Origin of the sequence: Salipiger sp. 1_MG-2023 (assembly GCF_030547555.1) — a bacterium.
Lineage (GTDB): Bacteria > Pseudomonadota > Alphaproteobacteria > Rhodobacterales > Rhodobacteraceae > Salipiger.
The window spans coordinates 1-41,264 of the sequence record NZ_JAUOQN010000043.1; the positions used below are offsets into that span (position 1 = coordinate 1).

Below are 41,264 nucleotides of genomic sequence, written 5' to 3' on the forward strand. Positions count from 1 at the left end.
CGTTTCGTTTACACCGAAACCGCTTGTTGCGCTGATACCTGATAAAAGCGTTTCCCGCCCGACACTTCGACGGGGAACGCGAAATGCACTAAGGTTCAACGAACCTAAAGGACGGTTAGCTCAGTTGGTAGAGCAGGGAGCTTACACCTCTCAGGTCGGCGGTTCGAGCCCGTCACCGTCCACCATTCCGGCATAGACGCCTTACTTGGATTCAATTTCTTCGGCCCGCTCACACGCCAGCGTTACTGAAGGATGATGCTCCGGGCCAAACCATCTCGGACCGCCAGACGACAATACGCACGGCCCATCATCTGACTTGGAGTAAATAGACCAAGGCCCGCTGTGCCAGCCGATCTGGTCAGGATTTCGGAACACCGTGCGCGTCCATATCATATCATTCGCTCCTATCTGGACCCGCCGAAACCGGCAGGCAAAACAATGACCCCGCTGCGCCACAGGTCGCCATAAAGGCCCAGCGGGTTCGGCCTGGTGTTTGCGGATGCGGTCTCGGTCACGATCGCTCCTATTAGGATTTGCCCGCGCGCGACTTGCGCACGTTCGCCGCGTTCTGTTCCGCCGCCACCATAGACAGCAGATCCGTAATGTCGTCCCCGTCAGCATACAGCGCCGAGCCATTGCCGCGAACCGTGTGGACGTGGACTAGCATACCGCATGACCAGAGGCGCTCGATAGTCTCGCGCGCATGAGAGCGCGAGAACCCGACGCAAAGAGGGGTGGCGAAAAACACCTGATCCCCAACGGTATGGAGCTCGCCCATCATGTCGAGGAAGGTGGCGCGCTCTTTCAACACCCCCGGCCAGTTTGTCGTGCGTTTGCCGGTCACGTCATCCACGATCAGCGCCGATATATCCTTCGGCCCGAGCATCGACTCCGTGACGCCAAACGACCGCGCGCGGGCGATTTGCTCGCCCTTGGACGGCAGGCGCTCATTCACGGTGATGACGCCCCATTTGCCGTTGAAGTGACCCGTTTCCTTACCGCTCAAAACTCGCCGCCTTTCTGTCTGCTTTCTTTCTCGATACAGAAAGCGATTGCGACGGTCAACGAAATATGCTTACTGTATTTGATATGAAAACAGGCCGCGTAGGCGGTCCAAACACCCCGGAGGGGAATCTATGTACACCCAAGACGAAGTGAAAGCAGTTTGTGCCGAAATGTTTGACGATTTGCGGATGACAGAGGAGGGCGCAGAGCTATCCGAAGACGGCCTCAGCGCATTGATCCCCTACTACGCGCATGGTCGGATGAACGCTCACAGCATCGACCTTGAGTTAATGGCTAAGAGCGCATTGATCTACGCCCGCCGAGAACAGCCCCAAACGCAATCCAACTAGCCCGCCACAATGAAAGGGCGGGTCACACCCGCCCCGCCACATCACGCCTCGTAATTCGTCAGCGCCTTGACCTATGCGCCGGTGAAGCGCGGGGCCGTCAGTCCAGATCGTAGCCATAGATGCGCTGCATCCAAGACCGGACGCTGCGCATCTCGTCGTCGGTCAGCACGCGGTCCCATTCAAGCAAGGCGGCAATCTCGCCGTCGTAATAGTTCGACGTGTAGACCGCCCCGTTGTTGTTGAAGTTGCCGAGATAGCTTTCGACGTTCGGCGTGGTCACGCCAGACTGCGCCGCCGTGCTGATGGCCGTGCCTGCATTGGCAATGGTGTTGGCAACCATTGCCTGAACTGTCGTGCCGTCGTGGCTGGCGACGAACGACTGCCACCTGCTGTTTGTGACCCCGAGCCTGATAGCAGGGGTGTTCGCGCCGACGTTGATCCGCGTCCCGCTTCCATCGACGGAGATATTCGAGCGGGTATTCGACGCGGCGACACTGCCGTAGATGAACCCCAGCACTCCGATCTTTCGGATCGCCACAGCGATAGTGCGCTCGGCCCCGGCGACCGGCCCGCCAGTGTAATAGTCGTTCGACCCGTCGAAGATCCATTTCGGAATGCCGTCGCTGTCATCGTAGACGGCCTGTCGGCTTGCCGTCGCCTGCACCATGTCGTCGCCTCCTGGCACAAGGTTGGTCAGGGTGGAAACGTCTGCGGTGAATGCGCCATGGAACACAAGGCCATCGAGGTCTGTCGGGCTGAACGGGGTCGAGCCGATCCAATTTCGCGAGCGCATTTCGCCAAGGATCAGGTCGGACATATTGTCCGCGCCCTCTTGCGACAGGTGGTAAATGTCGGTTGGCGCGTCGTTGAACTGGCTGATGTCGATGCTGTAGTCGGTATTTACGAGTCCATCCGCCCAGTGCAGAATGTGCCCGTCGAATGCCTCGCGCGATGCCATTTCAAGCCAGATCGCCTGAGCCTGCCCGCCGCTATAGGTCGAGCCGTAGGTGTTGATCGGCGGGATGACCAGCCACTTATTGTGCGGGATTGTCGCCACGGCGTCTGCGATCAGATCGACATAGGCCACGACCTTATCACCGGTCAAATCGTCAATGCCATTTTGCGAGCCGTCCCAGATCACGACCGGGTAATCCAGAAGATCGGTGTTCGCCAGCGTCGTGAACTGCTCGCTGACTTGCGTGATGTTGTTGCCGCCCTCTGCGATGTTCTGGACGCTCAGGCCGCTTGCCGTGTCCATGGTCTGCCAGAGGCTGATTCCGCTGGCGCCGTCCATCAGGCTATCGCCGCCGACGAGAATGCCCGTTGCATAGTCAGGCACGACAGCCCAATCGAACGCCTGCGTCACGCCGCCCCGGCTGTTGCTCACCGTTACGCTGGCCGGGTACGTTCCGATATCGTCACCAAGGGTGCCGCTGATGACGCCCGTAGCTGCGTCGATGCTCAGCCCGCCGGGCAGGTTCGATGCGCTCCACACAAGGTTTGTCCCGGTCGCGAGGCTGGACAGATCCAGCGACACCGCCGACCCGGCGTCGGCGCTCTGGTCGCTCACGGCGGACAGCGCCGGCGCAACGTCCGTGCGCACGCGGCTGTAGTTGGTCGCGCCGGGCACCGTGGCAAGCACGTCTTGGCCCAAGGTGAAATCGACGCCCGCCGTCAGCGTCTCGGTGATCGGCAGCCCGCCGGATGCATCGGCATTGACGTTCGACCAGCCGTCAGAGGCTGGCTCTGCGCCGCGCGTAACCGCCTGCCACGAGTAAGGTTGGATTGTGCTGCGCTCAGCCATTGAGACGGACCTCGACATTATCGCCCGACGTGCGGGCCGTTTCCTTGGGGGTAATGGTGATCAGCACGTCATCGCCCGAGACTCGGGCCGTCAGGACGACGCCGAAGCCTGTGACGGGCGCGCCGAGGCCGAGAGAAAGACTAAATCCGAGCATTGCGCACCTCGCATAGTGAGTGACGCCCCCGACAGCGCGCCGGGGGCGTTGGTTAGATCGGAGGCGGGGATCACCCGCGCCGCAGCGCCTCTTTGGTGGGGAGGGTGCTGGGCTGGATCGGCAGAGCGCGGCCAATGGCTTGCTCGGCCTTGGCTTTCACCATGTCGCGAAGCATGTCGTCGCTGGGCGCGAAGTGCTGGATCGCGTCAGGCACAGATCGCTTGGCATAGGCGACGCCACGTTCCAGAAGCTCGGACGGTTCCAGCCCCTCGGACAGCGCTACGTTGACGCCTGATAGGATCGCCGCGTGCAGCGCGTCACGATGCCGGGCCTCGATCTCGATGCCGGTCTTGGCCTTGAGCGTGGCCGCCGCGCTGTTGATGATTGCGGTCAGCAGAGCGCCGAACAGCGCCACGATGGCCGGGGTGGCCACGTCGAGGATTTCAGTCCACATGGATCAGCCTTTCAGGTTGGTGATGATGTAGCCGGAGCGGTATCCGCCGGCCTGTTTGATGCGCAGCCCGTAGGGCCGCAGCCGCTTGTTGGCGCTGCACACGAACGCCCGGACGCACCCGGTGGCATCGAGCGCGCCGCCGTCCGCCGTGTCGTAGATCCGCGAGGCCACGCCGTCCGCGTCGAGCACGCCGGGGTGGCGGCGGACGGCATCGAAGACCCGGCGCTGCATGGGCGTGAGGACTGCGCGGGCAGCGTCCGGCGCCCGCCCGTCCGGCAGTGCCCCGCCGCAGACCGGGCAGCAGGTCACAGCAGAGCCTGCGCGTCGGTGATGAATTGCGACACCAGCGCCCGAAGCGCGCCCGTGTCGTCGTCGGTCGGATCGGGGGTGAGCACGTCGGCTTCCGGGGCGTCGCCATAGCCCTCAGCCTTCAGCGCAGCGTCATAGACCCGCGCGATATCCGCGATTTCCGCCGCCTTATCGGTGCCATTGATGACCCGGCGCGCGCTGGCGAAGTTGCTCTTTTCCAGAGTGATATAGTCGGGGATCGACTTGCCCGTGAACCAGCCTTCCATGCTGCCAACCACGAGGATCGGCGCCGCGATTTCGGGCTGCTTCACCACGTCGGGATCTGTGGTCAGATCCAGCCCGAGCTTTTCACCAGCCTTGCGGTAATTGTCTTCCCACGTAAGCTGCACATACCCGCGCCCATGCCATGGGTAATAGCGCAGATTCGCCTTGCGCCATGCCTCGCTGAGCCAATAGGCTTCGACAACGGGCTTCATGGTCCGCGCTGTCTCCCAGTAGCCAGTAGCCAGAATGTAGGCGAGCTGATTGCGCAGCACGTTCCGCGCCCTCGCGGTTTCGATGATCAGGCGCGTGTCGCCAAGATTGAGGTCGGCTTGCATTGTCGTCTCCCATGCGGAAAACCCCGCAGACGGGGCGTTGTGGGTGATGTGTCGGAGGGTCAGCGGTGGCTGCTGCGAATGATCTCGTCAGCGAGCCGCCGGGTTTCGCGGCTATTGTCTTCCAGCGCCTCAACGTGCTTGCGATTGGCTTCTGTGTTCCGGTCCAGCGCTGCGCTGTTCCGGTCCAACGCATCGACAACATTGCGGGCCTGCGTCCCGTCGATCAGCGCCCCGGCAACCTCAAGATTCCCGCTTTTGGGCGGCTTCTTGCGGAAAAACCCGTAGAGCGTCAGGGCGGCGAGGCCGAGGCCAGCGGCGATGTTGGCGATGTATTCAGGCGTCAGCGTCTCCATGTCCGACCTCGCCCCAGATCCTCCGAAGCGCGCACGACGTTCACGCCTTCGAGGAGGACAAAGGTCGAATAAGCAGCAACGGCAGAAAGCCCGCCCCCGGCGAACGCCGACAGCGTAAAGCCAAGACTGAACTGGAACCAGAACATCGCCGACACGGCGCTTGCCAAGATCCGCAGGTGCGGGCTGTAGGGAAACGCCTGGAAGGTTCCGTTCACGATCAGCGCAACCAAGCGCACGATCGCGCAGCACAGTACGATCAAGGCCCACTGCCGTTCGTCCAGCCAACTCGCGAGGCTGCTATAGCTCGCGCTGGTGTCGAACATGGTCGGCTGCCAGTTGAGCGCAGCCCCCATCCACAGGCAGGGCCAGACCATAATCCACTCGGTGACGCGCATCGGGAAATGGTTCCGGACGCCGTCCTTCAGCCGCACGACAATCACAGGGTCAAACCACGTTGGGCGGAATTGGTGGGTTTCATGGATCATGCCTCATGCGCCCTGACACAATTCCGGTCATTGCAGAATCGCGGATGTGCCCCGATTTCGTTAATACCCATTTCGACCTCTCATCAGGTTGGGGTGGTAGCCCTCGGGCCGCGTAGCCGCGCGGCTCGGGGGTGCAGGTTAGGTGGAGACGATTTCCCACATCTGCCGCGTATCGCCGTGCAGCGCGGGCCGCTGAGAGCAATTCGACGCCAGAGCCAGCGAGCTTTCGCGGTTGATCAGCGTGCAGACGGTCGGGCTGTCATCGCCGTGCAGCAGCACCTGCCAATGATGCTCGATGTTGTTCGTCGCGGTCGAGGCGTCCTGCGTGCGCACCTCGATCGGCAGCCCGATCGCGCGCCGGTTCGCATATGATCCGTTGCCCCCGGTGGATAGCGAAATCGTAGGTGCCGCCGCCTGTTTGAACATCCAGAACTCGGCCTGCCGCTCAACAATCCAGTTGATGCCGGGGTCGTCAAGGTCGGTCGTCAAATAGGTGTTCGTGCCCCAAGTCAGGCCCGACGAGAGGAACCGGCCCATGTGCTTGAGCCGGATCGTGTCGCCGTCCTCGAAGGGCCAGTAGTCCCAATCTTTCAGCGCCAAGAGGTTTGTCGTCCGCAGGGCTCCGGTGTGTTTGAAGCTGAAATCATCCTGCCGATAGTAGGGGGTTCCCCGCAGCGTGTTCATGTCGTCGGTATTCACATCATCGAAATCGAACGCGGCGAACACGTTTGTCGTGGCCCACATGAACCCCTCTTGCGCGGGGAAATAGTCGCAATTCCACAGGCCACCCTCTTGGCAGCCCCGCATCGCGACCAGCCCACCCGGCCAGACGTCCCAAAGCCCTTCTTCGTCCAGATCGGCCACAGCGCGCCGGATCAAGATATTGCCCTCAGGCCAGTCTGCAGAAATGCGCGAAGCAGGAACCGACATATAGATGAAATCATCATCCTCGGTCTCATCAAGATACCGTCCGACAGGCATGCCATAATGGCGGCACGACGCCTCGTCATCGGACAATTCCAGTATGGTGCCGATTTCCGCCCACGTCCGGCCCCGATCGTCGGAATAGCGCAGAGCCTTTTGATAGCCACGCCCGACGCCCGCATCTTCGCCGCAGACCATATAGAGCCGATCACCGCGCTGCCGCACATCCGCGACCGTGGACCCAAAATTGCCACCGTCGAACTGGATCTCCCCGACCTCGGTGAAATTCACTCCATCCGTGCTTTCCAGCAGCGCCAGCCGGTTCCCGCCGGCGTTGTTGTAGTCGTAGACGTTGACATACAGCTGCACGTAGTCCGTGCCGTCCTCAGTCACGCTACAGGCCGCGATATCCCCGTGCCGCGCGCCGAGTAAGCAATCACACACGCCATTGTCACTGTCGAGAGGCGTGCCCGTTGCCGTCGCTTGAAAGCGCTCTCCAATCGAGTTCGCGGACGCGCCGAGGGCGGTGAAGTCGGTGCTGCCGATGTAGCGGATCTCGTACCAGTTCCCGACCACAAGCTCCCCGCCATAGGCGATCAGTCCTGCAGTGCCGGTGCCGGAGGTCGCACTCGTAGCGATGAAATGATCATTCGGGCCGTGGCCTATTTCTGCCCCGCAAGCCACCCAGTCCGTGTCGCCCGCCGTGACGATACGGTAGCGGCGCCCGATGGTCAGCCCCCCAGAACCAACGGTTCCGACCCATCGCACGGCGCTATTTACGAAGCTGTCGAGCGGCGCCGACCACGTTCCGGTCGAAAAGTCGATGACCGGATTCCCGCCGTTGTTGATCGAGTTCCGCCCGTTGAACAGGTTTCGCAGCGTGCCATTGTCCTGCAACCCGTCCGCGTCGATATACCGAAGATAGACCCTCGGCGGATAATGCGTCTCAGGCAGGTACGCCAACGTCTTGGAGTAGACAAAGTATCGGTCGTTGAATTTGACCTTGTTGCTGTTTTGCGCGTGTCCGACGGACGCGTCTTGCAGCCGCCCGCCCAGCAGGACCGGCGGGATTTCTGCGATACGAAGTGATTGCATGGCGGGGCCTTTCGTTACCAGGTGGCAAGCGCCGCGCGCTTCCATGTGTTCGTCGCGGTGCAGACGTAGAAATAAGAGGTGTCGAACCGGGTTTCCCCATGGACTCCGGATGCAGTCGCAGACGTAGGCGTCTGGAAACGCGGCGGCTTCGCGAGGCGGCTGTTGGAGCCGACCACTGTTTCGAGGACATACGACCCGCGCAGAATATTCGGGCCATAGAGCCCATTGTCCGAGCCGGTCAGCTCCTGAACCCCGGTGTATGCATTGCGGCAGTTGTTGCCGAACACCTGATTGTAGAGCGCGTAATAGGTGGTGCCGTCATAGACGAGCTGTTTCATCCGCACCGCCGCCGCGGAGGTGTGCGAAATCGCGTCCCGCACGATGACGTTGCCGTAGACGATGCAGTTGCTCGACCCGTTCAGCAGGATCGCTGCCGTATCCACCAACGTGCCACCGCTGGTCTCGCCCCACTCCTCGATCCAGTTCCCATAAATCGAGGTGTAGTCGCTGATCCGCGCCTCGATCGGATACGTGACGCGGGTATAGCGGTTTCCGTAGATCAGCCCGTTTTTCCCCGGCAGCAGCGTGGTGTCGGCCTCGCCGCCGATGATCGAGCCATAGACGCAGTCGAGAAAATCGTTGTCGTGGATTTTGTGGTGCTTGAACTCTCTCTTCGAGATCACCCCGACATATGCATATTGGAACCAGCAGCCCCGGATTGTGATGCTCTCGCCCGAGCCGTCAGCCGGATCAGCAGAGACATAGATGCCAGCATCAATCGCTCCATAAAACGAACAGTCCGCGACCGAGATCCGGCTCGCACCGTAGAGCATGAGCCCGCTGTCGCCTTGGCTGTCGCCCTCGTCGTTGTTGCGGAAGATCGTGCTGTCAATATCGACGCTATCCCACGGGCCATGAACCCGCAGGAGATCCGGCGCGTACCCGCTTGTCGCGGTTGGCATCTCACGCCCGTCAAATTCCCCGCCGGTCCAGTTGAGCGTCGCCCCGGCTTCCGACGCGTTCAATCGCACGATCATTTCGCCAGACGGGAAGCTGGTGGTTGCGCGCAGAACGCAATTCGCCGGGAGTTTGACCGTCAGGCAGTCGCCATCAGTGGCGTATGTTTTGATCGGCGTTGCGATCGGCCAATCAACCCGCACCGAACTCAGCTCGACATTGTTCGACTGCGCCCACTCGATTGCTGTCTGGATGGTCGCGCCGTTGTCCGTTGCGCTGTGCGCCGCGAACTGCTCGAAATAGGCCATGCTGCCGGACGGCACCCATCCTGGCATGTCTGTAATCACCGACTCGCCGGTATAGACCAGCTCCATGTTCCCGACCCATGCGATGCTGTCGCCCGACGAAAACGTGCTGCTGTTTGTCGCAGTGATCTCCGCGACGAATGAAGCGGCCTGTGCCCGTGTTTCGAACTCCGCAGGCCCGCGCAGCGCCCACGTCTCGCCGTTGTCCTGCACGATGCCGCCTGCATCATCCCGGACCAGCAGGGCGCCCATAATCCGCACCGCGTTGACGCGCTCGCCACAGTCGTCGGACATGAAGCCGGAAACCGTGATATACTCGCGGCTGACCTGAAGCACGTTGCGCGCCTCAGCGCCGCCCATCGCGCGCGGGGTCTGCGTATAGCTGCGCGGGTTGCCGTAGAGCGTATATGCCGCCCGCGTGCCGAGGTGCCAATCTTCGACACCGCCTTCCACGTTGGGAATGGTGTTAGCCATGTATTGCAGCGTCTCAGAAGACCCCCGCGCCTCGATCTCGTCCAGACGATCTGCAACTGGCCCGCCCGCGACAAGCTCAGACCCCAACGTGTCGACAGACACGGGGCCGGTGGTTCCGTCAAGGATGCCGATCAGGCTATCAGCGCCGGACAGGTTTGGCTTGTCGGTGATGCGAACTGTGTTTGTCATGGTCGCTCTTTCAGATGATTGTAGCGGTGAGCGGACCGGAAGGCCCGACGCTAAGGCCGTCGACAGACGTGACGGCAAGGTAATAATCCCACACCCCCTGAGGCGCGGTTGCAGCGCCCTGGCCGTAGATGACGAGGCCGGAAACGGTGCCGTCGAAGTCAGCCGATGCGAGCAGGCCGAAGCTGGTGTTGCCGGTGGCCGTGATCGTGTCGAGCGCCTGCCCGTTTTCGCTGATTGCCGTGCCGGTGACGGTGGTGCCGCCGGTCAGGCGCGGGGTGACGGTGCCCGCCGTGCGGCCGGAGACGACCACGCCCACGCGATAGACCCTGCCGGATGGGGCCGAGAGCGCGAAAGTCAGCGATCCGGCAGCGCCTGCCGTGTGCGTTGCGCTGTCGCCGGAGATCGCCCAGCCCGCGCCCGCCGTCATGTCGCTGACGCTAACCAGCGTCACCCGCTCTGCCGCGCCGTCGATGTGCGTGATTTCCGTGCCCGCCGAAATATCGGTGTAAGAGGCGATTGCGTCGTCCGATGTGTCCAGCGTGTTGCCGGTCGCCGTGCGGTAGATGGTCAGTGCGTAGGCCGTGGCGTCCGATGTGGCGGCGCTGATCGTCGCCCGGCCATTGCCGCCCGCCACGGTCACGTCGTCGTCGTTCAGCGCCGCAGGAGCCGCCACAAGGCCACTGCCGAGCGTATAAGTCACGGTGTCGGTGTATGCGCTCGCATCGCCGTAATAGGGCACGGCCCGCGCGCGCAGCTCCACCACGTCGCCGGTGTCGTAGCCATCGATGAACACGGCGCCCCCCGATCCGGTCAGGCTGGTCGTGCTCCATTCTGTCGCGCCGCTCAGGCGGTGGTCGATCTCGAACTCGTAGATCGTCGCGGTGCTGACATTTGCCATCCCGACCGTGACCGAGAACAGATAATCGTAGGCGAATTGGCCGCCGCTGCCATAGATCAGCTCGCCGGTGCTCTCGTCCGGGTAATAGTCGATCTCCCGGATGATCGGCGTGTCCGGCGCTTCCGGCTCGTCGGATTCATCGCCCGGCACGCCATCCCAATCCGGGGGCGTGTAGGCCGCGACCAGCGCGTCAAGCTCTGCCGCCGCATCGTTCGTCAGCGTCAGGCGCATGGACCCCTCGTCACCGGGCGCGACTTCCAGCACCAGAGCAGGCTCAGTCACCAGATCCGCCGGGCCGAACGTGCAGAACGTGCCCACCGGCGGCACGTCGCCAGAGACGGTGACGACCTGCGCATTCCCGCCGGCGCCTGTCACCGGGGATAGCATGGCCGCGCCGACGGTATCGGCCTCGCTGAACTGCTGCCACGCCAGCACGTATGTCGTGCCGTCCGTCATTTCGACGGGCTCGGCCAGCGTCACCCGGTTGCCCGAGGCGCGCACCACCCGCGTCGAAACCTGCTCGCCGGACAGCACGAAATGCGAGAGCGTCACACGGTCGCCGCGCGATGCCGTGCGGGCCTGAAACTGCTGCATGACTTCCCACGTATCGCGGCGCAGGATCGCCTCTTGCATCCGCCGATAGCACTCCGTCGCCACCTCGTCGGGATAGACTTTCCCCGGCATTTCCCATTCTTCGAGCGTGTCAATGTCGCCGGTGTGGCCCGGCCATTCGATGATATGCTCCGCCGCCTCGTAATCGTCTGTCGCGTCGTTGAACGCGATGCGGATCGCGTCTGGCGGGTCGATGGGCGTGCGCGATCCAGAGAACGACCAGCTATTCACCGCGTTGATGTGGTCGCAGACCGGGTTGATTTCGTCATCGGCGCTGTCGAGGATGACGCCCAGCTTGCCGCCGTCCCGGCGCGGCGATGCCCGGCCCGCGCCGCAAATCTCGATATACCGCTCCCGCACGGTCTGCCCGCCGGTCCAGATCGAATTATAGGTCAGGCTGTGCTCGTCGCAGTATTCCCAGAACGCCTGCAATTCATCCCAGAGGATCAAGTCATCCTCGACAGGATCGCGCCGCCACGGACCTTGTGCCATCGCCAACAGCGCGCCCGCCGGGTTTTCCGTCAGCCCCTCAGCCCAGGTTGACCCGTTCCAGCACAGGCACCGGCGCTGGACCACCGCCGACAGCTTGGCAATCGTGCCGTTTAGCGCCGACGACGCTTTCGCGCGCACCGAAATCAGCGCCATAGGCGTCGGGGCGCTGATCGGGTAGCGGTAGCGGACGGACTGCACGGCGTAGATCGCCATCTTGGTCCGGCCCTTGTCGCTGGCGTCCTCAACCTTCGTCGCCGTCATGCGGATCTGCCATTTTCCGGTGGATGACGGGCGAATGCGGCGCTCGAAATACAGGGCAGACGTATCCAGCCCCTCGAAGGTCTCAGTCCTCAAGAACTGCCACGCGTTGTCATCGTCTTTGTCAGCGTAGGCGCGGATTTCGATATCAACAGTCGCCGCGCCTTCCGAGTGGTCAGACTGGCTGTTAAAGTTGATCAGGCCGCCCGGCGCGCAGAAAATCAGCGTGATCATGTCGGTGGCCCGCTTGGTCGTTCGGATCACCGGATGATAGGTCAGCGTCTCGACCTCTTGGCCCAGATCGTCGTAATAGTCAGGCGCTGGCAGCTCATCAGACGATCCGGCGGCATCGTCGGGCATCACCACATACGGCGTGATCGTGACCCGCTCGTCGGCGTCCAGCCCCTCGCGCGTCTCGTATTCGACGCCCTCGTAATCATCAATCGGGGTGTCACCGATCCAGATGTCGGAGATGTCCAGCGGCCCGTTGCCCCATGTGAAGCAGGCGCGCATGAACATTTCGCCGTCGATCACTTCATAGTAGGGCGGCACGACGAAATTCGGCGCCATCCGCATCCGGCCCATGACCAGCGGAAAGGCGTTGTTCAGGCTGGCGCTGTTGTTCCAGCTGCTCAGGCTGTAGACGTCGCTCGCCGGTGCCGCGTCGATCTCCTGCGGCTGCGGCACGAGGCTGTTGATTGCCCAGCCGACAAGCGCAGTCGTGGCAAGGCTGACGCCAAGAGAAATCGCCGCATAGCCCAGCGTGCCCGCCGTCGCGCCGACCGCGCCCGCGATGGTGCTCGTCAAGAATGCCGAAACCGGGTCGCCCGGCGTCAGCACCAGCCGCACCGTCGTCCCGTCATGCGGGATCACCCGGCCCCACACGCAACTCGGGATCGGCGCGGCGGTGCTGCCGTTGATCAGCGTCACCGATACCCGCTCGCGGGTCGCTTCGAGCGGATAGACCCCGGCCACGATCTGCGCCACGGTCAGCCCGTGCAGCACGTCGCGACGCTTGGCCTGCTCGGGTGCGAGGCTGTGATGGTAGATGACGTGGATCAAATCAGCGCCTCATGGCGATAGATGCCCGACAGCCTGCGCGTCCAACGCGGGTCGCTGTGCGGGATGATGACGGTCTGCGGGCGATTGGCGTGCAGCACGCGGCTGCGGCTGGTCGCGATGCCAAGGTGAAAGTCGTTGCCGAGCATCCGATAAAGCACCGCGTCGAACGGCTGCGGCTCGTCCACCTCGCGCCAGATGCCAGCCTCTATGTCGTCGCGGATCGCCTCGCCCCGCACCACGCCATAGTCGGCGATGTGGTCGCGCGACGGCAGCGTGATGCCCAGCATTTCGGCATAGACCAGTTGCAGCAGGCCGTAGCAGTAGACCCCGCTGCGGTCCGTGCCGTGCGGCCTGTAGGGGATGCCCACGTAATCAGCGAAGGTCACAGCGCTTCAAGCCCCGGTACGCGGTCAAGCGTCATGATGTGCATCTGCGCCGGCTCATCATCGACAAAGGCGTATGACGCCTCGACCGTCACGCCGTCCGCCGAATAGCTCGTGTCGATGATCTGCATTCCCAGCCATTCTGCCTCGACTGTGGACGGGTCAGCGCTGGACACGATGGCGACATTCAGCACAGGCCGGGGCGAGACATAGGACCGCACCAGATCCACCAGCGCCGCGCCGCCGTGCATCAGGGTCAGTTGCACGCTCTGGCTGTCCTGCTCGCTGTCGCCCGGCGGTTCCAGCGTCATCGGCAGGAATTGCCAGTAATCGCTTTCAGGGTCGGCGCCCTGCCAGTCAGACCGGCAGCCCAGCACGTAGGGCGTGCGCGTGATGACCTCGCAAGGAGCCGTGCAGGCGCGGATAGGTGTAGCAAGCTCCGGGTGCGTGATTTCCACCAGCCCGATTTCGAACACGCTTCCGTCCAGCCCGTCCTGTGTCCGGCGCAGGTCATACGAAATGCGCCGGGTCATAGCGGCTGCTCGATCACGACGAACGAGAACACCGGGCGCCGCGCGCTGAAGCTGCCCACGTCGAACGCTTCGGACCACTGCGCGAGGATCATCTGCTCGTGCAGGATCACGGCCCCGTCCTCATCCAGCAGGATCTCGCCGTCTTCATCCGTCATCGCCGCGCCGTCGTTGACCGGGTGCCGCATCCAGAAATAGCTGCTCCCCTCGTCCAGATCCTCGATGAAGAAACGCTGAAGATCATTATGCTGCTGCGCGGTCAGTCGCAGGCTCACGTTGTGCGTGGTCCATGCCATGCGGCTCTGAAGGATGCCGCGCGGCGGGCCTTTGTCGCCCTGGACGGACTTCTTGACGCTCGCGCGCGTGGCCGTGTAGCCGGATTGCAGCGGCTTCGGTAGGTCGGTCGGGAATGTGGGATAGGTCATCGGCGCGCCACCGGCTTACGATTCAGGCGGGGGCTGTTGCTGGCCTTGCCGCTGTTCATCATTTTCACCAACTGCTCGCTGGCCTCGACACGCTGCACAACGCCCGATGGCGTCACTTCGGTTGCAACGCTCACGAGGCCCGACGCGTTGTTCACGGTCTGGACGTTGACCTGCGGGCTTGCCGCCGCCGACGCTGCCACCTTTGGCGCAGAAGCGACACCTTGCCCTTTCGTGTGGTCAACAACGGTTTCGTTTGGGTGGACCATAGCGAGATACCCGCCCTTCCCGTCCATCCCACCGCTGCGCGCTCCCGATCCGGTATAGCCGCCGCCGTCGAAGGATTTGACGCTTGTTCCGGTCAGCCATCCCATGACGCTGCCAAAGATGCCCGTGCCGCCGCCAAGCTGCATGATGGTCGAAACCAGATCCTGCGCCAATGCTTTCAGCGCGGCGTCAGCCAGCCAGCTTCTTAGCGCATCGCCGACGCTCTGCCCCGCCTGCGCCGCGCTGAGAAGCGTCTGCGTCAGGCTGGCATATCCGCTTTCCAGCGTCTTGAGCCGGGAACTTTCAACCTTGGTGTCAGGCGACTCGATCTTTGCCAGCGCCTCCTGGTAATCCTGCATCGCCTCTGCGCGCGCGGCCATGGCCTCGGACTCGGTGATCTGATTTAGCCGCAGGGCCTCATCCACCACCCCAATTGCCTCGGCATATTCTTGCTCCGCCGCGACAGCCGCGTCCTGAGATGCCCGCAGGCTGTCGATGGCCTTCTGGCTGGCCTCTGCCGCCTGTGTGCGCTCGCGCTCTGCCTGCTCTGCCTCGCGCGTTGCCGACGCCTGCGCATTGCTCGCCGCCGTTTGGTTCGCGAACGTGGTGGACGGGTCGCCGAATGCCTGTGCTTCCTCGCGCCGCCGCGACATGTTCACGCCGCCGTTGTGCGCGCCAAGCTCCGCGATGCGCTGCGAAACAAGCTGGTCATTGCCGTTTTGCAGCGCGTCCAGAACGCCGCCAAGGTCGCCGCCCTGCTGGAACTCGCCCGCGCCGTAGTTGTGCAGGAGAGACGCCATTGCGCCCTGCTGAGCCCCGGTCATCTCGTTGAACCGATCGAAGCCAAGCTGGTCGATCATTGTGTTGAAATAGTCGGTGATGCGCCGTTGCAGGTCGCGCTCTGCATCCTCGAAGGAAACCGACACGCCCTGCGTCACGGCGCTGACGTTGCCTTGCGCGTCGGTCGTCGTGTCGCTGCCGTAGCCCGCGCGGTAGTGGTTCACGTCCCAATAGGGTTCGCTGCGGAAGCCCTCGCGCGCTCGGATCAGGGATTTCGCCGAATCCATGCCCTCGGCCCGGTTGATCCAGTCGCTAAACACGCCGCCCGCGCCGTCGAACATCCCGCCAAGCGCGCCGCTTATATCCAGCCCGGTCACACTCGACAGCCAGTCGAACATGCCCTTTGCGCTCGCCGCCGCGTCGTCCAGCGCGTCCTTCAGGTCGTAGGTCTTCAGGATTTCCGCGTCGAGGACTTCCAGCGCCTTCTCTGCCCGGCTGATACGCGCCCGGTCTGCGTCCTCGGTCGCGGCCTGCAATTCCGCCTCAAGCGCAATCCTTTCACGCCCCAGCCGCATCACCTCGCTCTCAGCGTCGGCATACTGGCGCAGAAGCCTCTCGGTCTCTGTGATACCCGCTGAGGCTTGGTCCGCTGCCTGTTCAATCAGGTTGCCGACCGCCGCGAAGGTATCCCCGAAGCGGTCGCCCGCTTCCTCGACAGACCCGGCAAGCGAAATCATCAGCGCCTGCAATGCTTCCGCCGCTGCAATGATCTCCTCCGGGCCCTCTGCGCGCGACAGGGCGGAAAGCCGCCCCATCAGCGTAGATGCGTCCTTTGTGGTCAGGTCGAAGTCTTTGCGCAGGCTGCGGAGCGTCTTAGCATAGGCATAAGCCGCCTGTCCGTCGTCATCGATGCCTGGGGCCGAACCTGTGACGGTCCCGAAGCCGCCCGCGATGCCGTCTGCCGCCGATTGCAGAGCACGGGCCGCCGTGACCCCGGCAAGCTCCTGCGTCACCCCGAGCGCCCGCTGCACCTCGTCTGCAAGGTCGCCGTATACCGCCCGCAGGTCGGAAATCGGTTGCCGCGCCGCTTCCGCCGCCGCTGCATAGGCGTCGGTCGCCTCGTTCAGCGACTTTTGCTTGTCCGCTGCCGTTTCAGCCTCGCCGCCCATAGCAAAATAGGCGCCGGCCAAGGGGGCCGCGATAGCCACCGCCGCGCCCGCGATGGCGCCGAACGGGCCGAGAATGCCGAGAACCTGCGACCCCTGCTGCGCGAAGGCTGTGAATGCGCTGGTCCCGCCGCCGACCTGCACCGCAAAGTCACCGACTTGATAGCCAAGCTGCTGGAACGCGTTCTTGTTGCGGTTCACCACCGCCATCATGCCGCCCTGCGTGTTGGTGTTCGCAGCCATCGCAGCATTCACGCGGTTGATCTTGTCGACTGTCTGGTCGTATTCGCGCTGAATGCCGTCCTGCAAACGGGCCATCTGAGCCGCGTCGATCTTGCCCGCGTCGAACTGCGCCGAAAGCTTGCGCATCGCGACTTCCTGCCGGGCCACAGCGCGCGACAGCGGGTCATAGGACTTTTCCAGGTTCAGGACTTCCCGCGCGGCCTGTTTCGCCGCCCGATCGTGGGCCTCCTTTTCCAGGTCCAGCAGGATGCGGATGCGCTCTGTGACGTCAGAATCAGCCATATTTCCTCACAAGCTCCGCGTATTCGTCAGCCGTGGGCGCCTGCACTTCCGTGTCGTGCGCCTCGTTCCAGCCCTCAACGAAATTGATGAAGTCGCGCGGCGTCATCGCCCGCACCTCTGCCGGTTTCAGGCCGGTGACGACGACTTGCCGGATGCGTGACCCGACGTCCCAGAAATCGCTGTCTCGGGGCTGTTCGCTGACGAGCCAGCTGTATCGCTTTTTTTTTCAGGCCGCTCGGGAACGAAGGCCACGGCCACCAGATCCGCTGCAATCTGGCGCAAGCGGAAATTCTCGCTTGGCGGCATGGCTGCGACGGTCTGGTCTGCCGCCCGGTCAGGCATCCCGGCCCCGATCAGGCCAAGCGCCACCATGTCCCGGCATAGGTGCGCCTTGGCGTTCTTCTGGTCGCGGAACAGCACGTCGAACATGGCGAAAACGCCAGTGTCGTGCTGCTTTTCGAACCGCTCGATTTCAGCGTTGCGCAGGATGAGCGGGCGACTCTTGCCGCCCAGCTCTGCAACGATGCCGCCAAGGGGCGGGTCAATCGCCACGGCCATCAGGCGGCGGCGGTCCAGCCGACATAGCCGGTCGAGGTCAGCGACAGGCTGTAGGTCACGCCGTCTTCCTGAGCGCCGCCAAAGTCCATGCTGTCGATGTGGAACGCGCCCTCGAAGGTGCCGAAATCGGGGATGATGATTTGGAAATTGGCGACCGCGTCGGCGGTGTCGGTTTCGCCCGTCCCGAAGGCCGCAGCCCGCAGAAGTTCTTCCGTCGCGCTGTCCTCGAAATAGCCGTTGCCCGAGACGCTGAACGAGCGGGCGCCGGTCATGACCTCGCGCCAAAGCTGGCCGCCGGGGGTCGTGCAGTCGGCGGTCGTCACGTCGAAACTGCCGTTGTTCAGCGTCACGCTCTTGGTCGTCAGCCCGCAGAGAGTTGCGAACACTTCCGTCTCCGCGCCGTCGCCGATCTTGATCAGCAGCGTGCGGCCCTGTTGCTTTGCCATGGTAAGGCTCCTGTGTGGATAAAGGCGGCTCGCCACGATGGCGGGCCGGGTCGCGCTTGCCCAAGGCGCGGAAATGGGCCAGCCTGCCGGAAACAGCCGGAGGGTATTTGATGAGATTCTTGATTGTTCTGGGGCTTGTCGCCTCGCCCGCGCTCGCGCAGGAAACCTTCGCCGTGGGGTTCAACGGCTATTCTGTGACTGTCAGCAGCCCGAATTACTCAGGCCAGACTGCCGTCGATACTGCCCAGCCCGTGGCTGATACCGCCTGCCAATCGGTCGGCAAATCCGCCGTATTCCAAGGTCGTCGCGCGCCGCAGCGCGGAAACGCCGAGTTTTTCTTCCTCTGCCTTTAGTCCAGCAGCGCCTCAAAACCCCGGATTTCCATGTAGCTTTCGCCATCCGCATCGACGCCGCCGGTGGCCGCGCCGGGCATCCATTGCAGCCGCACCAGCGTTGATCCTGCGACCGTAACCGCGTCTTCATTGTCGCTCAGAGCCGCAGCCATGGCCGCCGCCGCCATGAGCGCCTGCGTGCGCCCCGCTGCGGTCGGCCGGCTGTGCGCCTCAAGCGAGAAGGTCACGAGCGTTGATGTGGTGCAGTCAGTCCGCACGGGCGACGGAGCGAAGTTGCCGAATTTGATATAAGGGAACGTCGCGCCCTGCGGAACTTCGTCATAGATCCGATCACCGACCACATCCCCGACGCCGGCATCAGCCCGCAGCGCAGCGACAATGCCGTAAAGCAGTTCAATCTCAGGCGCCGCCATTGTTCTTCGCCTCCTTCACCGCATCCCGCAGCGCCTTGCGCGTCCGTGCAAGCCGCGTCTTTGCCGTCGCCTTCATCGACGGGTTGACGAACGGAACCGCGGGGCCTTTGCCGGTGCTTCTCCCCGCGCGCTTGCCTGTCTTGTGGAAACGCTCGACCGTTCCGCCTTCAAGGATCTTGGACAGAGGGCCGAAGTCAATAATCTGCCCATCGCCCGCCGGGGTTGCTTTAATCGCCGCCTTGGATCGCGCTGTCTCGCCTACAGGCACCAAAATCTGCGCCACCCGCACGATCTCTGACGCGTTGTCCTCCTGCGCGTCCCGCAGGTGCTTGCGCGTGGTCTCGGGCATCGTTTCGAGCATCCGCTGCACGCGCTTGAAGCCGACCTTACGAACAGGCATTCCCGAATCACTCTCGCTTCGAGACAAACACGGTATGCACGAAGTTGCCGGAGTGCTTCATAATCTCCGCCACTCCATCGGTCGGCTCAGCGTATGTCTTGTGTTGGATATAGACCTCCACATCAGACACCGCGAACTGCTCCGCGAGGCATTTCAGAAACGCGTCTTTCTGAGATTTGCACAGTTTCACGTCGCCACTCCCGTTTCGCATGTGAACTCAAGCACCCGCGCCGCCCGGTCGATCTGCACCGGCCCGCTGCGAATGTTCCAGATTGCCCCGCGCGCGATCAGCCGGTCAGCCGCAGTCACGCCCGCAGTCCCCGCGTGTTCCCGAACCCGGATCGTCGCAAGCCGGGTGCTTTCCACCTTGCCGGCCGCCACGCGCTCTTTGCCCGGAACCTCGCGAATGTCCGCCCACTCGCTGAACAGGTCGCCAAACTCGCCCGTACTGTTGCCTGCGCCGTCCAGCGGGTTGCCCCACGGGTCCGTCAGGTCGCTCGGCGTCGTCTGCCCGGCGCTGGTCTTGCGCTGGAAGGTGATCCGCTCGCGGAAGTTGCCCGCCTGGATCACTCGTCAGCATCTTTCGACTTGCGCGGGATCTTCGCGACCCCGGCCTTCTGAAGCATCTTCGCCCGCTTGTCCGGACACTCCAGCGTTTCACCCGCCTTGAAGGCAATGCCGCCGTAAACGTGGTCTTGCTTGAACTCTACCAGGGTCATATGACCGCTCTCCTGTATCCTGACGCCATGAATGCGAGGACTCGCCGGAACCTCTCTGCGTCGAAGGTGTCGGCGTTGTCGTACATCTGCCCGGCGATGAAGTAGCCAATATCTTTCAGCGCCTCGGGCACGTCCTCGGCTGACCATCCCGCGTCATAGGTCACGCTCACGCGCTCGACCGATGCAGGCCATGTCTCGCCGTAGGCAAGCCTGAGCCTGCCATCCTCAAGGGTATAGGTCGCCGTCACGCTAGCGCTTACGCCTGCGCTCTCATAGGTCAGGCCGGAGATCGTCGCACCGTCCGGGTGCGCAAGCTCGACGTCCTCGAAACTGTCAAAATTTTCGGAGAACTCTTGCCGGATCACCGGACGGCGAAGGATGCCGTTTTCAGGGTCTCCGATCCGCTGTTCTGCACTGTCCAAAAGCCGCGAAATCCGCGCATCTTCTTCGCTGTGCTCGATGCGGCGCTCTGCCTTGAAATCTGCAACAGAAAGATAATCAGGCATCCGAAACCCCTCGCAAGGTTGGGGGCACCCCGAAGGATGGCCCCGCTGTCATCACGCGCTGGCGTCGTACCAGACGAACGCTTCGGGGCGTGCGACTTCCAGCGCAAGGCGCTTCTCGAACAGGATCGTGGTCTTGTTCGTGCGGAAGTTGTCGCCGTCTTCGGTCGATGCCATGACGGTCATACCCATGCGGTCCCAGATCATCGCGCCCAGAGAGAACGCGCCGACGAGGAAGTCACCCACGGCCATGCTGTCCGACGTGACAACCGGAAGACCCCAAAGGGTCGGGCTCGCGCCAGAAGTCACCGCAGAATGCAGGTATTTGCCGTCGCCATCCTTCAGCAGCTCAATCGCCGCCCAATCTTCCGGGTTCATGACCACGCCCGACGCCGGGTAGAGCGCCTTGCGGACCTGGAGCTTCGCCACGCGGACGTCATCCACGAGGTTCGCCGGGGTGTATCCGGTGATTGTGGTGTTGTCGTAGGCGGTCGCGTTCGTAAGCAGGCCGTCAAGGTTCGGAGACGTGCCATTGCCGGTCAGAAGCTGCGTCTCCTCGACCAGGTTCAGACCGTAGCGCCCGCGACCATCGATGTAGGAGCGCATCATCGGTGCGTCGTCCAGAACTTCCATCGCCACGCGGAACCAGTGCGCGATCTTCTGCACCGGCGTCGTGACTTCGCCAAAGGTCAGCTCGGACTGCGGTTTCAGCGCGCCCTCAGCCACCGGGGCGGCGCTGTTTGTGAAGCCCGTTTCCCGGATGTAGCGGATCGAATTGCTGGTGGTCTGGCCGGACGGGATCAGGTTGCGGATGCGCAGCTCCTGTTGCGGCGGCGTGACCATGCCGCTCTGCTGCTCGGGCACCAGCACCGAACGCGACACGCCGGTCGCGATCTGGCCGCTGTTCAGAACGTCCTTCACCTCGAAGCTGATCGAAGTCGGGCGCGCGGTCGTCGCGCCGTTCTTGAACGCCTCGGATTCGATGAACTGCTGGCCGATGCTCTTGACCTCGGTGGTCGACATGGCGCGCGAGAATTTCTTCTCCGCTTCGGTGATCGCCGCCGTCAGCTTCTCAATGTCGGCGTGGGTCTGGTCGATCCGGCCCTTGATGTCGGTCTGATCGGCGTCAGCCTTGGTTTTCAGGTGCTCGATCTGCTCGTGCAGTTCGTTCGACTTCTGGTCACGCTGTTCAAGCGCGCCCTTCAGTTCGCCGCGAAACACGTCGCGGACTTCGTTCATATCCAGAGCCATGACGGCCTCCTGTGATGTTGGGTTGTGGCCTAAGCTCAGAGGCCGCGAATTGCGTCTTTCAGGACGGCGGCAAAGTCCGCCGCCTTGTGTTCGTCGCTCACCTCGCGTTCCGCGCGAACTCGGGCCACAGCAGCCGCCGCCGCCTTAGCCTCATCAGCCGAGAAATCCGCCTCACGCATGATTTCCTCGACAAATCTTTTCAGCACCGCCGGGTTTTCGCCCTCGATGCTCTTGACCGATTGCACCACCGCTTCCGGCAGCATCGGGAAGGCCACGAAGGAAACTTCCCAAAGATCCACCTTGCGCAGCTCACGCCCGCCGGATGCCTTCACCGCGTCTACCGTGCGATAGCCGATTGACATGCCGTCCACCGCGCCGAAGTCGAGATCTGCATACAGGTCTTTCCCGAGCGTGGTGCCGAGATTGATCCGGCCTTCGACGTGCAGCCCGGTGCTGTCCTCTTCGATCACGTCCCACACCCCGGCAACCTTGCTCGGGTCATGGTCGCGCAGCATCCGCACCTTGCGGTTGCCGCCGGAAAACGCGCCTTTGACGACAATATCGCCGCCCTGATCTTTGATGCCGAATTTGCTCGCGTAGCCGGTCACATGGCCGCGCTCGCTTACCTCAGCCTCAAGGGGCTGGAATTTGTGCTGGAGCTTCATTGCCTGCCCTCTGCTTTCGCCAAAAATCATCCCCGCGCGGGTCCAGCCCGAACGGGTTCTTGCCTTCTCGAACTTCGTCTTCCGTCATCCACGGCACATTGCCGCCAGACCCAAGCGCACGGGCATAGATCTCCGCCCGGACTTGCGGCGTGGTCCGCATCAACGCCGTTTCATCGAAGTTTGCCCGGACGCCTGTGCCCTTCAGGACAGAGCGACGAAGCGCGGCCTCCCATCGCTCGATCCAAGGTGCCATGGTCACAACCTGATGGAACAGCATCACATCGGAGATCGCGCCCTGCGCGCCGCTGCCCTGCGTCTGCCCGAGGTAGTAGGGATGCACCCCGTAGATGCGCCCCACCTCCTCAACTTGGAACTTCATCGTGTCCAGAAGCTGCTGGTCGCTGGCGGTCTGCGTCATCTGCGTGAACGATCCGGGCACATCGACAACGCCGATGCCGCTTTCCCCGAACTGCTTGTGCCAGCCGATCTTGATCTTCTTCACCGCGTCAGCGCCAGCCATCTGATCAACGAACAGCACACCCGCCGGAGCATTCGTGTCCGACATTTTCGCCTGCTTGTCCTGCAAGCGCCTGGAAAGCCCGAGCACACGATTGCAGGCCCGCGTCACGTCCAGACCGGCCAGCATATCCCAGCGCGGGGCGGTGACCTCCAGAATGTCATCGCGCCGGAAATCGCCGGAGATGCCTTCCTGCTCGATGCTCACCGGAAGGACATATTCGCCGTTCTTCAGAACCCATCCCGCGCCGCACCATGCGGGGTGAAGCGGGATCAGCTCGACCGCTCGCCCCTGCGCATCGCGCCGCACATAGGCCCGGCCCGCGCCGTTGAAAACCGCGTGCATGGTCAAATGCTCGCGGAACTCGATTGCCGTCATCAGCTCGTGCGGTTCTTCGTTCAGAAGCTCGTTCAGCCGCGCATCGGTTCGCGACCCGGCCCCCTCCAGCCGCAGCGGCATGGTACCAATACCGGACGCGATGACCGCGCCCGCACGAAGCGCAGCCGCGACGCTGGTGAACTCGCGAGAGCCATAAGACCCGACCCCTGCAAAGAAGATCCGGTCCTCCTTGTTCTCAGGCGATGCGTCCTTGGTCTCCCTGGCTCCGAAAATCTTGCCAAGAAGGTTCATAGGAAGATCATGTCCTCATCTTCGAGATAGGAGCGCGACCGCGCCGCCATGTTGCTCGCAGCAGACCCGACAGCCATGGCAATCGTCACCATGCCGTCGATACGGCCCCGCGATCTGTTCTTGTGGAAGAACTTGTTTTTGAAGGCGTCCGACTGCACCACCGCGTTAGATGCGCAGATCGTCGTGACCCTGTTCCGATCAATCGTCAGGACACCGCGAAGGATGGCGTCCTCAAGGTGCCGCATGGAGTGCGGCATACAGAGCATCTTGTCCTCGAAAACCACCTTGCCGCCCTGCGCGTGCGGCACGATCTTCAGCCCCACTCCTTCGGGCTCGTCCGGGCCTTCGTACATCCAGCAATCGAACCCGGCCATTTCAGCCGCGCTGAGAAGGTTCGGGATGAACTTCGTATCCACAACCATCTGTTCGACGTCGTGGCGCGCGCAAAGCTCCATGATGCGCGCCACGACAAAGGTGTAGTCGATAACCGCACCCGACGTGATGGTGATCTGCCCCTGTTCCGCAATCTCCCGGTAAGGGATCTCGTCCGCTGTGCTTCGTTCTTGTAGACGCTGATCCGTGGTCCAATACCACGTCTTCACCGCCATTTCCTCGCCTTCCCAGCAACCCGAAAGCGCAGTCAGGTCGTTCTTTTCGGCAAGGTCAAGCGACAGGTGCAGTTTGCGCCCTGCCATCTCGGCCTCATCAACCATGCCCTGCGTACCTTCCCAAGCGTCTTCTGCGATCCAGAAGCCCGCCGTCCCCACAGGAATGCCGAAATACAGGCGTTTGGTCGTCAGCGCCGTGGAAATCATGTTGCGCGAGGTCTCAACCTCCTTGCGCACGTTATCCACCGGGTAGGTGATGCCGAGAGCAGGCAGGGATTTGACCCAGCAGCTTTCGTCGTTCATCGGGTCGTCGCCCTTGTCCGTCCGGGCGATGTAGCCGAAAGCACTGTCGTCGGTGAACTCGCCCCGCAGCACCTTCTGGAAATACTCGCTGTAATCCGTCCCGACGCTCTGGTCGATGCTGGGCGTGTTCGTCCCGAGCACCATCATCGGATCGCCGCTCATCTTGGCAATTGCCGCGCGCCAGATCTGAATGCCCTTGTTCGTCTTCATCTCGTGGATCTCGTCACCGAGAACCAGCTTCGGCTTCGGCCCAGAGATCGCGTCAGTGTTCGCCACGGGCTGAAAGCTGCTGCTGCTCTTCGGATGCTCGATCTTCCAAGCGTTGTCGCCAGTGCCCCGGATAATCACCCGCTGACTGCTCTCCAGCGTGTCGCCTTCGTTGCCGGGTATCTCTGCCCGGCACATCGCAACAGCATCGCGAAACATCACCTTGGCCGTGTTCTTGTCTTGGCCGATGCAATAGACCTCAGCACGTTTGTTGCGCCGCCCCAACATCTCGTACAGGCCCAAGCCAGCCATGAGCGGAGACTTCGCCTGCCCCTTGCCGGTCTCCATCCAGACAAACCGGAACCGCCGCAGCCCGTTGCGGTCCTTCCATCCATAGATCGACCCGACGACGAAAAGATGCCACGGCAGCAGCTCGAACGGCTGCCCGACCTTCGCGCCCTCGGTGATCGACAGCACGGAAGGAAAGAAGTTGATCGCACGCTCTGCTTCCGCAGGCACCCATTTCAGGCCGCGCTGCCCCCCTGCCTTCAGGTCGTCCAGATGCCGCTGAGCCGCCAGCCTGACAAGCTCCCCCGCGATGATCCGGCCATCAACTACGCGCCCGGCATAGTCCGTGGTCCGGTCAATCGAGGTAGCCATCTGCCGCCGTCTTTTTCGTCACGACCTTCTGCGCCGAAACCTTGTCCTGCGCCGCCTTCGGGCTGAGAAGAAGCGCGTCCTCGAACTTCGCCATTCGGTCGTTTAGCTTTTCGCAGGCTGACCAATTGAAGTTGAACACGTCGCCGCCATTCGGCCCGACCTTGACCGGCCCTTCCTCCGCCGCCAGCGGGTAGAGCGTGTGATACTCAGCGCAAGCCCGCGCGTATCTGTCCGCTATCTCAACCCGCCGGGCGTTCAAAAGCCCGCTCTCGTCAAGGAAGGCAATCGTCTCGTGCCAGACCTCCGCCGCCTTGGCCCGCTTGGCTTCATCAGCACGGAAAATATCGGCATATCGGGGCTGGCGGGGCTTGGTCATGTTATAATATAACCCCTACCCTTGTTTCGGGGCTGTTCGGAGTGCAAACGGAGGAGGGCGTCAGGTTGTAGCAAAACCGGCCCCCTGCCTTTTTATCGGGGGGTCCATCCGTCGGATCGCGCCATCCGGTCGGACCTGCCTCGCTCCTCCCGCTGCTTGCGGCTGGCGTGGCACAGCTTACACAGCGCCTGAAGGTTCCCAGGGTCGAAGAACAGCGTTTCATCGCCCTTGTGCGGGGTGATGTGATCGACCTCCGCCGAAGTTGGGGATGACCTGCCCTTGAGGTCCAGAGGCGTCCTGCACATCCGGCACTTGTTGCCGCTCCTTGCGATGACTTGCAGCCTAAGCCGCTTCCACCTCGCCAGGTTGTAGAGCCTGCGCCCATCTCGCTTGGTCACCAGAGGGCGACAATGCCTGTTGCCGTGGTGCCGGTGCTGAGAATACGGGATACGCGCACGGCATACGGCAGGCCAGCTTGCAGCGACGGCAGGGTGACTGTCTCGCCGCCCTGCGTGATGACAGCCACGTCGCCAGATACGCCGACCATGATCGCGCGGGATACCGCGCTCAGGTCAGTGCTGTCGCTCGGTGTGACGGATGCCGCATGTGTTGCGGGGCCGGTCATGCCGCCCGTCATGCCTTGGAATGTGTCGGCCATTGCCTGCCCTCCTATCCGTCCTGTGTGGGTGCTGGGCTATCCTGCCCGAGGGTGTGAGCGCGGCGGGTGTGATCAACTCACCCGGCCCACGCAGAAGGCTGGACTTGATGTGCCTGTGCTATCCGCGCTCGTCTCGGGTCACAGCACGCTATGAGCCGAGAGGAAGGCGGTGAAAACCGACCCGTGCGGGGCCTTGTGCACAGGCTTGCCGTAGAGGGGCAGGTCATATCGAACGCGTCAGCAATCTGCCGGATGCGCCATCAGGTTAACCGTCTTCCGATGGGGAAGACTTAGGCGCGCCGCGCTCGGGATGATGCAGGGACACCTTGGCGCTGGTGTATCGGGTCGCTTAGCTCGCCCGCTAGGCCCAACCCTGCATCAACCGGAACCCGGTGAATCGAAACGCCCGACGCATTGGCCGGGCGCAATAGCTATCGCTCCGGCCCTATCCGCAATTCCGCCGTGAGGCGCGGGCCGGTGGACGGGCACGACCGGAGATATCCTGGTGCGACCTTGCGCCGAATATAGCACAATTGGCGGTTGACACAAGGGATAGCGTCACCCTGCCCGCCTCACGTCCAAAGGGTCAAGCCGGACCTTGACCACCTTGCCGAGCAGCTCGACCTCGGTCTCGATCTCGGGCCAGCCCTCGGCATTGCGCACCATGCGGCCAAATTCCAAGACCCGATCAGCGAAGGGTCCGGCGATCGCGCGGATTGCCTCGCCCGCTTTGAACCCGCACATCTCGGCATGGCTACCGCGCTCTGCGATCCGCATAGCCTCGGCCTCCTCGGCGCTGGCGCGGTCGATGAACGGCAGAACGTTGTCGCGAACCTCACGCCACGACACGGCCATGAGGGTCGATCCGATGCCGCGCGCACCGAGCGCCTCGGTGAACTTGGGGGGCGGAATACGGGCGAAAACATATCCGGGCAGGTATGCGCCTGTGATGGCCTCGGCAAAGCGGTTCTTGCCCTTCCGCTTGAACTCTATCTTGCGCGGCGCGTGAGCTTGCAGGCCCATGTCGCGCAGCTGGGCCTCGACCGCGAAATCACCGCGCATTTTTTCAGCCCCGTAGAACGGCGCAATCTGGCGCGTGGTGGTCACGCACATATACCAGCTCTTGAGCGTGTCGTCCGTCATGTCCTGCCCTATCCTGCTACGTGCCAATATCCGCAGAAGGCGCAGCGGTAGACCGACCGCGCCTTCCGGCTCTTGCTCATGACGGCCCACGCCATTGCCGCGCTGTCGAATGCGTGCTTGCTGGTCCGGGGTCATTCTGCGCTTCCCGCCCGCGCGGCGCTGCGGCGCGCGTATTCCGCCTGCGCGGCCTCCCGCGCATCGGCGCGGCTCTGAAATTCGCCGTCGATGAACGTGCTGCACCGGCCCGGCTCGAGCCAGAACGCGGAGAACAGGCCGTCAACACAGATGCTGCCGAAAATCGGGGTGCTCATGCCTCGCCCTCCTGCGGCTCATCCCACGGCGGCCGAGGGCCGAGCGATACAGACGTGGTGACAATCTCCGACGAGGAGCACGCTGGACGAGCGGCGGGAACCTGCACATACGATTTTGCGCGGGGCTCAGGCTTCCGGGCCTCGGTGATCTGCTCCAACGTGCTCATGCCGACACCTCGCGCGCTCGATAGACAAAAGGCGACGATTTGGTACCTTCGCCGCCGACCGCGCGGATGCGCCCGCTCCTGACCACCCGGTCGATGGTGTACCTCGCCTGACGCGGGCAGATGCCCAAGGCCTCGGTTATCTCCGGCCTCGTCATCGCCCGGACTGAGAGCATGGAGACGATCCGATCCTGGCGCATGGCACTGCGCCCCTTGGCCGATTGGGGGTTGGGGGCCTTCGTCCGCGAGCGGACGAGCGTATAGACCGCGCCCTGAGACTTCCCGTTCGGGTATTCCCTGCTGATCTCACATCCGCTATTTTTCAGACCGCCGACGCAGGAAACCACCATTTTCGAGGAGACGCCGTGCGCCGCCGCAAATTCTCGGCAATGCACCGGGCCCTTGCGCAGAGCGGCCCGGAGCTTCGTGGTTAATCCCGTCTTGCGGTTGACCTTGCTCGCCGTCTTGCTGTCATCCTGCGAGACCGGCAGCTTCCCGGCCCCCGTCCCTTTCGCGAGCTTGAGCATTAGCGCCCCGATTTCGGCCTCGTGCGCGACTGCGGTGCTGATGTCCGTGCGAAATACTGCGGCTGGGTTGATCGTGTTCATTGCGTCAGGCTCCCGTGGCGGTGGAAGGTCGGCAGATCACGACGTGATCCAGGTTCGCGGTCCCGCCGTCATCCGCGCAAGCGTCAGCGGCCTCCCTTCCGGCTATCTCGGCCAGATAGATTTGCGCTGCGAGTTTGATAATGTCGGTCATCTTGCGCTCCTGAACGCTGCGTTGCTTTCATATTTCCGGTAGGTCATCGCGACCGGGCTGAACGTCAGGCGGGTGTCGCCCTTTTCGATCCCGTACAGCTGCACATCGCGAACCTTCCACGCGCTCACACGCACGAAGTTTTCGCCGTCATCGTCCTGCTCTTGGTGGACGCTGAACCCCAGGCTGGGCTTGTTGAAGAATGCCGCGCTGTCGGCAATGTCGTAGCCGGTCGGGCTGCGCGGCTTGCCGTCGGTCATCATCTTGCGGGGGTGGGCAATCACGCAGATATGCGTGTCGTACTGTTCCGCCCACTGCCGGATCTGTTGCAGCGCGAAGTTGATATAGCTGGTCATGTTTTCGCCCGGCTCGGGCATGTGTTCCAGCTCGTTCCACGGGTCGATGATGATCAACTTGCAGTCATCGCGGACGGCAAGCGTGTAGATCATCGACTGCAACCACCCGAGATTGTGCTGCCCGTCTTCAAACGTCCGGTGCACGATGCGGAAATGCTCGTCCAGAAACTTGCCGGTTGCTTCGCGGCGCGATGCGTCTAGATCCTGCCAAGGCGCGCCCGCGTGAAGCAGCGAAAGGTGGTCGCGGGTCCGGTATGGGTGCGTTTCGAAAGACAGCATCCCGACGCGGATGTTTTCGTTCATGGCGATCTGATACGCGGCAAACGTGGTGAAGGTCGATTTGCCCGAACCCGGCGTGCCGGTGCCTACGGACATCGCGCCAACCTCGAAAGCCATCACGTAGTCAAACGGGGGCATCCCAACCCGCAGGACGCGGCGCGGGGGCAGCGGCGGCAAATCGGAAATGCCCGTGATGAACCCGCCGGGGGGGTCGATGCGCTTGGCTTCCGTCAGGCACCGGGCAAGCTCTCCCTCGCCATATGCGCAAAGAACGTCGTTCGCGTCCTTGCAGCCCTCCGGCCACGTCACAAACCGAACCTCGTGTCCGGCCAGGATGTTTGCAACGGTCCTGGGGAGGCTCGATCCGGCTTGGTCGTTGTCGCCTGCGACGATCACATACGGCGACTGGCGCAACAGTCCTTCCGCCTCGATCAGGCATTCGCGCTTGCCGCCGTCTTCGGTCCAGCCGTCCGGGAGGGATACCGCCCGAAGATACCCCGCCTGCATCACGCTGAGGGTGTCAATCTCGCCCTCGGTAATGACGATGGGCGAATTGCCTTCCCGCAAGCTGTCCTCGTTGTAGAGGCCGCGCGACACGCCCTGCGTGCTGCGCCAATCCTTGCGATCCGCCGCGCGGAATTTACCGGCGTAGGGCCTGCCGTTCCGCTGATACGCGAACGCCGCGACCTGTCCGAGCTGCGGATGATCCTGCGCCTTCACGCCCATATCCGCCAAAAGCGCGGCGTCCAGTTTGCGTACCTCGGTCAGCCATTTCAGAACGTCGGTCATCAAAGAACCCCCCGCCGCTGTGCCCGCAATGCCAGCAATGCCAGACCACCCCGTCCGGCGTCCTCGTCACGCTCAGGCAAGGGTCCGTCTTTTTCCGACGCATTGGGCTGCACTCCGGGCACGGGCACCGAGCGTTGTTGCCCGTCCAGCGCCTGACCTCGACCCCGGCTTCCCTCAGAATTTCGCTTTCGCTCCGCATCGCCCATTGCCTCCACTGCCTTCCAGCGGGTGGTGCCCTGCGCCTCTGCCGCCAGCGTCTCTGCTTTGAAGCGGGACAGCCCGCCGTCGAATTCCATGATGGCCGCGCGTTCGACCCATGCGTCCAGATCAAGCATGTTCGACCACCCAGCCCACGCCGTTGCCCGCGTAGCGCTTCGTCACGCCGTGGAAATCTCGCGTTTCCCCGATCTCCGGGTGGCTCTTGCGCCGCTCCTGCTGCTGCCCCTGAAAGCGAAGCGCTCCGGCGATGTAGGCCACGGGATCAACTGCGCCTTCGCGCTGGCAGCGACCGAATGCCGCGATCAACGCCTCGTCGGAATGCGTCTTGCGCCACTTCCCGATGATGCCTCTTGCCTTGCCTTGCTGAATGCCCGCATCGCCCAGCAAATTGACGCCCGCATCGAACACCATCTTGGCCGGATCGATGGGCGCGGAAGCGCCCGTCCCTACGGGAATATTTGTTACTTGTTCTTCTTTGTGCCCTTGCTGTGCCCCAGCTGTGCCCGAGCTGTGCCCCGCAGTCTGATATTTCTCATAATTGCAAAGGCTTACCTGTGTCCGAGCTGTGCCCCTTTTATTCCTGACTGTAACCGTCTGGATTTCAACCGCGCCGTGGCGCTCAAGCTTCTCTAGGAACCCGCGAACAGACTTCACGGACCATTGCCACTTGTCAGCGAGGAACCTCAGAGAGAAGCACAGCGCGCCACGCGGCACTACGTGAGGCGATCCTGCAAGGTCGATGGTCGTCGGCTTGTAGGCCGCGCTCTCGATCATCCACGACCACGCCTCGAAGCGGGACCACTTGCCAACGGGAGCGAACATCTCGTGTTCGAGCGTCCCGCGCTTCACCGCATACCAGCCGCTCATTTCTGCACCGCCTTTTTGGCGATGGCAGCGGCAAGCGCACCAATGCTCTGCCATTCGTTACAAGTTGGGGGATTGCCCGCGCACAGGGAATCATTATATTGGCCGTATTCAGCCATCATCGCACCTCCTGAACAGGTTCGGTTTTGGTTAGGCCCGTTTGCTGTTGACGCAGCTTGCGGGCCGTTCCTTTTCATAGCATATTCACCGCTCGCGCGACAAGCGTTAACCACGGCGAACCCCCTTATTTTGTTGGCGATTCACGGCAGGCTTGTGCCCCGCAAGCAGCGTTCTCAGCAGCCGCAATTCCTGGCGCAGCTTCTCCCCCGCGTCAGGCTCAGGCGATGCCGCCAGAAGCTCGATCCGGGCCGCGTAGGTGTCCGCTTTCGTGGCAAGGTCGGTCATGCTGCCACCTCGCTCAGAACGGCGATGACATAGCCGCCAGTTTCTCCGGGGAACGCGTAGGTGGTGCGCCACTCGGCATCATCCACGCCCACGGCATCGGCCAAGCCATCGCGCCCGGCCTTGAACGCCGCGATCATGTTGTCGTCGTCGCGCTTGCGCCGATCGGGCGGGTAGAATTCCAGATGCACGCCGAGCTGCTTGACCTTGAACCGGTTCACGCCCCACGCGCACGCCTCGGCCCAGCACTCGCGCCGGTACGCAGCTTTCGCAGCCGCCAGAGCCGCCCAATGCTTGCGCTTGTTCGGGTTCAGCGCAGCTGGGGGCCACGGCAGTTTGATGGTCAGCCGGTTCACGCCCTGCCCTCCTGCGCTGCCTTGCGGGCCGCGATCTTGGCGCGCTCGCCGGGCTTGAGATACCAGCGCTTGTAAGATCCGCCCTGATCGCTCGGCAGCCGCTCGTCGGACACGTCGATGCCAGCGTCCCGCAGATCGCGGATACGGGCGCGCACGTCGCCGATGTGCAGGTGCATCATGCCCTCAAGCGTGGTGATGCCGTCCTCGGCCAAGAGGTGCCGCAGCAGGCGCTCACATTGCGTTTCTGCGTCGGTCATCGCATCATCTCCACCACGTCGAGGATGTTGGTATCGAACCGCGCCCCGCGCCCCTTCGCCGCCAGCTGCGACGTGTGCTCCCGGCGCTCGTCGGTGGTGCCAGCAGTCCGCCCGCCCCAGCCTTTTGCGATGAGGATCTGGCTCACGCTTCCCGCGCTGATGCGAAGCTCGTCGGCAATGTCCTGCTGAGTGATGTTTTCCCAGCCGCGACGCTGCGCCATCGTCCAGATGCGATATGCCAGCGCCTCGCGCTTAGGGCCAAGCTTGGTCATCAGTGGACCCCCCCGGCGCGCTCCATGCGCTTCACGCAGCAATCCTGAATGCGCAGCCGTTCCGCGTGGTCTTCCGCGATCAGCACCTTGCGGCGTTCGATCCTGACATGCAGCTTTGCGAGGCGGCGGAGCTGCCGCTCATCCGCGAACCGCAGCCATTTCGCGCGCAGTCCGAACAGATCGCGGGGCTTCTTGGCGAGGCGCTGTCCGGTCGGTTTCACCGGACATTGTGCCGCTTGAGGATGCCCAAACATCAGATGCGACCCTCTGCGTTGAACAGAATTTCGTCGTCAAGGTCACGATTTCCGCCGCCCGGCCGTCCGCCCGCGCCGTAGCCGTTGCCCTGCCCGCCGCCGTAGCTGTCACCGCCGCGCGATCCGCCGTCAGACCCACCGCCCATGAACGTCAGGTCATCGACGTTGATGCCGAGATACGCCTTTCCGTCGTGGGCGCGGGACGTGGGCCGACCGCGAAGGACAAGCTTCGTCCCCTTGCTGATGTGGCGCTCAAGGCTTTCAGCGCGCTTGCCCCAGATCGAGCAATCGAACCATGTGCTGTCCCGGCGGTTGCCGTCGCGGTCCTTGCCGTTGTCGACCGCCAGCGAGAAATTCAGCACCGGGTCGCCGTTGTTGGTGCGGCGCAGAACGGCATCCTTGCCGACGTTTCCCGCAATCGTGAGCGTTTGCATAGTCTGTCACCTTTCAGGGGGTCACATCCCGACCGCATCGGCCGGGTAAAAATGGATCACGCCGCGCTCGCCATCAGCGACAGTCAGCGTGTGGGGAACGGCGATGAAGCCGGGGGCGGATACTAGCCGGGGCGATGCTGTGCCCCGGCGCTTTAACTAATCGCCGCTTTGGCGCTCCATGCTGCGGCCAGAACGCAGCGGTGACGGTTGTGCGGAATTAGGCGTCCGATCATTGCCAGCATCAACGCCACGGGGATCGGCACCCGGACGGACGGCACCCCTTCTGGCGGCGGGATCGCCAGCCAGAAGAAGAAAGCGAAGATATTTATCACCCCGTCGCCCCCTCAAAAAGCGCCGGGACCATTACAGCCCCGGCCAGGTGGCGGATGAACCGCAACAGGAAGGACAGACCACGGATTACCCGCCGTGCCGGGATCTGGTCGGGGGCTTCGACAGCCGCACGCTGCCCCCGGTAGCGCGAGGAGCCGCCAAATGCGCGGAGTGGGCGCGCATGGACGTCGGCTGGGAATAGACACGCGCTGGCGGTAGCTAGGGGGGAAATCGCCCCGCCAGCGCGCTGACCGGCGGGGGGGAGAGCGCCGGTATGGGCGTGGGAAATGGTCATGCCTCGCGCTCCCAAGAGAAGACGACGCCGGCGTCACGATGGAACGAGTACCCGACGCCCCATTCCGTCTCGATGCGCGCCCCGGTGCCCTTGATGAGCCGCCGCAGCTTGCAGATGTATACATCGATGATCTTGGCGCCGGGCGCGTCCTCTGTCGCCGAGTAGATCGCATCCATGATCTGCGGCTTGGTTCTGGTCTTACCTTCGTATCCATAGAGGTACAGCAGAAGATCACGCTGTTTCACCGTCATGTGGATGCCCGGCCAGCGGCACCGCATATCGTCTGGGGACATGACGCTGTTGATGATTTCAAGCAGCCACTCGACGGCATCCCGCGCCGCCATCTCGTGCGCCATTTGCTCGATATCATCGTAGCTCGACTTGACGCTGGGGCCTTTTCTCAGGTACAGCCCGTGGCGCGCCTCAGCACGGATAACAGCAGTCCGAGAGCAGCCAATGTCTCGCGCGAGATCCATGCGGGTCATGCCGTCTGTCTTGGCGCCGAGAAGGTCGTTTTCAGAGACAACGGCTTTCATGCGCACGCCCTCATCCAGACCTGGCGAAGCTTGTCGCCCGTTAACCACGCCGCCCGGTTTTCGCCGCCCCGCACTTGTTGCGGCGCAATGTCACGCCTAGTTGATTTGGCATGGTTATTCATTCCGCCGCCTCAGCATTCTCAGCCGGGTTCGCATCCATGAACCTGCGCAGCGCTGCAACGTCAGAATTTGTCCGCTCGATCCGGGAGATCAGCCGGTCGCGGAGGCGCGGGTTGCCGGTCGCCTTGCGGCAGACCGTGGACGGCTCTATCCCCGCGCGCTCGCAGTATGCGTCCAGTTCGGCGATGATTTTGTGATGTGTGCCCATGCGGACAATAGTGCCAATTGGCACAAGCGAGGTCAAGTGCCGAATGACACATTGCCAATAATTGCGGATGTGTCATTCACATGCCGTATGGCACATGATTTCAGACACGCGTTTATTTGGCATCTCGACAGGCACGGGACGAAACTGTCCGACCTGGTGAATGAGACCGGTGTGTCTCGTGACGTTCTAAACAAGCTTAAGGCGCGCGAGAACTCGTCAACGACCGTTGAGAATGCAATGCTGATCGCCGCATATTATGGGAAATCCATCAGCGATTTCATTGCTCTGAAGGATGCTGACGAGGCGAGCGCAGCAAGAGCCCTCTTTGACCTGCTGACGCCAGAAGAGCGGCGACTCGTGGAAGCGCAGATCCGTGGGATTCTGCGTCGCAACGAGCAGAAATAACCTCTACCGCTGCGTCAATCATGCCCTGGCAAATGACGCCGCTCCCGGCCCCACTGTAGCCGCTGTGCCCGACCGGCACCGTATTCCGATTCATGAACTCACCAGTATTTGCAATGCATTATCTGTAAGGCCGATGCCTTACGGCACGCAAGGGTAATTTCAATACTGTGCCAAATGGCACTTTTTCGCTTGACGCAGTGCCAATTGGCACACATACTCTCCCCATAGCCGCACGAAGCGGCAGGGAGACAGACCGATGACCATTTCCACGACCGACATTGACGCAATCCACGCGATGATCGCGCTGGAACGCGAGAACGCCCTGCGCGGCGCGCTCACCGGCAACCGGCGCGCGCTGGCTGAGAGCGCAGACCGCCTCGCCAAGATTGAGCGCGACGTGTTCCCCCGCGTGACCATCTCTGCGGCGATGCCCGAGCGCGCCAGCCAGATCGGGCGGGCGTGACATGCTGACGATCCGCCCCATCACCAGCACCGCAGGCGCCAGCGCATAGGGAGAGACACAGATGCTTTACGACAAAACAGGCGCAGCTTTCGATCTGGACCATGAGCGCGACGGCACTGCCTACGTTCGCCCCATGGTCAAAGTTGTCGATGTCGACACCGGCGAAGAATACGGTCACGAACCCGCAGAATACTTGGTCGAACGCCGCCGCTGCGACCTGTTCGACGCCCCGCCGGTCGAGGCACTGAACGCGGATATCGCGGCCAAGCAAGCCGAACTTGCCGCGCTGCAATCTCAGATTGCAAAAACCAAGCGGGATGCCGCGAATGAGACTTGGCGCGCTCGTCACGACCTTGAGACAGCACAGCGCCAGCTAGCCGATTGGATGAAGACGCACAAGGTTATGATCGACCTTGGCAAGCTGCTCGAAGGCCAGACGCTCTACCCCCTGACGGTCAAAGAAGGCAGTTACCACCCTGGACGCGAAGTCCCCAGCATTCCGCAGATGCGGAACGCAAGCTACCTTCGCCTTTCGGGCGGCGATTGGGACACCGGTAAGGCGTGGTCCTGCAAGCGGTACAGCAGCGACAACTACGGTTGTAGATTCCAGTTTTTCGACACGGAAGATGAACGGGCCGACGCCATTGCATCCGAGTTCGACCGGACCTGCGATGCATTCCGCAAATCTCCGGCCTTTTCGCTCGATGGCAAAACCTACAGCACCCGCCTGGACTTCGGGACGCTCACCCGCTGGGTCGAGACGCACGCCGCCCTCACGATCCCAGCCGACATTCTGGCGATGAAGGCCGCAGATGACGCTGCGAAGGTCGAGGCCCGTAAGGCCAAGCTCGCCGCCGAACTCGCCGCGATCGACAACGCCTGACCCACCCCAGCGCATAGGGAGACACGCCATGAAGCACGATCCGGTGAAGCACGATTGGGACTCCGTGAGCGTTGCAGAGCGCAACCGGGCGATTGCTGATCGCTATCAGGCGATCGGGAAAGACGCAGCGCTGTCCGAGATGAAGGCCCGAGCCAATGCCGTCTGGGCCAAGATGAAGGCCAGCCAGCGCGAGCAGCGCACCAAGCAAGACGCCTTCATCGGGCCGCGCACCCGCCGCCCCATGCGCCCGCTTGCAGATCACGCGCAGGCGCACATCGACGCCGGTGGTTGCTCTGGTGATCTCTGCCGCACCTGTTCCGGCCAAGGCTGGCGGTTGGACGAATACGACCACGACAAATGGACCGACGCACGCTGCGACTGGTGCAACGGCTCGGGGCTGGGCGCATGACCCGCGCCACATCCCTCATCATCGCCGCGCTGCTTGGCGCGTATCTCATTCACCTGACGGTCGCGACCATTCGCGGCGTCCAAGCCTGCGGGGCCTGCTAATGGATCCTCTTGAGCAATTCACCGACAGCGACCTGACGCTTTCCGGCGCGGCCGCCCTTCACTCCATGGCGCGGGCCGGGGATCTGCACCACATCGACGGGCCGCTGATTCAAGCCCTGACCGATCTTGCAGACACCGGCAATGCAGAGGTGTTCGGCTGCGTTATCGAGCGGCTCCCGATCGGCATGTTCCGCGTCACGATGGGCGCATCGGATTTCGTGGCAGACAGCGCATTGCACGCAGTCATCGAGGCCCAGACCGCCAATCGCACGGCATGGCTAGGGAATACCCGCCCCGGCTGGTCCACAGGCTATGGGATGGCTGCGCAATGATCCATCCCCTGATGATGCGCGATGATTTCGGGATCGGCCAAGCTGCCGCAGCCCGGATCGCCATGCAGATCGCATCCGAGACGATGCGCGAGCGTGTGGTTGATGCTTTCGCGACCGGCTGGGTCAACCCGCAATGGCGCGCAATGTCGCGCGAGAGATTTGACGCGGCGCGGGCTGAGTATGCCGCCGCCGCAAAGGTACAGGAGGCATGGACATGATTGACTGGAAGGAAGCAAGCGAGCACCTGAACGCCCCGCTAGATCCGAAGCACGTCAAGGGGCGCACCCAAGGCGGCGCATCGGTCAGCTACATCGAAGGATGGCACGCTATTGCCGAGGCCAACCGCATATTCGGTTTCGGCGCATGGAACCGCGAGGCTGTCGAGATCCGGCAGCTTGGCGATCCGCGCGAGGTAAACAGCAAGATGCGCGTGGATTATATGGCGCGCGTGCGGATCACTGTCGGAGACGTTGTGCGCGATGGCACCGGTTTCGGCCAAGGCATCGACCGTGACGTCGGGCAGGCACACGAGAGCGGCATGAAGGAAGCTGAGACGGACGCGATGAAGCGCGCCCTGATGACCTTCGGCAACCCGTTCGGCCTTGCGCTCTACGACAAGAGCAAGGCGAACGTGCGTGAATCGGAGCCGACACCTGCCGAGAGCCGCGACAGGATCAAGGCCGCGATCCTGAAGGCACAGGACGTGCAGGCGCTTGACAGGCTGTGGAAACACCCCGTCACCGAAAAGACCTTCGCAAGCCTTCCCGAGCCGATGCAGGGGGAGCTTTCGAAAGCCTACAGCGACCAGACCGCCCGCGTCTGTCAGGCCCCCGCCAACGGGACGCAGTACCAGTGAAGGGGGCGCTCCGCATAATCCGCTGCCATAACCGCGAGGCAGTATCGCGCGAGGTTGCGGGGCTGCCTAACGGCTTTGAGGTCATCATCCGAGAGCCGAGCCGAACGACGGACCAGAACGCCAAAATGTGGGCCATGCTTTCCGACATTTCCCGAGCCATGCCGGAAGGCCGACAGCATCCAGCGGAGACATGGAAAGCCTTGTTCATGCACGCGCTTGGCTTCGAAACACAATTTCAGACCGGCCTTAATGGCGAGCCGTTCCCCGTTGGGTTCAGGACGTCCCGACTTCGCAAGGCTCAGATGGTGGACCTGATCACCTTCATTTCTGAATACGGCGACCGCCACGGCGTGCAGTGGAGCGAGCCTAACCCATACGAGATGACGCCATGAACATCACCCAGCGCCCAATTTTTCAGAAAGGCCAGCGCCCCGCAGCTGTGAAGCTGATCCGCGACGACGCCCGAGGCCGCGACTGCACGCTGATGATCCCCGGCGTCTGCTGCCATGACCCGGCGCGCACCGTGGGCTGCCATATGCGCTTTTTCGGCTTCGCTGGCATGGGCCAGAAGCCCGACGACATTTTCATCTTGGATGCCTGCGATTGCTGCCACGCGGTTTTCGACAGCCGCAAACGCTGGGCCGAGGCCGCGCTTGGCTGGGATGACGTTCTGCGTGCGTTCATGACGACGCTCGCCAATCGCCGCGCCGCTGGTCTGATCCAGCTCGCCCGCGCCTGACAGAGAGGACCGCACCGCATGACCGACACGACCGACATACCCCGCACCGCCGAGGCCCTGCACACAGAGCCGCCCGTCATCAGCTACCAGTCCGGCGACAGAGTGCGCGCATGGCTGAGAGGCGAGGACACATTCGCCCTGCACGCCGAGATCGAGCGCCGCCACGGGATCAGCACCACGCCCAACCGCCGCGCCGGCGGGGCCGTCATCGCCATGGTGGGCATCGCATGGGGCCTCGCAATCGCGGGCATCGTTTGGATCGCATGATGACATGGTGCTACCTCCCCGAAACGGACTATCCCTCTGCGCAGGAGCCGGTGGCCTTGATATGGGCCTCATGCTCGCAGAGCCGGATTTCCACACCCGATGCTTTGTCGAGTGGGAAGAGTACCCGCGCGGAGCCCTCATCTGGGAGGAGCCTGCGCTGCGGGAGGAATCTATGCAGATGGAACTTTTTTGACATGACCGCCGCCGCGCAATGGGGCGGCTACGCCCACAAACAGGAGACAGCAGCATGACCAACACCAGCACAAAGGCGATGATGCGCGAGGCCGACATGATGGACGCCAGCAGAAACCACATCTGGGCGGAAAAAACCCGCGCCCTAGTCGCCGAGCGCGACAGCCTCGCCAGCGACCTTGCCGCCGCCGCCGAGCGCGAGCTTGCGCTACAGGACGACGTGCGCCGCGCAAGCGAACGGGGTGCCGCGCTGGAAGCCGAGAACGCCGATCTGCGGAGGGTGCTGGCACTGATCCGGGACCACCGCGAAGAATGCCACGCACACGACGACGAGATGGGGCATGAGCGCCGCGAATTCGATGCCGATGACGTGAGGCTCATGGAATACGCCGCCCGCGCCGCCCTCAAGGAGACCACAGCATGACCGACACGACGAAACCCACGCAAGGGGCGCTGCGCGAGATGGCCCGCGACCTCGTGCGCGGCAGCATCATCGAGGATGCGACGGCGCAGTTTATCGCGCTGGTGCTGCGGCAGGTGCATGACGAGCAGATCGCACCCCTCGCCGCCGAGCGGGACGCGCTGCGGGACCAGCTTGCCGAGGCACGCAAGGCCATGAGGACGGTGGAGACCGGCCTCGCGTTCATGGCGGTAGAAGACGACGAGGCGGGGCGCATGGCGGGCAAGCTGCTGCCGACCGCCCGCGCCTTCCTCGCCCTTGCCGGGGAGCCGAACCAATGACCGACGACCGAAAAGAGCTCGCCGTGGTGGTTTACCTCATCGTCGCGCTGGTGGTCGGCAGCGCGTGGCCGATTTGGGCGGTGCTGCTGATCGTGGGGGCGCTGACATGACCAGCAGCCCCTACACCCCGGAAACCCTCGCGGGCCGCTGGCAGTGTAGCCCGGAGACGGTGCGTCAGCTATGCAAGGCGAACCGGCTTGGCCACTTCCGGCTTGGTCGGCTCTATCGCATCAAACCTGAACACGTCGAGGAATACGAATGCCAGACATTACAATCGGACGCCTGCGAGGCGGCTTCTGCGTCCACTGGATCGACCCCAGCACCGGCAAGCGAACCCGTCATCAGCTTGCGGCACGCTCCCGTAAGGAAGCGGAAGCCGAGGGGCTGAGGGTCTACCGGGAGAAGTTCGCCGCGAGCAGACCGCGCGGCGGGACCATCGCGGACCTATGGCAAGCCTACGTCGAAGAGCTTGGCGACAAGCCCACGGCGCGCACCATGGGATCGACAGGAAAGCCTATCCTTCAGCACTTCGGGGCCTACACCCCGGAGCAGATCACCAAGGCGATGTGCGTCGAGTACAAGCGCAAGCGGTACGAGGCGGGCAAGTCACAGAATACCGTCTGGACGGAGCTCGGCCACCTTCGCAGCGCCATGAACTTCGCGGTTGATGTGCAGGCTATCGATCGCGCGCCGAAGATCTGGCGGCCGGCAAAGCCTCAGCCGGAAATCCGGGTGCTGAATCGTGGCGAGGCTCGGGCGCTGATCGACGGGGCACACGATCCGCATATCCGTCTGGCGCTGGTGCTCCTGCTCGGGACCGGCGCGCGGATTGGCGCTGTGCTGGATCTGGAATGGAGCCGCGTGGATTTCGAGCGGGGCATCATCAATCTGCGGATCGAAGATGAGCAGACACGGAAAGGCCGGGCAATCGTGCCAATGAACAACGCAACGCGCCCGGCCCTTCTCGCAGCTAAGGAAGCCGCTCTGTCTGACTATGTGATCGAATACGGGGGCCGCCGCGTCAAGAGCATTCGGACGGGCTTCGTCAACGCGGTTGAGCGATCGGGCATCGGGCACATCACGATCCACGGGCTTCGGCATACTGCCGCCGTGACGATGCTGTCGGCGGGCATCCCCATCGGGAAAGTCGCCCAGGTGCTCGGGCACAGCAACACGCGCGTGACTGAAACGACATATGCGCGCTACCTGCCGAGCCACATGCAGGACGCGGTTGATGTGCTGGATTTCGCCAGCCTGAAAGCGGCGCGGGCGTAGTTACGAAATGCACTGCGGTTCACTGAACCGCGCGAACCGGAAACAGGTTGGATAGCTGGGCGAAAATGTTGTGTGAAAGTAGCGTTGTGGGCCAGAAATGAATAGCTTGGCGGCACATCGTTTCGTTTACACCGAAA

At 63.0% G+C, this 41,264-nt stretch carries 59 protein-coding genes and 1 tRNA gene; 17 read left to right on the forward strand and 43 right to left on the reverse strand.

The features are described 5' to 3' along the window. Window positions 1-109: 109 nt before the first annotated feature. Window positions 110-185, forward strand: a tRNA-Val gene (locus tag Q4543_RS17490). A gap of 341 nt (window positions 186-526) precedes the next feature. Here the strand turns inward: Q4543_RS17490 and Q4543_RS17495 are convergent. Beyond that, complete coding sequence (locus Q4543_RS17495) at window positions 527-1,006, reverse strand: hypothetical protein (RefSeq protein WP_303440414.1); 480 nt, start codon at window positions 1,004-1,006, stop codon at window positions 527-529. A 130-nt stretch (window positions 1,007-1,136) separates the two neighbouring features. Here Q4543_RS17495 and Q4543_RS17500 point away from each other — a divergent pair, with 130 nt between their 5' ends. Further along, entirely contained in the window at window positions 1,137-1,355 is a 219-nt protein-coding gene (locus tag Q4543_RS17500; RefSeq protein WP_303440415.1) for a hypothetical protein, read from the forward strand. A gap of 97 nt (window positions 1,356-1,452) precedes the next feature. Here Q4543_RS17500 and Q4543_RS17505 read toward each other — a convergent pair whose 3' ends face one another. From Q4543_RS17505 to Q4543_RS17580, 16 genes are all read right to left on the reverse strand, one after another. Then, window positions 1,453-3,159 (reverse strand): putative Ig domain-containing protein, encoded by a 1,707-nt coding sequence (locus Q4543_RS17505; protein ID WP_303440416.1) that lies wholly within the window; start codon window positions 3,157-3,159, stop codon window positions 1,453-1,455. After that, the gene (locus Q4543_RS17510; RefSeq protein WP_303440417.1) at window positions 3,152-3,313 is read right to left on the reverse strand and encodes a hypothetical protein; all 162 of its coding nucleotides are present in this window, start codon (window positions 3,311-3,313) and stop codon (window positions 3,152-3,154) included. Before Q4543_RS17510 ends, Q4543_RS17505 begins: the two co-directional genes overlap by 8 nt. A gap of 70 nt (window positions 3,314-3,383) precedes the next feature. Further along, on the reverse strand, window positions 3,384-3,767 hold the full coding sequence (locus Q4543_RS17515; protein WP_303440418.1) for a hypothetical protein: 384 nt from the start codon (window positions 3,765-3,767) through the stop codon (window positions 3,384-3,386). Window positions 3,768-3,770: 3 nt separating this feature from the next. Then, window positions 3,771-3,998, reverse strand: a complete 228-nt coding sequence (locus tag Q4543_RS17520) for a hypothetical protein (RefSeq protein ID WP_303440419.1) — start codon at window positions 3,996-3,998, stop codon at window positions 3,771-3,773. Window positions 3,999-4,072: 74 nt separating this feature from the next. Next, window positions 4,073-4,675, reverse strand: a complete 603-nt coding sequence (locus Q4543_RS17525) for a glycoside hydrolase family 19 protein (protein WP_303440420.1) — start codon at window positions 4,673-4,675, stop codon at window positions 4,073-4,075. Between the two features lie 59 nt (window positions 4,676-4,734). Beyond that, window positions 4,735-5,028 carry a hypothetical protein gene (locus Q4543_RS17530; RefSeq protein ID WP_303440421.1) on the reverse strand — a complete coding sequence of 98 codons (294 nt, stop codon included), beginning with the start codon at window positions 5,026-5,028 and terminating at the stop codon, window positions 4,735-4,737. Next, window positions 5,016-5,513, reverse strand: coding sequence for a hypothetical protein (locus tag Q4543_RS17535; protein WP_303440422.1), 498 nt, complete (start codon window positions 5,511-5,513; stop codon window positions 5,016-5,018). The genes Q4543_RS17530 and Q4543_RS17535 overlap by 13 nt, the downstream gene beginning before the upstream one ends. Window positions 5,514-5,651: 138 nt before the next feature. After that, window positions 5,652-7,577: a hypothetical protein gene (locus Q4543_RS17540; RefSeq protein WP_303440423.1), complete on the reverse strand. Its 1,926-nt coding sequence runs from the start codon at window positions 7,575-7,577 to the stop codon at window positions 5,652-5,654. After that, window positions 7,547-9,457 carry a right-handed parallel beta-helix repeat-containing protein gene (locus Q4543_RS17545; RefSeq protein ID WP_303440424.1) on the reverse strand — a complete coding sequence of 637 codons (1,911 nt, stop codon included), beginning with the start codon at window positions 9,455-9,457 and terminating at the stop codon, window positions 7,547-7,549. Before Q4543_RS17545 ends, Q4543_RS17540 begins: the two co-directional genes overlap by 31 nt. A gap of 10 nt (window positions 9,458-9,467) precedes the next feature. Then, complete coding sequence (locus Q4543_RS17550; RefSeq protein WP_303440425.1) at window positions 9,468-12,779, reverse strand: hypothetical protein; 3,312 nt, start codon at window positions 12,777-12,779, stop codon at window positions 9,468-9,470. Beyond that, window positions 12,776-13,165 (reverse strand): C40 family peptidase, encoded by a 390-nt coding sequence (locus tag Q4543_RS17555; RefSeq protein ID WP_303440426.1) that lies wholly within the window; start codon window positions 13,163-13,165, stop codon window positions 12,776-12,778. Before Q4543_RS17555 ends, Q4543_RS17550 begins: the two co-directional genes overlap by 4 nt. Beyond that, the gene (locus Q4543_RS17560; protein ID WP_303440427.1) at window positions 13,162-13,695 is read right to left on the reverse strand and encodes a hypothetical protein; all 534 of its coding nucleotides are present in this window, start codon (window positions 13,693-13,695) and stop codon (window positions 13,162-13,164) included. The genes Q4543_RS17555 and Q4543_RS17560 overlap by 4 nt, the downstream gene beginning before the upstream one ends. Then, the gene (locus Q4543_RS17565; RefSeq protein ID WP_303440428.1) at window positions 13,692-14,117 is read right to left on the reverse strand and encodes a hypothetical protein; all 426 of its coding nucleotides are present in this window, start codon (window positions 14,115-14,117) and stop codon (window positions 13,692-13,694) included. Before Q4543_RS17565 ends, Q4543_RS17560 begins: the two co-directional genes overlap by 4 nt. After that, a complete protein-coding gene (locus Q4543_RS17570) occupies window positions 14,114-16,852 on the reverse strand; it encodes a hypothetical protein (protein WP_303440429.1) in 2,739 nt (912 codons plus the stop codon). Before Q4543_RS17570 ends, Q4543_RS17565 begins: the two co-directional genes overlap by 4 nt. Before the next feature lie 126 nt (window positions 16,853-16,978). Further along, window positions 16,979-17,410 carry a GTA-gp10 family protein gene (locus tag Q4543_RS17575; protein WP_303440430.1) on the reverse strand — a complete coding sequence of 144 codons (432 nt, stop codon included), beginning with the start codon at window positions 17,408-17,410 and terminating at the stop codon, window positions 16,979-16,981. Next, window positions 17,410-17,856 (reverse strand): phage major tail protein, TP901-1 family, encoded by a 447-nt coding sequence (locus tag Q4543_RS17580; protein ID WP_303440431.1) that lies wholly within the window; start codon window positions 17,854-17,856, stop codon window positions 17,410-17,412. Before Q4543_RS17580 ends, Q4543_RS17575 begins: the two co-directional genes overlap by 1 nt. A gap of 110 nt (window positions 17,857-17,966) precedes the next feature. Between Q4543_RS17580 and Q4543_RS17585 the strand changes: the two genes are divergently transcribed. Continuing rightward, on the forward strand, window positions 17,967-18,209 hold the full coding sequence (locus Q4543_RS17585; protein WP_303440432.1) for a hypothetical protein: 243 nt from the start codon (window positions 17,967-17,969) through the stop codon (window positions 18,207-18,209). On the opposite strand, the gene Q4543_RS17590 is transcribed toward Q4543_RS17585, so the two are convergent. The 26 genes from Q4543_RS17590 to Q4543_RS17715 form a co-directional block, all read right to left on the reverse strand. Continuing rightward, window positions 18,206-18,622, reverse strand: coding sequence for a DUF3168 domain-containing protein (locus tag Q4543_RS17590; RefSeq protein ID WP_303440434.1), 417 nt, complete (start codon window positions 18,620-18,622; stop codon window positions 18,206-18,208). The genes Q4543_RS17585 and Q4543_RS17590 overlap by 4 nt on opposite strands. Next, window positions 18,609-19,022 carry a hypothetical protein gene (locus tag Q4543_RS17595; protein WP_303440436.1) on the reverse strand — a complete coding sequence of 138 codons (414 nt, stop codon included), beginning with the start codon at window positions 19,020-19,022 and terminating at the stop codon, window positions 18,609-18,611. The genes Q4543_RS17590 and Q4543_RS17595 overlap by 14 nt, the downstream gene beginning before the upstream one ends. A 186-nt stretch (window positions 19,023-19,208) precedes the next feature. After that, window positions 19,209-19,592 carry a phage head closure protein gene (locus Q4543_RS17600; protein ID WP_303440438.1) on the reverse strand — a complete coding sequence of 128 codons (384 nt, stop codon included), beginning with the start codon at window positions 19,590-19,592 and terminating at the stop codon, window positions 19,209-19,211. Next, the gene (locus tag Q4543_RS17605) at window positions 19,589-19,741 is read right to left on the reverse strand and encodes a hypothetical protein (protein ID WP_303440439.1); all 153 of its coding nucleotides are present in this window, start codon (window positions 19,739-19,741) and stop codon (window positions 19,589-19,591) included. Before Q4543_RS17605 ends, Q4543_RS17600 begins: the two co-directional genes overlap by 4 nt. Next, the gene (locus Q4543_RS17610; RefSeq protein ID WP_303440441.1) at window positions 19,738-20,247 is read right to left on the reverse strand and encodes a hypothetical protein; all 510 of its coding nucleotides are present in this window, start codon (window positions 20,245-20,247) and stop codon (window positions 19,738-19,740) included. Before Q4543_RS17610 ends, Q4543_RS17605 begins: the two co-directional genes overlap by 4 nt. 51 nt (window positions 20,248-20,298) lie before the next feature. Further along, window positions 20,299-21,495, reverse strand: a complete 1,197-nt coding sequence (locus tag Q4543_RS17615) for a phage major capsid protein (protein ID WP_303440443.1) — start codon at window positions 21,493-21,495, stop codon at window positions 20,299-20,301. 35 nt (window positions 21,496-21,530) lie between these two features. Continuing rightward, the gene (locus Q4543_RS17620; RefSeq protein ID WP_303440445.1) at window positions 21,531-22,160 is read right to left on the reverse strand and encodes an HK97 family phage prohead protease; all 630 of its coding nucleotides are present in this window, start codon (window positions 22,158-22,160) and stop codon (window positions 21,531-21,533) included. After that, on the reverse strand, window positions 22,129-23,307 hold the full coding sequence (locus tag Q4543_RS17625) for a phage portal protein (protein WP_303440447.1): 1,179 nt from the start codon (window positions 23,305-23,307) through the stop codon (window positions 22,129-22,131). The genes Q4543_RS17620 and Q4543_RS17625 overlap by 32 nt, the downstream gene beginning before the upstream one ends. After that, complete coding sequence (locus Q4543_RS17630) at window positions 23,304-25,085, reverse strand: terminase large subunit (protein WP_303440449.1); 1,782 nt, start codon at window positions 25,083-25,085, stop codon at window positions 23,304-23,306. The genes Q4543_RS17625 and Q4543_RS17630 overlap by 4 nt, the downstream gene beginning before the upstream one ends. After that, the gene (locus Q4543_RS17635) at window positions 25,069-25,461 is read right to left on the reverse strand and encodes a P27 family phage terminase small subunit (RefSeq protein ID WP_303440451.1); all 393 of its coding nucleotides are present in this window, start codon (window positions 25,459-25,461) and stop codon (window positions 25,069-25,071) included. The genes Q4543_RS17630 and Q4543_RS17635 overlap by 17 nt, the downstream gene beginning before the upstream one ends. A 92-nt stretch (window positions 25,462-25,553) precedes the next feature. After that, entirely contained in the window at window positions 25,554-25,766 is a 213-nt protein-coding gene (locus Q4543_RS17640) for an HNH endonuclease (protein ID WP_303440501.1), read from the reverse strand. 89 nt (window positions 25,767-25,855) lie between these two features. After that, window positions 25,856-26,119, reverse strand: a complete 264-nt coding sequence (locus tag Q4543_RS17645) for a hypothetical protein (protein WP_303440453.1) — start codon at window positions 26,117-26,119, stop codon at window positions 25,856-25,858. A gap of 558 nt (window positions 26,120-26,677) precedes the next feature. After that, on the reverse strand, window positions 26,678-27,397 hold the full coding sequence (locus tag Q4543_RS17650) for a transcription termination/antitermination protein NusG (RefSeq protein ID WP_303440455.1): 720 nt from the start codon (window positions 27,395-27,397) through the stop codon (window positions 26,678-26,680). After that, window positions 27,394-27,573: a hypothetical protein gene (locus Q4543_RS17655; protein WP_303440457.1), complete on the reverse strand. Its 180-nt coding sequence runs from the start codon at window positions 27,571-27,573 to the stop codon at window positions 27,394-27,396. Before Q4543_RS17655 ends, Q4543_RS17650 begins: the two co-directional genes overlap by 4 nt. 163 nt (window positions 27,574-27,736) lie before the next feature. Beyond that, window positions 27,737-28,345 carry a hypothetical protein gene (locus Q4543_RS17660; RefSeq protein WP_303440459.1) on the reverse strand — a complete coding sequence of 203 codons (609 nt, stop codon included), beginning with the start codon at window positions 28,343-28,345 and terminating at the stop codon, window positions 27,737-27,739. 4 nt (window positions 28,346-28,349) lie between these two features. Then, window positions 28,350-28,496, reverse strand: coding sequence for a hypothetical protein (locus Q4543_RS17665; RefSeq protein ID WP_303440461.1), 147 nt, complete (start codon window positions 28,494-28,496; stop codon window positions 28,350-28,352). Continuing rightward, the gene (locus Q4543_RS17670; protein ID WP_303440463.1) at window positions 28,493-29,917 is read right to left on the reverse strand and encodes a bifunctional DNA primase/helicase; all 1,425 of its coding nucleotides are present in this window, start codon (window positions 29,915-29,917) and stop codon (window positions 28,493-28,495) included. Before Q4543_RS17670 ends, Q4543_RS17665 begins: the two co-directional genes overlap by 4 nt. Continuing rightward, window positions 29,917-30,252 carry a hypothetical protein gene (locus Q4543_RS17675; RefSeq protein ID WP_303440465.1) on the reverse strand — a complete coding sequence of 112 codons (336 nt, stop codon included), beginning with the start codon at window positions 30,250-30,252 and terminating at the stop codon, window positions 29,917-29,919. The genes Q4543_RS17670 and Q4543_RS17675 overlap by 1 nt, the downstream gene beginning before the upstream one ends. Beyond that, on the reverse strand, window positions 30,245-31,003 hold the full coding sequence (locus tag Q4543_RS17680) for a hypothetical protein (RefSeq protein WP_303440467.1): 759 nt from the start codon (window positions 31,001-31,003) through the stop codon (window positions 30,245-30,247). Before Q4543_RS17680 ends, Q4543_RS17675 begins: the two co-directional genes overlap by 8 nt. A 222-nt stretch (window positions 31,004-31,225) precedes the next feature. After that, complete coding sequence (locus tag Q4543_RS17685; protein WP_303440468.1) at window positions 31,226-31,405, reverse strand: hypothetical protein; 180 nt, start codon at window positions 31,403-31,405, stop codon at window positions 31,226-31,228. Continuing rightward, window positions 31,402-31,758, reverse strand: a complete 357-nt coding sequence (locus tag Q4543_RS17690; RefSeq protein WP_303440469.1) for a hypothetical protein — start codon at window positions 31,756-31,758, stop codon at window positions 31,402-31,404. Before Q4543_RS17690 ends, Q4543_RS17685 begins: the two co-directional genes overlap by 4 nt. Then, window positions 31,755-32,015 (reverse strand): helix-turn-helix domain-containing protein, encoded by a 261-nt coding sequence (locus tag Q4543_RS17695; protein WP_303440470.1) that lies wholly within the window; start codon window positions 32,013-32,015, stop codon window positions 31,755-31,757. The genes Q4543_RS17690 and Q4543_RS17695 overlap by 4 nt, the downstream gene beginning before the upstream one ends. After that, window positions 32,012-32,287: a helix-turn-helix domain-containing protein gene (locus tag Q4543_RS17700; RefSeq protein ID WP_303440471.1), complete on the reverse strand. Its 276-nt coding sequence runs from the start codon at window positions 32,285-32,287 to the stop codon at window positions 32,012-32,014. The genes Q4543_RS17695 and Q4543_RS17700 overlap by 4 nt, the downstream gene beginning before the upstream one ends. Beyond that, window positions 32,287-32,508: a hypothetical protein gene (locus tag Q4543_RS17705; protein WP_303440473.1), complete on the reverse strand. Its 222-nt coding sequence runs from the start codon at window positions 32,506-32,508 to the stop codon at window positions 32,287-32,289. Before Q4543_RS17705 ends, Q4543_RS17700 begins: the two co-directional genes overlap by 1 nt. Before the next feature lie 32 nt (window positions 32,509-32,540). Next, on the reverse strand, window positions 32,541-32,975 hold the full coding sequence (locus tag Q4543_RS17710; RefSeq protein WP_303440474.1) for a single-stranded DNA-binding protein: 435 nt from the start codon (window positions 32,973-32,975) through the stop codon (window positions 32,541-32,543). A gap of 621 nt (window positions 32,976-33,596) precedes the next feature. Further along, window positions 33,597-34,136, reverse strand: a complete 540-nt coding sequence (locus Q4543_RS17715; protein ID WP_303440476.1) for a winged helix-turn-helix domain-containing protein — start codon at window positions 34,134-34,136, stop codon at window positions 33,597-33,599. A gap of 100 nt (window positions 34,137-34,236) precedes the next feature. On the opposite strand from Q4543_RS17715, the gene Q4543_RS17720 reads away from it, so the two are divergent. The 14 genes from Q4543_RS17720 to Q4543_RS17780 all read left to right on the forward strand — a co-directional run bounded on the left by Q4543_RS17720 (window position 34,237) and on the right by Q4543_RS17780 (window position 41,127). Further along, window positions 34,237-34,869 (forward strand): helix-turn-helix transcriptional regulator, encoded by a 633-nt coding sequence (locus tag Q4543_RS17720; protein WP_303440478.1) that lies wholly within the window; start codon window positions 34,237-34,239, stop codon window positions 34,867-34,869. 256 nt (window positions 34,870-35,125) lie between these two features. Beyond that, window positions 35,126-35,332, forward strand: a complete 207-nt coding sequence (locus Q4543_RS17725; protein WP_303440480.1) for a hypothetical protein — start codon at window positions 35,126-35,128, stop codon at window positions 35,330-35,332. Window positions 35,333-35,393: 61 nt separating this feature from the next. Next, on the forward strand, window positions 35,394-36,215 hold the full coding sequence (locus Q4543_RS17730) for a hypothetical protein (RefSeq protein ID WP_303440481.1): 822 nt from the start codon (window positions 35,394-35,396) through the stop codon (window positions 36,213-36,215). A gap of 28 nt (window positions 36,216-36,243) precedes the next feature. Then, a complete protein-coding gene (locus Q4543_RS17735; protein ID WP_303440483.1) occupies window positions 36,244-36,624 on the forward strand; it encodes a hypothetical protein in 381 nt (126 codons plus the stop codon). 100 nt (window positions 36,625-36,724) lie between these two features. Further along, a complete protein-coding gene (locus Q4543_RS17740) occupies window positions 36,725-37,057 on the forward strand; it encodes a hypothetical protein (protein WP_303440485.1) in 333 nt (110 codons plus the stop codon). Next, window positions 37,054-37,275: a hypothetical protein gene (locus Q4543_RS17745; RefSeq protein ID WP_303440486.1), complete on the forward strand. Its 222-nt coding sequence runs from the start codon at window positions 37,054-37,056 to the stop codon at window positions 37,273-37,275. Before Q4543_RS17740 ends, Q4543_RS17745 begins: the two co-directional genes overlap by 4 nt. Next, window positions 37,272-37,913: an RAD52 family DNA repair protein gene (locus Q4543_RS17750; protein WP_303440487.1), complete on the forward strand. Its 642-nt coding sequence runs from the start codon at window positions 37,272-37,274 to the stop codon at window positions 37,911-37,913. The genes Q4543_RS17745 and Q4543_RS17750 overlap by 4 nt, the downstream gene beginning before the upstream one ends. Further along, window positions 37,910-38,305, forward strand: coding sequence for a recombination protein NinB (locus tag Q4543_RS17755; protein WP_303440489.1), 396 nt, complete (start codon window positions 37,910-37,912; stop codon window positions 38,303-38,305). Before Q4543_RS17750 ends, Q4543_RS17755 begins: the two co-directional genes overlap by 4 nt. Then, window positions 38,302-38,652 carry a nuclease domain-containing protein gene (locus tag Q4543_RS17760; RefSeq protein ID WP_303440491.1) on the forward strand — a complete coding sequence of 117 codons (351 nt, stop codon included), beginning with the start codon at window positions 38,302-38,304 and terminating at the stop codon, window positions 38,650-38,652. Before Q4543_RS17755 ends, Q4543_RS17760 begins: the two co-directional genes overlap by 4 nt. A gap of 18 nt (window positions 38,653-38,670) precedes the next feature. Next, on the forward strand, window positions 38,671-38,919 hold the full coding sequence (locus Q4543_RS17765) for a hypothetical protein (RefSeq protein WP_303440493.1): 249 nt from the start codon (window positions 38,671-38,673) through the stop codon (window positions 38,917-38,919). A 247-nt stretch (window positions 38,920-39,166) separates the two neighbouring features. Then, entirely contained in the window at window positions 39,167-39,535 is a 369-nt protein-coding gene (locus Q4543_RS17770) for a hypothetical protein (protein ID WP_303440495.1), read from the forward strand. Next, window positions 39,532-39,852 (forward strand): hypothetical protein, encoded by a 321-nt coding sequence (locus tag Q4543_RS17775; protein ID WP_303440497.1) that lies wholly within the window; start codon window positions 39,532-39,534, stop codon window positions 39,850-39,852. The genes Q4543_RS17770 and Q4543_RS17775 overlap by 4 nt, the downstream gene beginning before the upstream one ends. Window positions 39,853-39,958: 106 nt before the next feature. Beyond that, window positions 39,959-40,240, forward strand: coding sequence for a helix-turn-helix domain-containing protein (locus Q4543_RS24630; RefSeq protein WP_368502166.1), 282 nt, complete (start codon window positions 39,959-39,961; stop codon window positions 40,238-40,240). Window positions 40,241-40,347: 107 nt separating this feature from the next. After that, a complete protein-coding gene (locus Q4543_RS17780) occupies window positions 40,348-41,127 on the forward strand; it encodes a tyrosine-type recombinase/integrase (protein WP_368502167.1) in 780 nt (259 codons plus the stop codon). The last annotated feature ends 137 nt before the right edge of the window (window positions 41,128-41,264 follow it).

Excerpts from the sequence above, each read along its gene's own strand:
- Q4543_RS17500 (WP_303440415.1), top strand. The coding sequence starts at position 1,137 with ATGTACACCCAAGACGAAGTGAAAGCAGTTTGTGCCGAAATGTTTGAC.
- Q4543_RS17505 (WP_303440416.1), bottom strand. The coding sequence starts at position 3,159 with ATGGCTGAGCGCAGCACAATCCAACCTTACTCGTGGCAGGCGGTTACG.
- Q4543_RS17510 (WP_303440417.1), bottom strand. The coding sequence starts at position 3,313 with ATGCTCGGATTTAGTCTTTCTCTCGGCCTCGGCGCGCCCGTCACAGGC.
- Q4543_RS17515 (WP_303440418.1), bottom strand. The coding sequence starts at position 3,767 with ATGTGGACTGAAATCCTCGACGTGGCCACCCCGGCCATCGTGGCGCTG.
- Q4543_RS17520 (WP_303440419.1), bottom strand. The coding sequence starts at position 3,998 with ATGCAGCGCCGGGTCTTCGATGCCGTCCGCCGCCACCCCGGCGTGCTC.
- Q4543_RS17525 (WP_303440420.1), bottom strand. The coding sequence starts at position 4,675 with ATGCAAGCCGACCTCAATCTTGGCGACACGCGCCTGATCATCGAAACC.
- Q4543_RS17530 (WP_303440421.1), bottom strand. The coding sequence starts at position 5,028 with ATGGAGACGCTGACGCCTGAATACATCGCCAACATCGCCGCTGGCCTC.
- Q4543_RS17535 (WP_303440422.1), bottom strand. The coding sequence starts at position 5,513 with ATGATCCATGAAACCCACCAATTCCGCCCAACGTGGTTTGACCCTGTG.
- Q4543_RS17540 (WP_303440423.1), bottom strand. The coding sequence starts at position 7,577 with ATGGAAGCGCGCGGCGCTTGCCACCTGGTAACGAAAGGCCCCGCCATG.
- Q4543_RS17545 (WP_303440424.1), bottom strand. The coding sequence starts at position 9,457 with ATGACAAACACAGTTCGCATCACCGACAAGCCAAACCTGTCCGGCGCT.
- Q4543_RS17560 (WP_303440427.1), bottom strand. The coding sequence starts at position 13,695 with ATGACCCGGCGCATTTCGTATGACCTGCGCCGGACACAGGACGGGCTG.
- Q4543_RS17565 (WP_303440428.1), bottom strand. The coding sequence starts at position 14,117 with ATGACCTATCCCACATTCCCGACCGACCTACCGAAGCCGCTGCAATCC.
- Q4543_RS17570 (WP_303440429.1), bottom strand. The coding sequence starts at position 16,852 with ATGGCTGATTCTGACGTCACAGAGCGCATCCGCATCCTGCTGGACCTG.
- Q4543_RS17575 (WP_303440430.1), bottom strand. The coding sequence starts at position 17,410 with ATGGCCGTGGCGATTGACCCGCCCCTTGGCGGCATCGTTGCAGAGCTG.
- Q4543_RS17580 (WP_303440431.1), bottom strand. The coding sequence starts at position 17,856 with ATGGCAAAGCAACAGGGCCGCACGCTGCTGATCAAGATCGGCGACGGC.
- Q4543_RS17585 (WP_303440432.1), top strand. The coding sequence starts at position 17,967 with ATGAGATTCTTGATTGTTCTGGGGCTTGTCGCCTCGCCCGCGCTCGCG.
- Q4543_RS17590 (WP_303440434.1), bottom strand. The coding sequence starts at position 18,622 with ATGGCGGCGCCTGAGATTGAACTGCTTTACGGCATTGTCGCTGCGCTG.
- Q4543_RS17595 (WP_303440436.1), bottom strand. The coding sequence starts at position 19,022 with ATGCCTGTTCGTAAGGTCGGCTTCAAGCGCGTGCAGCGGATGCTCGAA.
- Q4543_RS17605 (WP_303440439.1), bottom strand. The coding sequence starts at position 19,741 with ATGACCCTGGTAGAGTTCAAGCAAGACCACGTTTACGGCGGCATTGCC.
- Q4543_RS17610 (WP_303440441.1), bottom strand. The coding sequence starts at position 20,247 with ATGCCTGATTATCTTTCTGTTGCAGATTTCAAGGCAGAGCGCCGCATC.
- Q4543_RS17615 (WP_303440443.1), bottom strand. The coding sequence starts at position 21,495 with ATGGCTCTGGATATGAACGAAGTCCGCGACGTGTTTCGCGGCGAACTG.
- Q4543_RS17620 (WP_303440445.1), bottom strand. The coding sequence starts at position 22,160 with ATGAAGCTCCAGCACAAATTCCAGCCCCTTGAGGCTGAGGTAAGCGAG.
- Q4543_RS17625 (WP_303440447.1), bottom strand. The coding sequence starts at position 23,307 with ATGAACCTTCTTGGCAAGATTTTCGGAGCCAGGGAGACCAAGGACGCA.
- Q4543_RS17630 (WP_303440449.1), bottom strand. The coding sequence starts at position 25,085 with ATGGCTACCTCGATTGACCGGACCACGGACTATGCCGGGCGCGTAGTT.
- Q4543_RS17635 (WP_303440451.1), bottom strand. The coding sequence starts at position 25,461 with ATGACCAAGCCCCGCCAGCCCCGATATGCCGATATTTTCCGTGCTGAT.
- Q4543_RS17640 (WP_303440501.1), bottom strand. The coding sequence starts at position 25,766 with ATGTGCAGGACGCCTCTGGACCTCAAGGGCAGGTCATCCCCAACTTCG.
- Q4543_RS17645 (WP_303440453.1), bottom strand. The coding sequence starts at position 26,119 with ATGGCCGACACATTCCAAGGCATGACGGGCGGCATGACCGGCCCCGCA.
- Q4543_RS17650 (WP_303440455.1), bottom strand. The coding sequence starts at position 27,397 with ATGACCCCGGACCAGCAAGCACGCATTCGACAGCGCGGCAATGGCGTG.
- Q4543_RS17655 (WP_303440457.1), bottom strand. The coding sequence starts at position 27,573 with ATGAGCACCCCGATTTTCGGCAGCATCTGTGTTGACGGCCTGTTCTCC.
- Q4543_RS17660 (WP_303440459.1), bottom strand. The coding sequence starts at position 28,345 with ATGAACACGATCAACCCAGCCGCAGTATTTCGCACGGACATCAGCACC.
- Q4543_RS17665 (WP_303440461.1), bottom strand. The coding sequence starts at position 28,496 with ATGACCGACATTATCAAACTCGCAGCGCAAATCTATCTGGCCGAGATA.
- Q4543_RS17670 (WP_303440463.1), bottom strand. The coding sequence starts at position 29,917 with ATGACCGACGTTCTGAAATGGCTGACCGAGGTACGCAAACTGGACGCC.
- Q4543_RS17675 (WP_303440465.1), bottom strand. The coding sequence starts at position 30,252 with ATGCTTGATCTGGACGCATGGGTCGAACGCGCGGCCATCATGGAATTC.
- Q4543_RS17680 (WP_303440467.1), bottom strand. The coding sequence starts at position 31,003 with ATGAGCGGCTGGTATGCGGTGAAGCGCGGGACGCTCGAACACGAGATG.
- Q4543_RS17685 (WP_303440468.1), bottom strand. The coding sequence starts at position 31,405 with ATGACCGACCTTGCCACGAAAGCGGACACCTACGCGGCCCGGATCGAG.
- Q4543_RS17695 (WP_303440470.1), bottom strand. The coding sequence starts at position 32,015 with ATGACCGACGCAGAAACGCAATGTGAGCGCCTGCTGCGGCACCTCTTG.
- Q4543_RS17700 (WP_303440471.1), bottom strand. The coding sequence starts at position 32,287 with ATGACCAAGCTTGGCCCTAAGCGCGAGGCGCTGGCATATCGCATCTGG.
- Q4543_RS17710 (WP_303440474.1), bottom strand. The coding sequence starts at position 32,975 with ATGCAAACGCTCACGATTGCGGGAAACGTCGGCAAGGATGCCGTTCTG.
- Q4543_RS17715 (WP_303440476.1), bottom strand. The coding sequence starts at position 34,136 with ATGAAAGCCGTTGTCTCTGAAAACGACCTTCTCGGCGCCAAGACAGAC.
- Q4543_RS17725 (WP_303440480.1), top strand. The coding sequence starts at position 35,126 with ATGACCATTTCCACGACCGACATTGACGCAATCCACGCGATGATCGCG.
- Q4543_RS17730 (WP_303440481.1), top strand. The coding sequence starts at position 35,394 with ATGCTTTACGACAAAACAGGCGCAGCTTTCGATCTGGACCATGAGCGC.
- Q4543_RS17735 (WP_303440483.1), top strand. The coding sequence starts at position 36,244 with ATGAAGCACGATCCGGTGAAGCACGATTGGGACTCCGTGAGCGTTGCA.
- Q4543_RS17740 (WP_303440485.1), top strand. The coding sequence starts at position 36,725 with ATGGATCCTCTTGAGCAATTCACCGACAGCGACCTGACGCTTTCCGGC.
- Q4543_RS17745 (WP_303440486.1), top strand. The coding sequence starts at position 37,054 with ATGATCCATCCCCTGATGATGCGCGATGATTTCGGGATCGGCCAAGCT.
- Q4543_RS17750 (WP_303440487.1), top strand. The coding sequence starts at position 37,272 with ATGATTGACTGGAAGGAAGCAAGCGAGCACCTGAACGCCCCGCTAGAT.
- Q4543_RS17760 (WP_303440491.1), top strand. The coding sequence starts at position 38,302 with ATGAACATCACCCAGCGCCCAATTTTTCAGAAAGGCCAGCGCCCCGCA.
- Q4543_RS17765 (WP_303440493.1), top strand. The coding sequence starts at position 38,671 with ATGACCGACACGACCGACATACCCCGCACCGCCGAGGCCCTGCACACA.
- Q4543_RS17770 (WP_303440495.1), top strand. The coding sequence starts at position 39,167 with ATGACCAACACCAGCACAAAGGCGATGATGCGCGAGGCCGACATGATG.
- Q4543_RS17775 (WP_303440497.1), top strand. The coding sequence starts at position 39,532 with ATGACCGACACGACGAAACCCACGCAAGGGGCGCTGCGCGAGATGGCC.
- Q4543_RS24630 (WP_368502166.1), top strand. The coding sequence starts at position 39,959 with ATGACCAGCAGCCCCTACACCCCGGAAACCCTCGCGGGCCGCTGGCAG.
- Q4543_RS17780 (WP_368502167.1), top strand. The coding sequence starts at position 40,348 with ATGGGATCGACAGGAAAGCCTATCCTTCAGCACTTCGGGGCCTACACC.